Annotated in this window: 47 protein-coding genes, 2 rRNA genes and 1 riboswitch (2 of these 50 running past the window's edge); of the genes, 18 read left to right on the top strand and 31 right to left on the bottom strand. The window is 60.5% G+C overall.

What is annotated here, in order from left to right:
- A protein-coding gene (locus tag I6L40_RS03850) for a valine--tRNA ligase (protein WP_216995019.1) crosses the window boundary here: on the top strand, nt 1-2,356 show its 3' portion. It extends 497 nt beyond the left edge of the window; 2,356 of the gene's 2,853 nt are visible here — the last part of the coding sequence; its start codon lies off the left edge, out of view; its stop codon occupies nt 2,354-2,356.
- A gap of 67 nt (nt 2,357-2,423) precedes the next feature.
- Here the strand turns inward: I6L40_RS03850 and I6L40_RS03845 are convergent, their stop codons facing one another.
- The gene (locus I6L40_RS03845; RefSeq protein WP_071913267.1) at nt 2,424-3,410 is read right to left on the bottom strand and encodes a sodium:calcium antiporter; all 987 of its coding nucleotides are present in this window, start codon (nt 3,408-3,410) and stop codon (nt 2,424-2,426) included.
- 88 nt (nt 3,411-3,498) lie between these two features.
- A riboswitch (yybP-ykoY riboswitch) is annotated at nt 3,499-3,605 on the bottom strand.
- 172 nt (nt 3,606-3,777) lie between these two features.
- Between I6L40_RS03845 and I6L40_RS03840 the strand changes: the two genes are divergently transcribed.
- Nucleotides 3,778-4,365, top strand: coding sequence for a superinfection exclusion B family protein (locus I6L40_RS03840; protein ID WP_041210085.1), 588 nt, complete (start codon nt 3,778-3,780; stop codon nt 4,363-4,365).
- 74 nt (nt 4,366-4,439) lie between these two features.
- Here I6L40_RS03840 and I6L40_RS03835 read toward each other — a convergent pair whose 3' ends face one another.
- The 4 genes from I6L40_RS03835 to I6L40_RS03820 all read right to left on the bottom strand — a co-directional run bounded on the left by I6L40_RS03835 (nt 4,440) and on the right by I6L40_RS03820 (nt 7,044).
- Nucleotides 4,440-5,294 carry a GyrI-like domain-containing protein gene (locus I6L40_RS03835; RefSeq protein ID WP_071913265.1) on the bottom strand — a complete coding sequence of 285 codons (855 nt, stop codon included), beginning with the start codon at nt 5,292-5,294 and terminating at the stop codon, nt 4,440-4,442.
- A 4-nt stretch (nt 5,295-5,298) separates the two neighbouring features.
- The gene (locus tag I6L40_RS03830; protein ID WP_071913263.1) at nt 5,299-5,796 is read right to left on the bottom strand and encodes a GNAT family N-acetyltransferase; all 498 of its coding nucleotides are present in this window, start codon (nt 5,794-5,796) and stop codon (nt 5,299-5,301) included.
- Nucleotides 5,797-5,901: 105 nt separating this feature from the next.
- Entirely contained in the window at nt 5,902-6,417 is a 516-nt protein-coding gene (locus I6L40_RS03825) for a GrpB family protein (RefSeq protein ID WP_041210082.1), read from the bottom strand.
- Between the two features lie 309 nt (nt 6,418-6,726).
- On the bottom strand, nt 6,727-7,044 hold the full coding sequence (locus I6L40_RS03820) for a DUF1496 domain-containing protein (protein ID WP_071913261.1): 318 nt from the start codon (nt 7,042-7,044) through the stop codon (nt 6,727-6,729).
- A gap of 224 nt (nt 7,045-7,268) precedes the next feature.
- Between I6L40_RS03820 and I6L40_RS03815 the strand changes: the two genes are divergently transcribed.
- Both I6L40_RS03815 and I6L40_RS03810 read left to right on the top strand, forming a co-directional pair.
- A complete protein-coding gene (locus I6L40_RS03815; protein ID WP_071913259.1) occupies nt 7,269-8,456 on the top strand; it encodes a hypothetical protein in 1,188 nt (395 codons plus the stop codon).
- A gap of 138 nt (nt 8,457-8,594) precedes the next feature.
- On the top strand, nt 8,595-9,371 hold the full coding sequence (locus tag I6L40_RS03810; protein WP_041210079.1) for an ABC transporter substrate-binding protein: 777 nt from the start codon (nt 8,595-8,597) through the stop codon (nt 9,369-9,371).
- A gap of 38 nt (nt 9,372-9,409) precedes the next feature.
- Here the strand turns inward: I6L40_RS03810 and I6L40_RS03805 are convergent, their stop codons facing one another.
- Entirely contained in the window at nt 9,410-10,231 is an 822-nt protein-coding gene (locus I6L40_RS03805) for a helix-turn-helix transcriptional regulator (RefSeq protein WP_071913257.1), read from the bottom strand.
- A 179-nt stretch (nt 10,232-10,410) separates the two neighbouring features.
- Between I6L40_RS03805 and tyrS the strand changes: the two genes are divergently transcribed.
- The 3 genes from tyrS (at nt 10,411) to I6L40_RS03790 (ending at nt 13,519) form a co-directional block, all read left to right on the top strand.
- Nucleotides 10,411-11,676, top strand: coding sequence for a tyrosine--tRNA ligase (gene tyrS / locus I6L40_RS03800; protein ID WP_071913256.1), 1,266 nt, complete (start codon nt 10,411-10,413; stop codon nt 11,674-11,676).
- 197 nt (nt 11,677-11,873) lie between these two features.
- Complete coding sequence (locus tag I6L40_RS03795; RefSeq protein WP_071913254.1) at nt 11,874-12,785, top strand: triacylglycerol lipase; 912 nt, start codon at nt 11,874-11,876, stop codon at nt 12,783-12,785.
- Nucleotides 12,782-13,519, top strand: a complete 738-nt coding sequence (locus I6L40_RS03790) for a lipase secretion chaperone (RefSeq protein ID WP_216995018.1) — start codon at nt 12,782-12,784, stop codon at nt 13,517-13,519. Before I6L40_RS03795 ends, I6L40_RS03790 begins: the two co-directional genes overlap by 4 nt.
- Before the next feature lie 47 nt (nt 13,520-13,566).
- Here the strand turns inward: I6L40_RS03790 and I6L40_RS03785 are convergent, their stop codons facing one another.
- From I6L40_RS03785 to sgrR, 3 genes are read right to left on the bottom strand one after another with little or no spacing between them, the layout of a single operon-like run.
- Nucleotides 13,567-14,280 carry a hypothetical protein gene (locus I6L40_RS03785; protein ID WP_216995017.1) on the bottom strand — a complete coding sequence of 238 codons (714 nt, stop codon included), beginning with the start codon at nt 14,278-14,280 and terminating at the stop codon, nt 13,567-13,569.
- Nucleotides 14,281-14,312: 32 nt separating this feature from the next.
- The gene (locus I6L40_RS03780; protein ID WP_033115515.1) at nt 14,313-14,708 is read right to left on the bottom strand and encodes a thioesterase family protein; all 396 of its coding nucleotides are present in this window, start codon (nt 14,706-14,708) and stop codon (nt 14,313-14,315) included.
- A gap of 50 nt (nt 14,709-14,758) precedes the next feature.
- The gene (sgrR, locus tag I6L40_RS03775) at nt 14,759-16,477 is read right to left on the bottom strand and encodes an HTH-type transcriptional regulator SgrR (protein ID WP_216995016.1); all 1,719 of its coding nucleotides are present in this window, start codon (nt 16,475-16,477) and stop codon (nt 14,759-14,761) included.
- 99 nt (nt 16,478-16,576) lie between these two features.
- On the opposite strand from sgrR, the gene I6L40_RS03770 reads away from it, so the two are divergent.
- The 3 genes from I6L40_RS03770 to I6L40_RS03760 all read left to right on the top strand — a co-directional run bounded on the left by I6L40_RS03770 (nt 16,577) and on the right by I6L40_RS03760 (nt 18,907).
- On the top strand, nt 16,577-16,753 hold the full coding sequence (locus I6L40_RS03770; protein WP_143241790.1) for a hypothetical protein: 177 nt from the start codon (nt 16,577-16,579) through the stop codon (nt 16,751-16,753).
- A 150-nt stretch (nt 16,754-16,903) separates the two neighbouring features.
- Entirely contained in the window at nt 16,904-18,172 is a 1,269-nt protein-coding gene (locus tag I6L40_RS03765) for an O-acetylhomoserine aminocarboxypropyltransferase/cysteine synthase family protein (RefSeq protein WP_216995015.1), read from the top strand.
- A gap of 108 nt (nt 18,173-18,280) precedes the next feature.
- Nucleotides 18,281-18,907 (top strand): glutathione S-transferase family protein, encoded by a 627-nt coding sequence (locus I6L40_RS03760; protein WP_071913246.1) that lies wholly within the window; start codon nt 18,281-18,283, stop codon nt 18,905-18,907.
- A 66-nt stretch (nt 18,908-18,973) separates the two neighbouring features.
- Here the strand turns inward: I6L40_RS03760 and I6L40_RS03755 are convergent, their stop codons facing one another.
- Together I6L40_RS03755 and I6L40_RS03750 are read right to left on the bottom strand one after the other, a co-directional pair.
- A complete protein-coding gene (locus I6L40_RS03755; protein ID WP_071913244.1) occupies nt 18,974-19,873 on the bottom strand; it encodes a DMT family transporter in 900 nt (299 codons plus the stop codon).
- A 72-nt stretch (nt 19,874-19,945) separates the two neighbouring features.
- The gene (locus I6L40_RS03750; RefSeq protein WP_071913436.1) at nt 19,946-20,386 is read right to left on the bottom strand and encodes a DUF2214 family protein; all 441 of its coding nucleotides are present in this window, start codon (nt 20,384-20,386) and stop codon (nt 19,946-19,948) included.
- A 128-nt stretch (nt 20,387-20,514) separates the two neighbouring features.
- On the opposite strand from I6L40_RS03750, the gene I6L40_RS03745 reads away from it, so the two are divergent.
- Entirely contained in the window at nt 20,515-22,113 is a 1,599-nt protein-coding gene (locus I6L40_RS03745) for a diguanylate cyclase (RefSeq protein ID WP_239693830.1), read from the top strand.
- 90 nt (nt 22,114-22,203) lie between these two features.
- Here I6L40_RS03745 and I6L40_RS03740 read toward each other — a convergent pair whose 3' ends face one another.
- Genes I6L40_RS03740 through I6L40_RS03715 form a run of 6 tightly spaced genes read right to left on the bottom strand, consistent with a single transcriptional unit; the run spans nt 22,204 to nt 27,475 of the window.
- Nucleotides 22,204-22,863 (bottom strand): HAD family phosphatase, encoded by a 660-nt coding sequence (locus I6L40_RS03740; RefSeq protein WP_071913240.1) that lies wholly within the window; start codon nt 22,861-22,863, stop codon nt 22,204-22,206.
- A 39-nt stretch (nt 22,864-22,902) separates the two neighbouring features.
- Entirely contained in the window at nt 22,903-23,910 is a 1,008-nt protein-coding gene (locus tag I6L40_RS03735; RefSeq protein WP_041210065.1) for an ABC transporter ATP-binding protein, read from the bottom strand.
- Nucleotides 23,911-23,916: 6 nt separating this feature from the next.
- Nucleotides 23,917-24,693 carry an ABC transporter permease gene (locus I6L40_RS03730; RefSeq protein WP_071913238.1) on the bottom strand — a complete coding sequence of 259 codons (777 nt, stop codon included), beginning with the start codon at nt 24,691-24,693 and terminating at the stop codon, nt 23,917-23,919.
- On the bottom strand, nt 24,686-25,585 hold the full coding sequence (locus I6L40_RS03725) for an ABC transporter permease subunit (RefSeq protein ID WP_071913236.1): 900 nt from the start codon (nt 25,583-25,585) through the stop codon (nt 24,686-24,688). The genes I6L40_RS03730 and I6L40_RS03725 overlap by 8 nt, the downstream gene beginning before the upstream one ends.
- Nucleotides 25,585-26,418 (bottom strand): alkaline phosphatase family protein, encoded by an 834-nt coding sequence (locus I6L40_RS03720; protein ID WP_216995014.1) that lies wholly within the window; start codon nt 26,416-26,418, stop codon nt 25,585-25,587. Before I6L40_RS03720 ends, I6L40_RS03725 begins: the two co-directional genes overlap by 1 nt.
- 10 nt (nt 26,419-26,428) lie before the next feature.
- Complete coding sequence (locus I6L40_RS03715) at nt 26,429-27,475, bottom strand: ABC transporter substrate-binding protein (protein ID WP_033115526.1); 1,047 nt, start codon at nt 27,473-27,475, stop codon at nt 26,429-26,431.
- Between the two features lie 212 nt (nt 27,476-27,687).
- Between I6L40_RS03715 and I6L40_RS03710 the strand changes: the two genes are divergently transcribed.
- The gene (locus I6L40_RS03710; RefSeq protein WP_216995013.1) at nt 27,688-28,500 is read left to right on the top strand and encodes a UTRA domain-containing protein; all 813 of its coding nucleotides are present in this window, start codon (nt 27,688-27,690) and stop codon (nt 28,498-28,500) included.
- A 49-nt stretch (nt 28,501-28,549) separates the two neighbouring features.
- Here I6L40_RS03710 and I6L40_RS03705 read toward each other — a convergent pair whose 3' ends face one another.
- Together I6L40_RS03705 and dcuC are read right to left on the bottom strand one after the other, a co-directional pair.
- Nucleotides 28,550-29,314, bottom strand: a complete 765-nt coding sequence (locus I6L40_RS03705; protein WP_041210060.1) for a helix-turn-helix transcriptional regulator — start codon at nt 29,312-29,314, stop codon at nt 28,550-28,552.
- A gap of 430 nt (nt 29,315-29,744) precedes the next feature.
- Entirely contained in the window at nt 29,745-31,115 is a 1,371-nt protein-coding gene (gene dcuC / locus I6L40_RS03700; RefSeq protein WP_216995012.1) for a C4-dicarboxylate transporter DcuC, read from the bottom strand.
- Nucleotides 31,116-32,014: 899 nt separating this feature from the next.
- Between dcuC and I6L40_RS03695 the strand changes: the two genes are divergently transcribed.
- On the top strand, nt 32,015-32,641 hold the full coding sequence (locus tag I6L40_RS03695) for a porin family protein (protein ID WP_033115530.1): 627 nt from the start codon (nt 32,015-32,017) through the stop codon (nt 32,639-32,641).
- A gap of 71 nt (nt 32,642-32,712) precedes the next feature.
- Here the strand turns inward: I6L40_RS03695 and I6L40_RS03690 are convergent, their stop codons facing one another.
- Together I6L40_RS03690 and I6L40_RS03685 are read right to left on the bottom strand one after the other, a co-directional pair.
- On the bottom strand, nt 32,713-33,711 hold the full coding sequence (locus I6L40_RS03690; protein ID WP_216995011.1) for a diguanylate cyclase: 999 nt from the start codon (nt 33,709-33,711) through the stop codon (nt 32,713-32,715).
- A gap of 451 nt (nt 33,712-34,162) precedes the next feature.
- On the bottom strand, nt 34,163-34,813 hold the full coding sequence (locus tag I6L40_RS03685) for a hypothetical protein (RefSeq protein WP_216995010.1): 651 nt from the start codon (nt 34,811-34,813) through the stop codon (nt 34,163-34,165).
- Nucleotides 34,814-35,292: 479 nt separating this feature from the next.
- Here I6L40_RS03685 and I6L40_RS03680 point away from each other — a divergent pair, with 479 nt between their 5' ends.
- Nucleotides 35,293-36,462: a helix-turn-helix domain-containing protein gene (locus tag I6L40_RS03680; protein WP_216995009.1), complete on the top strand. Its 1,170-nt coding sequence runs from the start codon at nt 35,293-35,295 to the stop codon at nt 36,460-36,462.
- A gap of 41 nt (nt 36,463-36,503) precedes the next feature.
- On the opposite strand, the gene recD is transcribed toward I6L40_RS03680, so the two are convergent.
- The 6 genes from recD to I6L40_RS03650 all read right to left on the bottom strand — a co-directional run bounded on the left by recD (nt 36,504) and on the right by I6L40_RS03650 (nt 47,263).
- Nucleotides 36,504-38,567 carry an exodeoxyribonuclease V subunit alpha gene (recD, locus tag I6L40_RS03675; RefSeq protein WP_216995008.1) on the bottom strand — a complete coding sequence of 688 codons (2,064 nt, stop codon included), beginning with the start codon at nt 38,565-38,567 and terminating at the stop codon, nt 36,504-36,506.
- Nucleotides 38,564-42,172, bottom strand: a complete 3,609-nt coding sequence (gene recB, locus I6L40_RS03670) for an exodeoxyribonuclease V subunit beta (protein ID WP_216995007.1) — start codon at nt 42,170-42,172, stop codon at nt 38,564-38,566. Before recB ends, recD begins: the two co-directional genes overlap by 4 nt.
- Nucleotides 42,172-45,525: an exodeoxyribonuclease V subunit gamma gene (gene recC, locus I6L40_RS03665; protein WP_216995006.1), complete on the bottom strand. Its 3,354-nt coding sequence runs from the start codon at nt 45,523-45,525 to the stop codon at nt 42,172-42,174. Before recC ends, recB begins: the two co-directional genes overlap by 1 nt.
- A 257-nt stretch (nt 45,526-45,782) precedes the next feature.
- Nucleotides 45,783-46,175: a DoxX family protein gene (locus I6L40_RS03660; protein ID WP_216995005.1), complete on the bottom strand. Its 393-nt coding sequence runs from the start codon at nt 46,173-46,175 to the stop codon at nt 45,783-45,785.
- 38 nt (nt 46,176-46,213) lie between these two features.
- Nucleotides 46,214-46,900 carry a pirin family protein gene (locus I6L40_RS03655; protein ID WP_041210052.1) on the bottom strand — a complete coding sequence of 229 codons (687 nt, stop codon included), beginning with the start codon at nt 46,898-46,900 and terminating at the stop codon, nt 46,214-46,216.
- 30 nt (nt 46,901-46,930) lie between these two features.
- The gene (locus tag I6L40_RS03650) at nt 46,931-47,263 is read right to left on the bottom strand and encodes a hypothetical protein (RefSeq protein ID WP_041210051.1); all 333 of its coding nucleotides are present in this window, start codon (nt 47,261-47,263) and stop codon (nt 46,931-46,933) included.
- A 258-nt stretch (nt 47,264-47,521) separates the two neighbouring features.
- Here I6L40_RS03650 and I6L40_RS03645 point away from each other — a divergent pair, with 258 nt between their 5' ends.
- Nucleotides 47,522-48,439, top strand: a complete 918-nt coding sequence (locus tag I6L40_RS03645; protein WP_104015941.1) for a LysR family transcriptional regulator — start codon at nt 47,522-47,524, stop codon at nt 48,437-48,439.
- A 94-nt stretch (nt 48,440-48,533) separates the two neighbouring features.
- Here the strand turns inward: I6L40_RS03645 and I6L40_RS03640 are convergent, their stop codons facing one another.
- Nucleotides 48,534-48,881: a hypothetical protein gene (locus tag I6L40_RS03640; protein WP_216995004.1), complete on the bottom strand. Its 348-nt coding sequence runs from the start codon at nt 48,879-48,881 to the stop codon at nt 48,534-48,536.
- 198 nt (nt 48,882-49,079) lie between these two features.
- On the opposite strand from I6L40_RS03640, the gene I6L40_RS03635 reads away from it, so the two are divergent.
- From I6L40_RS03635 to I6L40_RS03625, 3 genes are all read left to right on the top strand, one after another.
- A complete protein-coding gene (locus tag I6L40_RS03635; RefSeq protein ID WP_041210048.1) occupies nt 49,080-49,802 on the top strand; it encodes a response regulator in 723 nt (240 codons plus the stop codon).
- A gap of 33 nt (nt 49,803-49,835) precedes the next feature.
- Complete coding sequence (locus I6L40_RS03630) at nt 49,836-51,197, top strand: ATP-binding protein (RefSeq protein ID WP_071913205.1); 1,362 nt, start codon at nt 49,836-49,838, stop codon at nt 51,195-51,197.
- Between the two features lie 139 nt (nt 51,198-51,336).
- Nucleotides 51,337-52,749, top strand: a complete 1,413-nt coding sequence (locus I6L40_RS03625; protein ID WP_071913203.1) for a transporter substrate-binding domain-containing protein — start codon at nt 51,337-51,339, stop codon at nt 52,747-52,749.
- 45 nt (nt 52,750-52,794) lie between these two features.
- Here the strand turns inward: I6L40_RS03625 and I6L40_RS03620 are convergent, their stop codons facing one another.
- From I6L40_RS03620 to I6L40_RS03610, 3 genes are all read right to left on the bottom strand, one after another.
- A complete protein-coding gene (locus I6L40_RS03620; RefSeq protein ID WP_071913201.1) occupies nt 52,795-54,747 on the bottom strand; it encodes a ligand-gated channel protein in 1,953 nt (650 codons plus the stop codon).
- 378 nt (nt 54,748-55,125) lie between these two features.
- Nucleotides 55,126-55,240, bottom strand: a 5S ribosomal RNA gene (gene rrf / locus I6L40_RS03615).
- Nucleotides 55,241-55,321: 81 nt separating this feature from the next.
- A 23S ribosomal RNA gene (locus I6L40_RS03610) occupies nt 55,322-57,671 on the bottom strand; it runs 540 nt beyond the window's last position.

The following is a 57,671-nucleotide window of genomic DNA, read 5'->3' as shown; positions in this document are numbered from 1 at the left end:
GTACCGCGGCAAGCGTCTGGTGAACTGGGATCCGAAACTCAACACCGCCATCTCCGATCTGGAAGTGGAAAACCGCGAGATCAAGGGCCACATGTGGCACCTTCGCTATCCGCTGGCCAACGGCGCCAAGACTGCCGAAGGCAAGGATTACCTGATCGTCGCCACCACCCGTCCGGAGACCATGCTGGGCGATACCGCCGTGGCCGTGAACCCGGGAGACCCGCGCTACAAGGCGCTGATCGGCCAGCACATCCTGCTGCCGTTGGTGAACCGTCTGATCCCCATCGTCGCCGACGAACACGCCGACATGGAGAAGGGCACCGGTTGCGTGAAGATCACCCCGGCCCACGACTTCAACGATAACGAAGTGGGCAAGCGCCACAGCCTGCCGATGATCAACATCTTCACCCTGGACGCCCACGTGCGTGCCGAGGCCGAAGTGGTCGATACCAACGGCAACCCGAGCACCGCCTACGATGCAGCTCTGCCGAGCGAATTCGCCGGTCTGGAGCGTTTCGCCGCCCGTAAAGCGATTCTGGCCAAGCTCGAAGAGCTGGGTCTGCTGGACGAGATCAAGGATCACATACTGCAACAGCCGTACGGCGATCGCGGTGGCGTGCCCATCGAGCCGATGCTGACCGACCAGTGGTACGTGCGCGTGGCACCGATGGCCAAGACTGCCATCGAAGCGGTGGAAGATGGCCGCATCCAGTTCGTGCCGAAACAGTACGAAAACATGTACTTCTCCTGGATGCGCGACATTCAGGACTGGTGCGTCTCCCGTCAGCTGTGGTGGGGTCACCGCATCCCGGCATGGTATGACGACGCCGGCAATGTCTACGTGGGCCGCAGCGAAGATGAAGTGCGTGCCAAGCACAGCATCCCGTCCGTGACCACCCTGCGTCAGGACGAAGACGTGCTCGACACCTGGTTCAGCTCCGCTCTGTGGACCTTCTCCACCCTGGGCTGGCCGAACAACACCGAGGCACTCAAGACCTTCCACCCGACCGACGTGCTGATGAGCGGCTTCGACATCATCTTCTTCTGGATTGCCCGGATGATCATGATGACCATGCACTTCATCAAGGACGAAAACGGCCAGCCGCAAGTCCCGTTCAAGACCGTCTACATCACTGGCCTTATCCGTGACGAAGAGGGCCAGAAGATGTCCAAGTCCAAGGGCAACGTGCTGGACCCGCTCGACATGATCGACGGCATCTCGCTGGAAGATCTGCTGGAGAAGCGCACCGGCAACATGATGCAGCCGCAGATGGCCGAGAAGATCGCCAAACGTACCGCCAAGCAGTTCCCGGAAGGGATCGATGCTCACGGTACCGACGCCCTGCGCTTCACGCTGGCAGCGCTGGCCTCTACCGGTCGTGACATCAACTGGGACATGAAGCGCCTGGACGGCTACAACAACTTCTGCAACAAGCTGTGGAACGCCTCCCGCTATGTGCTGATGAACACCGAAGATCAGGACTGCGGTTTTGCCGGTGGCGAAATGCAGTTCAGTCTGGCGGATCGCTGGATCCAGTCCCAGCTGCAAGTGGCCATCCGTGACTTCCGTACCGCCCTCGATACCTACCGCTTCGACATCGCGGCTGGCGTGCTGTACGAATTTATCTGGAACCAGTTCTGTGACTGGTATCTGGAGCTGACCAAGCCGGTGCTGACCAAGGGTTCCGAGGCCGAGCAGCGCGCTGCCCGCCATACCCTGGTGACCGTGCTGGAAACCCTGCTGCGTCTGGCGCACCCGATCATCCCGTTCATCACCGAGACCATCTGGAAATCGGTCGCCCCGCTGGCTGGCGTACACGCCGATACCATCATGATTCAGGCCTTCCCGGAGTTCGACGCCGCCAAGGTGGACGAAGCCGCGATGGCGGATCAGGAGTGGGTGAAGGAGTTCATCGTCAGCATCCGCAACATCCGCGCCGAGATGAACGTGGCGCCGAGCGTACCTCTCAACGTACTGCTCCAGTGCGATGCCAAGGATGCCCAGCGCGCCGCTGACAACGAGGCCTTCCTCAAGTCGCTGGCCCGTCTGGAGTCCATCCGCGTACTGGCGGACGGTGAAACCGCCCCGCTGTCAGTGAAGAAGCTGATCGGTGCGACCGAGCTGATGATCCCGATGGCCGGTCTCATCGACAAGGACGCCGAACTGGCCCGTCTGGCCAAAGAGGTTGCCCGTCTGGTGGGCGAGTGCGGCCGGATCGAAGGCAAGCTTGGCAACGAAGCCTTCGTCGCCAAGGCGCCGGAAGCGGTCATCGCCAAAGAGCGCGAGAAGCTGGAAGATTACCGTCTCCAGCTGACCAAGCTGGAAGCCCAGCAGGCCGAGATCGCCGCGCTGTAAGCACCGCCCCAACCGATACAACAAAGCCCCCTGCCAAGGGGGCTTTTTCATATCCGCGCTTCCCGCTTCAGCTCACCAGCAACCAGCCGAAAAAACCGAGATAGAGCAGACCGACCAGCCCCAGCCGCTCGGCGGTCATGGTTCCCTTTCTGAACCCCCACCAGAGCAACCCGACCGCCAACAGCGTCACCAGCGAGGAGGCCATCATTGCGCCATCCAGCAACCAGGGGGTAAAGAGCAAGCAGAACGCCTTGGGGATAGTGCCCTGGATCATCATGGCCCCGGAGATATTGGCCAGCGCCAACCGGTTCTTCCCCTGCCGCACCCAGATCAGCACGTTCATCAGCTCCGGCATCTCGGTCGCCCCCGGACTCAACAGCAGGGCAGCCAGCACCGGCGAGAGACCAAATAGCTCGCCCATGCTCTCCAGCTGATGGACAAACAGCTGGGCCGCCAGCGCTACCACCACCAACGCAGCCAGCGTCTGCAGCAACACCTTGCCAAGGGGCGGGATCCCGGCATCTGGGGCCAGCTTGAGGGGCTCCGGCAATTCGACTTCGTGGCTGTCAGCCTGTTTCAGCTCGCGCCTTACATAGACGAGGTAGACCAGCAGGAAGAGCGGGGCCAGCCAGCTCTTGCCGGTGAAAGCGACCAGCCCCAGCGCGGTTGCCACCAGAAAGATGCCGATAAACCAGCGCTGATCCCGGCCAATCTCGCGCTGCACCTCGCCATCGATGGCCCGTTCGGTACGCCCCATGCAAAGCAGCAGGGTGAGGCCGACTGCCGCATAGCCGATGGTCGCCAGCACCAGTGGCCCGCCGAGGGCGGCACCGATGCCGATCTCCTGCTGAGCGGTCGTGTTGCCCATCAGCAGAGCGGTCAGGGTGACGATACACTCGGGCAGCGCCGTACCCAGTGCCGCCAGCAGGGAGCCGGTGGCGCTTTGGGATAGTTTGAAGTGGTGGCCGGTCCACTCGATGCCGTTGACGAAGTATTCGCAGGCAAGGTAGATGGTGACCGCAGAGACGAGAAATAACAGCAGGGTAATCAACATAATAGATACCGCCAGGCGAGCAGAGTAACCAATGGACCCGACATGGCTCGCCCGGCTGGCGTGCATATCGAGGCCAAAGGTCTTGCAGAGCGATAGTGCCTATCGCCGCCCATGCCATGGATACGAGGATCCAAGAGTGTTGACATGGGCCCGGCCCGGAATGCGGGCGGGTTGCTACTCCCCAATGACTGAGGGGACGTTTTACCAACTCGACCGCCGCCCCACAAGGCAAATTAATGACAACTCATTCAATAAGTTGTAAGGGAATGTAACCTCGCCAGCCTCCCCTCCCCGCTGCCATTGCGCTGTTGGCACACCGATTGCTGTAGGTAGTTCACTATCCACAACAGTTTGGGAAGGATGAACAATGAAACGGTGGATCCAACATTTCTATCAACTGAACCGCCTCAACTGGATGATGGTCTGGTTGTTGCTCTGTTGCAGCATCATTTTGCTGTTTCCGGCCGGACTGATGAAGGGTGCCGTCAGCCAGTGGGCCACGACCCACGCGGCCTGGCTGGGTGTCGGCATGCTGATCGCCATCTCCTACTTCTGCAGTCAGGGCTTCCTGATCGCCTGGGAGTGGGCCTGTGACGAGTGGCAGGCACGCCGCCAGCAGGATCAGCTGGCCCAGATGATCAGCTTCCTCGATTTCAACGAGAAGGCGGTGCTGCGCGAGTTCGTACTACAGCGCAAAAGCGTCATAAACCTGCCGATCACCGAGCCTGCCGTCAAAAACCTGATGGATGCCGGCGTCCTCACCTACGCCTACGGCAAACCGACGCGCGAGAAAGAGGACGAGAACCAGATCCGCGCCCTGATGATCGCCCTGCCCGCCCGACCGCTGCTCACCTACAAGGTGCTGGGGCTGTCGCGTGGCAAGATGAGCGACGAGCAGGTGGAGCAGATCATGAATGCCCGCCCCAAGTTCGCCCAGAAGAGCCTGCAGCGCTAATCACGCCCACCGATATAAAAAGAGCCGGACACTGTCCGGCTCTCTCGTTTCTGCAGGATCCCGCTGGTTTTTGGCTAGCCCTTCAGGCTGGAGCAGAAGCTCACATCAGCCACCTTGGTCACCGGATCAAAGCTGTGATAGAGCTCGAAGCAGGGGCGATCGTCAAATTCCCAACCGGCCGCCACCACCTCGCCAATATGCTGCTGCCAGAGTGCGGGGTACTGGGCCGGATCGGTGACCGTCATGCGTGACAGGCCATAGCGGCCGCCCGCCAGCTGCTGGATCTCCACATTGCCACTTCCCCTGGTGCCCGCCGGCACGGTGACGCAGATATCGGTGCGACACTGCTGGGGAGCCGTCACTTCGGGGTTGTCGTGGTAGATGAAGATCCACTCTCCTTCGGCCAAGCCCAACCCGGCAACCCACTGATAGAGCTGGTCACACACCGGCTCATAGCCTGTGCCGTAAGGGCCGGTGACCCGGATATAGGCCAGGGTGCGCGCTGCCATCTGTTCGGTTTTCATCTGTAGCCTCCTTTCACTGGAACGGCCTTCAGCATAATCAGAGACCCGGGCAGCCGCGTGTCCATTCTTGCTCAGTTGCAAGAGTGACGGCTGGCGGCGCAACATCCCCGGCGCCATGGCAAACTGCTTGCGAAACGCCTTGGCAAAGGCCTGTGAGCTGGCAAAACCGGCCGAGAAGGCAATCTCGGTGATCGGGTCACGACTGTAGCAGAGAGAGCGAGCTGCCCGCGCCAACCGCAGGCGGCGCTGCATCTCGGCCGGGGTTTCACCGGTGACGGCGGTAAAGACCCGATGAAAGTGATAGCTGGAGAGTGAGGCGAGGCTAGCCGCCTCGCTGAGACAAAGCTCGGGATTCTGCTCCAGCGCCCGGATCACCGGGCGCAATCTGGCCTGATAATCGACCATATCGTTAGCGACTGGCGCCCCCCGCGACTCTGGCCATATAGAAGACATCCACATAGCGCCCCTGGCGGAAGGCATAGTCACGAGCCCGCCCCTCCTCCACAAAGCCAAACTTGCGATAGAGCGCCAGCGCCGCTTCGTTATCGACGAAAACCGTCAGCTCTATCCGGTGCAGGTTGAGCCAGTTATCGGCCAGATCCAGCGCCGCGGCCATCAGGGCAGAGCCAACCCCCTTGCCAGCCCAGTCATCCCGCACACCCATGCCAATCCCGGCCACATGCTTGCGTCTGGGATTGGGCTCCACATGCAATACTATCTGGCCAACCAGCAGCCCCTCTACCTCGGCAACAAGCGCTACCGCGCCACTCTGTTCCAGCCGCTGTTGCCAAACACTCAGCGCTGGATAGGGCAGTTGCAAGGTGCCCGCCTGAGCATTGGGCATGGCATGAAGATCCCGCAAGGCGGGGGCATCGGCGGGTTCGGCATGACGGATGGTAATCGGCATATGAGGCTCCTTCTCGAAACCCCCATCATGCAATATCCGGCTGATTTGCACATCCCCCCAGCCCACTTATTCGCCGGGCCGTGGCTGAGGTAGGGCACCGGGTTTCTATCGCCTGCTGGCCAGCCAGCTCAGCGCTCTCGCCTCGTGCTCTTTCACAAAGTCGTTCTTGCCCTCGCAATAGCGCTCGATCCGGTTCTCACACTGCGCTGCAACCGTCTCTTTCAGAGCGGCATACTCCCGGCAGATGGCAGGATGAGCCCTGAGATAATCACGAAAGGCCAGATGACGAACGACATGGGGATCCCCCTGCAAGAAGGCATGGATCTGATGCGTCCTCTCATCACCCCCTTTGCGAAAATAGCGACGCCGCGAGATGCCGCACTCTCCCATCGCTTCGTACCCCATTACTTCCAGCAGACCGTTTTGCTGGTCTAGCCGCTCAAGCGAGGAGACCTCCAGCAGGATATCTATGATGGGCTTGGCCGCCAGCCCGCTGACCGAGGTGCTGCCGATATGGTGCACTGCGAGCAGACACTCATCCAGCAGGCTGCGCAGTTGGTCTGCTTCTGCCTGGAAGAGGGCTGGCCATTGGGGACGGTAGGGAACAACTTCGACTTTCACGGCATCTGCTCCTTGGGGATACGTGGCATCAAGCCATTGGCAATGGGGAAAGCTGGCCGGATTTGACGGCAACACATAACAAAAACGGAGCCGAGGCTCCGTTTTCTCACTTCTGTATCAATCACGGACAGAACGCGCTTCGCGCTCTTGCCGCTCCCTTGCCAACAGGCGTTTGTACCACCAGCTACTGCGACGACGTTGTGCATTGGAAGAGCGACGAGCCATTTCTTAGGTTCCAGCCATGAGAAGAAGGAGCTGCATTATGCGACAGGGATCACGCCCTTGTCTTTAGCTGGATCAAGAAATGGGTCACTGGCCAACCGAAATCGTTTTTTGTTGTCGATCATCGCGGGTCGCCGGCAATACGGTCGCCGCCGAACGCCAGACCAGCGGGCCATTGCTCTCCAGATCGTTCTGCGGGCCACACTCCAGCCAGATATCCCCCTGCAGAATACGGGCGCCCTGCGAGTACTTCTGATCCTGAAACCAGCAGACCCGCTCCGGCAGAGAGCCGAGCGGCAATACCAGCTGGGTACTGCTAGCCTCGCCTGCCACCCTAGTATCGGTAGCTGCATGAACGGGCAACAGCCAGCAGGATGCCAGCAGCCAAAGAACTCGATTTTTCATGGACTCTTCCTTTACTTCGGTGAGCTCAGCCAATAGGGAGCGACCATACCGCGTGTTTACTTTACCGGCAAATGCAAGGCTGACTGGTATTCCGGAACCAATATGGTAGCCTGCCTGCGCCCGCTGACTATCTCTTGTCGTCAGCCGTCAAAATTCCGGTGAATTTGTCCGTTCAAGACAAAATATAACCTTATTTATCAAATCGTTATTTGGATATTATCCCAATGCGTATCATGCCGTTGCTCAAGGCGGCCTGCCTGAGCCTGATGTTGTCCGCCTGTGTTGCCCCTCTGCTGATGATGAGCCCCACCAGCCAGTTGATGTGGGCCCTGCTCAAGCCACTGGTCGGCTTCGATCCCAATGAGGCGAACCTGTTCGAACAGCCTCTCGTCAAGGATCGGATGACTGCCATCCTTGGCCCCAACTACGACACCACCATGCAGCTGCTCAAGACTGCCAACAAGCTGCAGCAGGAGGGGCCGCTCTTCTACGTGCTCTCCGAGTATGCCCCCGTACCCGACATCGCCAAACAGGCGGGTATGGTCTGGAACTCGCAGACCAACCAGATGTCCGTGCTGCTGCAAAAAGGGGATGGCACCACCCAGACCTTCGGCGAAAATCTGGCGGGTACCACTCCGGTCTGGCCAACCGCCATGCAGGGCTGGCAGGCAGCAGCTACCCCCCTTGCCACAACCAGTAACGCGCTGACGGGTAGCAGTGCCAGCTCGAAGGCCGCCGCCCCCTTCTCGCTGGGCAGTGCGATCGGCAACGCCACCCGCAGCGTCACCGGCTCCCTGACCAATAGCGCCACGCAAGCGCTCAGTGGCACCACCAGCAAGCTGACCGGACAAGCCACTCAGGCCGTAACCACTGGCGCCACCAGTGCAGCCAAGAGTGCCACGACCGCGGTCGCTCCGGCCAAACAGGCTGTCGCCAACACCACCGCGACCGTTCAGGAAACCAAAGCAGCGGTAGCCCAAACCAGTCAGGCTGCGAGCAGTGCTGCGGCTACCGTAGCTCCAGCAGCAACTAAGGCTGCCGTCGAACCCGCCAAACAGGCCGTCAGTAATGCCGTCGCGACCGCAGCACCGGCAGCAACCAAGGCCGTAGTGGAGCCCACCAAACAGGCGGTCAGCAGCGCAGCTGCTACCGCAGCACCAGCAGCGACCAAGGCCGCTGTCGAGCCCGCCAAACAGGCCGTCAGCAGTGCAGTGGCTACCGTAGCACCGGCAGCCACCAAGACCGCCGTCGAACCCGTCAAGCAAGCGGTCAGCAACGCTGCTGCTACCGCCACACAGCAGGTGAGTGCCGCCAGCCATACGGCGGGTGAGAGCGTAGCCGATGCCGCCAAAGAGGCAGAGGCCAAAGCCCGCGCCAAGGCAGAAGCCGAAATGGAAGCTCTGCTCAAGTAATGCCACAGGCCACCGCAAGGTGGCCTGTTACTTTCTGCCATACCGGGTGGCAATATCGTGCAATCTGATCATGAAGTTGTGGCAAAGGCCACATAGACTGTTAGTTAATCACGGTCTTATCCGCACAAGGAGTGTGTCATGCGTCTTCTGCTCTCTGCTCTGCTCGGTTTTGCCCTGCTTGTCGCGCTCCCTGCCCATGCCTTTATCTACTACTCGGAGCAGAACATGCCCCTCAACGGGCAGGATAAAAATGGCCAACCGGTGGGGATGGCTGTCGAACTGCTTCGTCTCATCTGGCGCGAGCTGGGCGAACCTGTTCAGCCAATCCATTTTATGCCCTGGGCACGGGGCTGGTATCTGCTGACCCAGCAGCCGGAGGCGGTTCTTTTCACCACGGCTCACACCAAAGAGCGGGATCCCCACTTCCTCTGGGTCTGCCCCATCAGCTACTCCCGGGTAGCGCTGCTCGGCCGCAAGAAAGATGCCCCCAAAGTGACCGGCAAGGCGGATCTTGCCAAGCTGCAGATTGGGGTGATGCAGGCGGATGTAGGTGAACAGCTGCTGCTCAACCGGGGAGTCAGCCCGCTCAATCTGATGTCGGTAGAACGGATGGATCAGGTGGTACGCCAGCTCATCATGGCCCGTACCGATCTGGTAGCCGGCAACGAGGTGATGCTGTTTCACCAGCTGAAAGAGCTGGGCTTCAAACCCGATGATTTTGTCACCGTAGCGGTACTGGAAGAGCAGGACAACTGCTTTGCCTTCAACCCGCAAGCCGACAAAAACGAGGTTGCCAGAATCCAGCAGGCGCTCGACAAGGTCAGACAGGGGGATGAGTTCAAGCGGCTGATTGCCCGCTATGAGCACCTTAACCCCCCGCACAGCGCCGACAGCCAGCCTACCCACATCGAATAGCCCCGCTGCCCGCCACCTGGCGGGCTCTTTATTTCCCGTTACCCCTCTTCGCTGACAGCCGCAGGCGCCGTAATGAGGTGATTGAGGAAGAAGCGGAACAACTCGGCCCGCGAGCGCAGATGCAGCTTGGCGTAGAGGTGCTTGCGGTGATTCTTCACCGTGCCGCTGCCGATGCCGAGCGCACCGGCAATGGCCTCGGTATCCAACCCCTGCAACAGCAATCCCGCCACCTGGCGTTCACGGCGGGTGAGGCTCGCGCCCCCCACGCTGGCGATGGCCTGCTCCACCGTCGCCTTGAGATCGGTGCCACCCGGCAGTACCGGACTCTGTGCCAGCAACGCGGCTCCCTCCCGCCAGTGCTGGCGGCACAGCGAATGTACCAGCGGAAACAGCGCCTCCAGCCTGGCCAACTCGTCACGGCTGAGGGGGCTGCGCTTGTCGAGTCGCCCCAGAAACAGCATCAGGGTGAACCCGTCCCGCACCGGCAGGATCAGCCCCACCTCCTCCTGCCAGCCGGTGGCCTGATAGAAGTGGTGGCGATACTCGGGGTCGAGCCGCCCCTGCGATAACTGCGACAGCGTCCAGACCCCGGCCTCCAGACCCAGTTCCAGCGCCTGCATAAAGGGATCCTGGCTAAAGTGGCGGGTGAGGTAGCGATCGAACAGCAACGCCCGCTGGTGGTGCAGGTTGTCGTAGAGGTAAACGGGGCGCTGCCCCACCCCGAGCAGCAGGGCACAGTCGAACGCCACCTGCTGCTGGATAAGGCGCACCAGCGCCGCCGGAAAGGCGCTGCCGTGCAGGGTATCGACCACCTCGGTCATGCTGCGGGTCAGGGCATCTGTGGCAAGAGTCTGGTTCATGGATGCTGGCTCATGGCGATGGCTTCCGGGTGGCGGGCAGGCTTCCCGCTATGGTTGTGCGATGGTCACACGATGGCCGGATGCTAGCACGAGAGTGGCAAAACTGTCCCCTGAGGGACATATTCGGCGCGAGCCAGAGCGGCGAGGATGTAGGTTTTCCCCCTGCTGTTGGAGAACCCATGCTCAACCCCCACCTGCTCGATGAGCTGACCCGACGTGGCCTGGTGGCCCAGAACTCCGACCCGGCGGCTCTCGCCTCTCACCTCGCCACCCCGCGCACCGTCTACTGCGGGTTCGATCCCACTGCCGGCAGCCTGCATATCGGCCATCTGGTACCACTGCTGATGCTGCGCCGCTTTCAACTGGCGGGCCATACCCCGGTGGCACTGGTGGGCGGTGCCACCGGCCTTATCGGCGATCCCAGCTTCAAGGCGACCGAGCGCAACCTCAACAGCGCCGAGACGGTGCAGGGCTGGGTAGCCAGTCTGTCGGCCCAGATAAAAGCGCTGCTGCCAGCCAGCGAAGGGCTGGCGGCGCCGCTTCTGGTCAACAACGCCGACTGGATGGGGCAGATGTCCGCCCTCGATTTTCTGCGGGATATCGGCAAGCACTTCTCGGTCAATGCCATGCTGGCCCGCGAATCGGTGCGCCAGCGGCTGGCCCGTCCGGATCAGGGTATCTCGTTCACCGAGTTCTCCTACGCCCTGCTGCAATCCCAGGACTTCGCGGTGCTCAACCAGCACCTCGGCTGCACCCTGCAGATCGGTGGAAACGACCAGTGGGGCAACATCACCAGCGGCATGGATCTCACCCGCCGCCTCAATCAGGCCCAGGTCTATGGCATGACGCTGCCGCTCATCACCAAGGCTGACGGCACCAAGTTTGGCAAGACCGAAGGCGGCGCTATCTGGCTCGACCCGGCCCTCAGCTCCCCCTACGCCTTCTACCAGTTCTGGCTCGGCACGGCGGACGAGGATGTCTACCGCTTCCTGCGCTACTACAGCTTTATGCCGCTGACCGAGATTGAGGCGCTGGAGGCGGAGGATGCGAAGCGGCAGGGGCGCAAACTGGCCCAGCAGGTGCTGGCCGACGAGCTGACCGAACTGGTGCACGGCAAGGGAGCGCTGGCAGCGGCGCAGCGCATCAGCGAATTGCTGTTCAGTGGCGAGGTGGCGCGCCTTGGCGAGAGCGATCTGGCCCAGCTGGCGCAGGATGGCATGCCGAACTGCCGTATCGAGGGAGAAACCGATCTGGTGACCCTGCTGGTAGAGAGCGGTCTGGCCAACTCGAAGCGGATCGCCCGCGAGCTGCTGGCGGCAGGGGCCATCAGCCTCAATGGCGAGATCCGCCGGGATGAGCCGCTGACGACGGCTGATCGGCTGTTCGGTCGCTACCTGCTGTTGCGCCGGGGCAAGAAGCAGTACCGGCTGGTGATGTGGCACTGATTCCCGTTTGGTTGGGGAGGCATCACAAGGTCGCCTCCCCGCCTCAACCGCTGGCCAGGGATGGCCACAATCTCTTTTGAATCCCAACTTGCGATCCCCCTCACAGCCCGTTTCTCAAGCAGCCACCATACTGGCACCGGCGAACATGGAGTCCGCCCCACCTCACAACCCCTTACCAATCGACAAGGATGCTGATGATGAAGAGATGGCTTCTGGTGCTGCTCTGCACCCTGCCCATGCTGGCGCACGCCAGCGGATATACCCAGACCCGCTACCCCATAGTGCTGGTGCACGGCCTGTTCGGCTTCGACAAGCTGCTCGGGGTCGACTACTTCTACGGCATTCCGCAGGCCCTGAGCCGCGATGGCGCCAAGGTCTACGTGGCTCAGGTATCGGCTACCGCCAGCTCCGAGCAGCGGGGGGAGCAGCTGCTCGCCCAGATTGAACTGCTGCTGGCCGCCACCGGCGCCGAGAAGGTCAACCTGATCGGCCACTCCCACGGCGGCCCCACCATTCGTTATGTCGCCTCGGTCGCCCCCGAGCTGGTCGCCTCCGCCACCAGCGTGGGCGGGGTGAACTACGGCTCTGACATCGCCGATCTGGTGCGCACCAATGCGGCGCCCGGCTCGGCCGCCGAGAAGCTGGCCGCCGCCGCTGCCCACGCGCTCTCCGGCGTCATATCTCTCCTCTCGGGGGGAAGTCAGCTGCCGCAGGATCCGGTCGCCGCGCTCGATGCCCTCACCAGCAAGGGAGCCAACCAGTTCAACCTGCGTTATCCGGAAGGGCTGCCCAGCCAGTATTGCGGCGAGGGGCCGATGCGGGCGACCAACGGCGTCTACTACTTCTCCTGGAGCGGGCGCGGCAACATGACCAATATTCTGGATCCGGTGGATCCGGCGCTGGCGCTGACCGGTACCTTCTTCAAGGAGCCCAATGACGGGCTGGTCGGCGTCTGCAGCAGCCACCTCGGCAAGGTGATCGGCACCGACTACCGGATGAACCATCTGGATGAGGTGAACCAGTCCTTCGGCATCCACCACCTGTTTGAAACCGACCCGGTCACCCTCTATCGCGACCATGCCCACCGCCTCAAGGAGCTGGGACTATGAGGATCGTCACCCTGCTCGCCGTCCCCTGCGCCATCGCCCTGCTGATCGGCGGCGTGCTGCTCTGGCCGGCAGCACCGACTGCGCAGGTGGCGCGTCAGCAAGGCGTACCTGCCGCCAGCAACCATCACCACGATCCCGAGCAAGAGGCCGCCGACGAGCTGCAGGAGCGTTATCGCACCTTTATCTCGGCCCAGAGCAGTCTGACCGTGCCCACCGATATCACCCTCGCCAGCCTGCAAATCCTCTTCGACGAGCGGGAGCAACTGCGCCAGCAGAGCTTCACCCCGACCGAGCAGGAGCAGCTGTTTGCCGAAGATCGCCTGATGGAGCAGTGGACCCTGCGCCGCAAGGCGCTGGCCGAGGCAAGCGATGCCGACAAGCAGGAGTTGGCCAGCGAGCTGGAGCTCTGGCTGGCGGCGCAGCCCCGGTGGTTTCAGGAGGCCGAAGCCAACGGCCGTCTGCTGGGCGAGCTGCAGGCACTGGAGCAGATGGAGCCAGCCAGAAGGGATGCCCTGTTGCTTGAGAAGGCGGGGCCGGAAGCTGTGGATAGGATGCATCAGCTCGAACAGGATCGGCAGGGATTCAAGGAGCAGCTCAATGGCTATCTGGCCGAGCTGGGGCAGTTACCCGCCAGCGCCAGAACCGAACAGCAGCAGGAGCTGCTGGCCCGCTGGTTCGAGCCACAGCAGTGGCGACGGGTCGAAGCGCTCACCCGGATAAAGCTGGGGGAGTAGTAAGCCAATGACAAGGGGCCCGAGATGGGCCCCTTGTTGTGGTGCGCTTATTGCGGCTTGTTGGTCGCCGGTAGCGGCTGCCAGGTGAGGCGAGTCACCTGATTGCCCTGCACCTCGCACTTGAGACTCAGCTCCTGCCAACCCTTCTCCTGACGCAAGGAGACATCGCCCACGATCCCCTGCTCGCCAATCTTCAGCTTCTCCTGCTCGAAGATCACCTTGTCGCCACCAGCCAGCTCCATCAGCTTGCCGTTGCAGAGCCAGTGGGCGAGCTCAGCCCCCTTGAGCTTGACGCTGCCCTTGGCCGCCTTCTGTTCGGCAGCGCCGGGAGCAAAGAGCTTGCTCAGCTCGGCGGCCCGTTTGGTGAGCCACTCCTGACGCTGCTGCATGCTCATCTTGCTGACGAACTCGGCTGGCTGACCTTTTTCGTCCAGCCATTGGGTCAGCTTGCCGCTGTCGTCAAAGGCGAACTGGGCGGCGGGCTCTTTGACCCCGAACAGCTTGCCCCCCTTGAAGTAGTAGCGGCTCTCCCCCTCCAGCTTGCCCAACTCGTTCATGATGGGCACGGCGATGATGACGGGGGCGCCATCGACCCAGGCCTTGATGTCGACGCCATCGTGGCTGAAGAGACGGGTATCGAGGGCACTGGCGGCCCCCTTTTCCATCAGGGAGAACTGTTCGGCAAGAGTTGCCGCCAGAGACGGCAGGGAGCAGAGCCCCAGCCCAAAGCCGAGGCTCAGAGCGATCACGGTATTGCGCATATGTGTCCTGTGTGTTGGCCGAAAGGCCCGGGTTAACTCTCTATCAACCAGGCCCGCAGCCCCTCCCGGTGAGTCTCGCTCAGAGGGATGGATTGCCGTGCCCGATAGTCAAAATGGATCAGGGTCGTCTCGCCAGTGACGGCCAGCTCCCCCTGCTGCCAGGCTTCCTGCCAGATGGTGAAGGAGCTGCTGCCAATGCGGCGCACACCGGTCTTGATGGTGACCGGCTGGCCGTAGAACAGCTCCCGTTTGAACTGCACCGTGTAGCCCGCGATGATCAGGTGCCAGTCATGCACATCCAGCTCGGGCGAAAAGATCCTGAACAGGGGATCCCGCGCCGACTCAAACCAGACCGCCGGCACCGTATTGTTGATATGGCCGAGGGCATCTGTCTCCTGAAAGCGGGGTTGGATCTGCATTTCCAGCATGGCTGGTGACTCCTTGTCGTTGAACCGCGCTCAGGCTAACGCGCCCCGCATCAGGACTCAAGCTCCCCACCATCGCCCTGTGCCTGACCAACCAGCTCGGGTCGCAGCCAGGCGCTGCGAAAATCGAACCAGCCGAGCGCCGTCATCCGCACCCCGTGCACGCCGGTACGGCTCTCCAGCTCAAGCCAGTGGTGAAACAACGGCACAAACCAGCCCTGCTGCTGCACCCGGGCCATCAGGGCGCGCGGGCCGGGTTCGGCACCGCTGGCGCGCCACTGCGTCAACCCCTGCCACAACGGCAGCTGGCTGGCCCACACCCGGCGCAGCAGCGGAGTGCCCTGCAACCAGCCGTAGGGGGCAAAAGGCCCCTCATGTTCAAGGTTGAGGGTACCAAGCCAGAGATCCACATCCTCATCCTCGCCACTCACCCAGCGACCGTAGTCGAGGGTGCGCACTTCCAGCTCAATTCCCTGCGACCCGAGCAGATCGGCCATGGCACCGGCACACTCGTTGAACTCGATATGCTGGTTGAAGCAGGCGAGCACCAGTCGCTGTGGCAGGCTCTGTGGCCGGGGCTGCGGCGGTGGCAGCGTCTCGCGCCAGTGGGGCAGCATGCCGAGGGCGCTGGTCCAGCCCCGTTGCAGCTCGGGGGCAACCCGTGCCATCAGGGCCACCGGACTGAGCAGCTGAATGATCCAGTAGCGCAGGGCAGGATCCTGCAAGGCACGGGAGCGCTCATCCTGCAGCAGGAAGTAGCAGCCCGATTCGAGCTCCGACTCGCCGCGCATGGTGCCAAGCTCGGGGCTGTCACGCCCCAGCTGCAGGTGGCTCTCCAGCCGCTCCGCCAGCTCCGGCAGCATCCAGATGTCGATCTCGTCGAGCAGGGCGCGCAGACCGAAGTAGTCGTCAAAGGCGGCGAGGCGCAGCTGCAGCGGGTCGTTGGCGATCACCCGATAGGGGCCGGTGCCCACCGGTTGCAAGGCAAAGCCCGCCTCCCCCTTGAGCTCGCGCGGCAAAATGGCCGCCACCGGCTCGGCCAGCAGGTCAGGCAGCAGAGGATCCGGGCTGTCGAGATAGAGATCCAGAGTTCGCGGCCAGGGGCTCTCCAGCCGCGCCAGATGGGCGAACAGCGGGCGATCCCGCAGGGCCAGCAGACTCTCCATCACATCCTCCACCACCAGCTCACGCCCGTGGTGAAAGCGCACCGCCGGGCGCAGGTAGAAACGCCAGTGGCAGGGGCCAACCTGTTCCCAGTGGTGAGCCAGATCGCCCTCGATTTCCCCATTTTCCTCATTTCGCCGGCTGAGGCCGTTGAAGATCTGGCGGCTGAGATGCACCTCCGAGCGGCGCATCGGGCCGGTAGGCAGCAGCTGCGGCAGCGGCCGGTAGTAGGGCACCCGCAGGATCTGGCGCCCCTCGCGGGTGGCCTGACCGAGCTGTTCGAGCAGCAGCGGGGTGAGCAGATCGAGGCGATCCTCCGCCAGCCGCACCGCCTGCGCCAGCTGGCCCTCACTGAGCAGATCCCGCAAGCGGCGCCGGGTCAGGCTCTCCTGACTGTCGAGCAGGGTGAGCCGGGAGCGCCGCCCTCGCCCCGCTTCCGCCGTCCAGTTGAGCCAGCCCTGATCCTGCATCCGTCGCAGCAGCAGACGAGCGTTGCGCGGGGTGCAGCAGAGCAGCTCCGCCACCTCGGCGAGACTGATCTCCCGCTCATCGCAGCCAAGCTGCTGGGCGAGCCGTTGAAATTGCTGGTAGAGGCGACCGGTCGGCATAAAAGAGGAAATCCTTCATTCAAAAGCCATCAGTTTTTACTTCCTCATTTTAACTCAATACTGACGATGACGCTGAGCAACAACATAAGGAGCCTCACCATGAACCATCACATCGAACCCAAACCGAACCGGATCCAGCAGGTCCTGCGCCGTTACTTCAAGCGGATCCTGCCGCGCCCGCTGCCACTTATCGAAGATCCCATGCAGCAGCTCAACCGCCTGATGCAGTGGGATATGAACCAGATCGACGACAAGGAGTATCGCCGCCGTCTCTGAGTGCGAGCCGTGCCAGCCACGCGGGATGCGCATCCCCTGCGGGAGCAATTGCTTTGCCGGATCTTGCTGTTTACATCGGCCACGGGCCTGATAGATTGGACGTCTATCCATCTATAACTGCCATAAGCAACATCCAACAAGGAGTGTGTGATGAAAGATGCGACCCTGGCCCTGCACCACGGCTTTACCAACGACCCCACCACCAAAGCGGTTGCCGTCCCCATCTACCAGACGGTGGCCTATGAGTTCGAGAGCGCCCAGCACGGGGCGGATCTGTTCAATCTGGCGGTGCCGGGCAATATCTACACCCGCATCATGAACCCCACTAATGATGTGCTGGAGCAGCGGATGGCCGCGCTGGAAGGGGGGATCGCCGCACTGGTAGTCTCGGCAGGTTCTGCCGCCATCACCTATGCCATTCAGGCGCTGACCGCAGCCGGTGACAACATCGTCTCCACTCCCCAGCTCTATGGCGGCACCTACACCTTGTTCGCCCACATGCTGCCGAGTTTCGGGGTCGAGGTGCGCTTCGCCAGGGATGACAGCGCCGAAGCCATCGCCGCCCTCATCGACGACAAGACCAAGGCGGTCTACTGCGAGAGCATCGGCAACCCGGCGGGCAACATCGTCGATCTGGCCGCGCTGGCCAAGGCAGCCCATGCCCGCGGCGTGCCGCTTATCGTCGACAACACGGTCGCCACCCCGGTGCTCTGCAAGCCCATCGAACATGGCGCTGACATCGTCGTCCACAGCCTGACCAAATATGTCGGCGGCCACGGCAACTCGCTGGGTGGCGTCATCGTCGACTCGGGCAAGTTCCCCTGGGCGGATCACGCCGAGCGCTTCCCCCAGCTGACCAAACCCGAACCCTCCTACCACGGGGTGGTCTATACCGAGGCCTTTGGCCCGGCCGCCTTTATCGGACGGGTACGCACCGTGCCGCTGCGCAATACCGGCGCAGCACTGGCGCCGATGAACGCCTTCCTGCTGCTGCAGGGGTTGGAGACCCTGAGCCTGCGTATGGAGCGCCACGTCGACAACGCCCTGCGGGTCGCCAACCACCTCAAGCATCATCCCAAGGTGGCATGGGTCAGCTACGCCGGTCTGCCGGATCACCCCCACTATCTGCTGGCAGAGAAGTACATGGCCGGTCGCCCCTCGGCGATTCTCTCGTTCGGCCTGAAGGAGGGTTATGAAGCAGGCGTGCGTTTCTACGATGCGCTCAAGATCTTCAAACGGCTGGTCAACATCGGCGATGCCAAGTCGCTGGCCTGCCACCCCGCCTCCACCACCCATCGCCAGCTGAGCGAGGAGGAGCAGGCCAAGGCAGGAGTCAAACCCGAGATGATCCGGCTGTCGGTCGGGATTGAGGCGATCGAGGACATACTGGCGGATCTGGATCAGGCGCTGGAGGCATAAGTCAGTCAACGAGAGAGAGCGGGCATCAGCCCGCTCTTTTTTTACTGCCGGTGAACCGCCCCCCTCGCCCGCTCGTATACCCCACCCTGCCACCGAATCGAGGTCGTTATGATAGTCCTGCACCACCTGAACAAATCCCGCTCCCAACGCATCATCTGGCTGCTCGAAGAGCTGGGCCAGCCCTATGAGATCAAGGCGTATCAGCGCGATGCCACCACCTTTCTGGCGCCGCCCGAGCTCAAGGCCATCCACCCTCTCGGCAAGTCGCCGGTCATCGAGTTCAATGGTCGGGTACTGGCAGAATCGGGCGCTATCACCGAGTACCTGATCGCCCGCCATGCCTCGGAACGGCTGGCACCGGCTCAAGATAGCCCGGAGTATCCCGAATACTTGCAGTGGATCCACTTCGCCGAAAGCTCGGGCATATTGCCGCTGCTGCTGGATATGTTTGTGCGAAAAGATGGCAGCCCGATGCGCTTCCTGCCGGACTATGCCAAGGCGGAGTGTGCCAAGGTGCTGGGCTACCTCAACGATGTGATGGCGAATCGCCACTATCTGGTGGGGGATCGCCTCTCCGGCGCCGACATCATGAACTCCTTCCTGGTGGATCTGCTGGCGCAAAGCGGCCAGCTGGCCCAGTTCCCGCATCTGCAGGCCTACTGGCAGCGCCTCAATACTCACCCGGCCCGCCAGAAGGCAGTAGAGCTGGAACGCGAGCTGGATCTGCGTCCCTGAACGAGCAACTACCATGCAAAACGCCCCGACAGTCGGGGCGTTTTTGTTATGCAGGCAGAGCGCGGCTTACTTGGCCAGCGGCACCTTGTCGCGGCGCGACTTCCACCACCAGCGCAACCGGATCTGGGAGATCAGCATCCCCGCCAGCATCAACGAACAGCCCGCCACCGTCTGCTCATCCAGCGTTTCGCCCAGCAGCAACACGCCCCCCACGGCGGCGAAGACGGTCTCCAGACTGAGAATGATGGCGGCATGGGCCGGATGGGCACCGCGCTGCCCCAGCACCTGCAGGGTATAGCCAACCCCCACCGAGACCAGACCGGCGTAGAGCAGCGCCTGCCAACCGGCAACCGCCCCGGCCACCGTCGGCGTCTCGATGATGAAGGCGGTCACGAGACTGAGCAGACCGCACACCACAAACTGCACGCAAGCCAGCTTGATGGGGGCTACCCGGTTGGAGTAGTGATCCAGCAGCAGCAGATGGATCGCCCAGAACAGGGCGCCGATCACCTGCAACAGATCGCCAAAGCCGATGGAGAAGTCATCGGTCACGCTCAGTACATAAAGACCGGCCAGCGCAATAAGCGCGCCAATCCAGGTGTTGGTGCCGGTCTTGTGGTGCAGCAGCAGTCCCAGCACGGGCACCAGTATGATGTAGAGCCCGGTGATAAAACCGGCCTTGGCGGCTGTGGTGTAGAGCAGCCCAACCTGTTGCAGGGAGGCGGCACAGAACAGCACCAGTCCGGCCAGCACACCACCGGTCAGCAGCTGGCGATGATCGCCCGTGACGGCAACAGGTTGTCGGGGTTTGAGCCACCAGAGCAGCGGCAGCAGAGAGAAGGCGCCGAGCAGAAAGCGCAGGCCATTGAAGGTGTATGGCCCCATATGATCCATCCCGAGACGCTGGGCGACAAAGCCCATGCCCCAGATGGTGGCAGCCATCAGCAACATCAGATTGGAACGCATGATGATTCATCCTTAAATCAGCGTTTTGCAGGTTATCTGATCCAAGATACCCGTCTCCCCACCCTCTTGTCTTTATGGCAGTGGATGTTTTACCAGCAGGGCGAAGATCAGCACCAGCAACATGTTGCCACGCAGGATCCAGATCACCCGGAATTGCTGCTGGATGGAGATCATTGGCGCGCGCCCCAACCGCAGGGAGCGGCGCCAGCGGTAGAAGAGGCGGCTGGGGTAATCGAGCGATCCCACGATCACCAGAAAGAGCAGGGTCTGCATGCCGTGAGCCGGGTGGGCAAAGAGAGCCGCCAGCGAGCCGGCATGTTCGAGCGCCAGCAGACAACCAGTGGCAAAGATGCCGAACAGGGCCAGTGCCGAGACCCCGTCCACCACCAGCAGACGGCGCACCCGCACCATGTTGAGCCCGCGGCGAAAAATGAGGTATTCGATGCACAGGGCGAGCAGCAGCAGAATAATACTGCCGTTATGGAGATGGCAGAGCAGAGAATGATTGAGCATCAGCAAATTCTCACTTTCTGCCTTTAGACGAGCAGAGCGGCATCATATATGCTGGTCTCACACGAGTTAAAAAGGACTTTTTCATGCCCCGCGGTACGTCCAGGAATACGTGGTCATTAATCTCCCGCATGCGGTTGGGCCTCCTCCTGCTCTTTATCCCTGTTTTGCTGCTGGGCAGCATCTACTACCTGCATATGGAGCGCACCCTGCGCAACGAGCAGGAACAAAACCTGGTAGCCCGCAATACCCAATATCTGCACACCCTGCTAGAACCCTATCTGGAGACGCTCAAACGCCAGTTTACGCTGATTTACCAGCAGGTAAATTATCAGGACTTCATTGAGCCGACCATTCGCAACGGCGAGCACTATCTGCAGTCGTGGCGGGCCTATCACAAGGTGATGGAGCTCGACTATGTCTATGTCGGCACCGAACATCGCAAGATGCTGATCCATCCGGCATGGCAGGCTGACGAAAGGTTCGATCCCCGGGTTCGCCCCTGGTACAAGCTGGCGGCCAGCCACCCCGGCCAGATTGTCTTTACCGACCCCTACTACGACTACACCCTCGGCACCCTCACCATGGCGCTGGCACGGGTCATCCTGACCCCGGACGGCAAACGGGTCGGTGTGCTCTCCCTCGATACCCAGCTCACTCCGCTCGCCAGCTGGCTCAACAACAAACGCGGTGTGGATTATCACGACGGGCGGGGTTATCAGATGCTGATCAACCACGAGGGGCTGGTACTGGCGCACCCGGATCGAGCCCGCGTCTTCAAGCCGCTGGCCGACCCCACATGGCTGACACGGATGAAGGGCGATCAGGGCTTCTTCCTCGATGAGGCGAGCGGCCAGATGGTCGCCTACAACCGCATTCCCGAGCAGCGCTGGGTCCTGCTCAGCGTCGAGCCTACCGCCAGCATGGAACGGGTGATCGACAGCGTCTCCGTCAACGTGCAGCTGATGATCGGCGTTGCCTGCGTACTCTATCTGCTGCTCGCCATGCTCTGGTCACGCTACTTCCGCCGCATGCTGGGCGAGATCACCCTGCTGATCCGGGCCAGCCGCTCCGGCGGTATCGCCTACAACGGCCGCCGCATGCTGGAGCTGGCCAAGGTCTACGAAGAGATGGATGCCGCCAGCCAGGACTTCGCCCAGATCCGGCTGCAAGCCAATCAGGACAAGCTCACCGGCCTCTACAACCGCCGCTTCTTCGACGAATGTCTGCAACAGCAGATCAAGCAGGGCCACCCCTTCGGGCTGGTGATGTTCGATCTCGACAACTTCAAACGGGTCAACGACACCTTCGGCCACCAGACCGGTGACGTGGTGCTCAAGCGGGTGGGCAAACTCGGCATGCGGCTGTTCCACGACTGGGGCTGGTTCTGCCGCTATGGTGGCGAGGAGCTGGTGCTCATCTTCCGCTACGGCGAGGATCAACCCATGCTCCCCTCCCTGCTGGAGACCTTCCGGATCGGGGTGGAGCAGCTGGAGTGGCGCGAGGTGGATCTCACCATCACCATCAGCGGCGGCGTCGCCTTCAGCAAACCCGGTATGTCTGGCAAAGATCTGATTGAGCTCGCAGACAACGCCGTTTATCGCGCCAAGCGGGAGGGGAAAAACCGCATCTGCTTCCCGCAAAACGGCGAACAGACAGCACTGCCGGATGAACCGCGTCCCGCGGACAAAGCGTCTGATGAGGAGCCGCTACGCGCCAACGAGGCATGACAGCCAACAGCTGCGCTCAGATAACAAGAGAGAGGCCTTCCGGCCTCTCTCTTTTTTCATCACCACTTTTTCATCCCCACCAACCGGTACTCAAAGCTGGCGCTGCCACTCCAGCACGGGCCAGCCCAGCTCCTCGGCCTGCTGGCGCAGTGCGGGGGCCGGATTGACCGCATGGGGATGGCTCACCGCCCGCAGCATGGGCAGATCGTTATGGGAGTCGCTGTAACCAAAGCTCCCCTGCCAGAGCTGTTCTCGCCCGGCAAAGAGCTGGTTGATGCGGGCCACCTTGCCGTCGCGAAAACTGAGGGTGCCGCGGGTCTGGCCGGTCAGCATGCCGGACTCTTCATCGAGCAGGATGGCCACACAGTGATCCATCCCCAGCATCCGCGCCATGGGGGCCACCAGATGTTCGCCGGAGGCGGAGATGAGCACCAGCTCGTCGCCACGCTGGCGGTGCCACTCGATACGTGCCAGCCCCTCGGGGTAGATGCGCTCGCGCAGCACCTGCTCGGCAAAGCGGCTACAGAGCGAGTCGAGCCACTGGCGCGTCTTGCCCGCCAGCGGTTGCAGGGTGAAGGCCATGTACTGGTGCATGTCCATCTTGCCCTGATGGTAGAGGGACATCATGGCCTGCTCTTCCGCGATCATGCTGGCGGGCGCCAGCTCCTCGGCCACCATGTACTCCAGCCAGAGGCTGGCGGAATCCCCGGCAATCAGGGTCTCGTCCAGATCAAACAGTGCCAGTGCCATGGGCGCTCCTCGCAGTAAAAATGGAAATGAAATGCAGCCTCATGCTACCTCACAGAGTTGATCCCGGGCCACTACCAGGGTCACGGCGCGCCCCACCGGCAGCAGCTCGCGGGCCGATCGGTTGAGGCAATCTACCGTCAGCACGCCTGCCTCGCAGGTCACCTGATAGCGGATGACGTTGCCGAGCAGTTGCTGCCCGCTGATCACCCCCGGCAGGTTCGGTTCGTCGCTGTGAGCGCCAGCCGGCAGCAGGGAGAGGGACTCGGGTCGCAGCGCCAGCTTGCCCTGAAAACGGGGGCCAAACAGCGACTTGCCCTGCTCGGCGCCAAGCAGGTTGTAGTTGCCGATAAAGCTCGCTACAAACTCGCTGGCGGGACGGGTATAGATCTCCTCCGGCGTACCGCTCTGGACGATGGATCCCTTGTTCATCAGGAAGATCCTGTCCGACATGGTCAACGCCTCCTCCTGATCGTGGGTCACGAAGATGGTAGTGAGCTCGAGGCGCTGCTGGATCTCGCGGATCTGCTGGCGCAGGCTGCGGCGGATGCGGGCATCCAGCGCCGAGAGCGGCTCATCCAGCAGCAGGATCCGCGGCTGCACCACCAACGCCCGGGCCAGTGCCACCCGCTGGCGCTGGCCGCCGGAGAGTTCGGCCGGATAGCGGCGCTCGAAGCCGGTCAGCTCCACCAGCTCAAGCGCCTCCTGCACGCTGGCGGCGAGATCCCGTCCCGGCTGGGGCTTCATCTTGAGGCCGAAGGCAACGTTGTCCCACACCGTCATGTTGGGGAAGAGCGCATAGCTCTGGAACACCATGCCGATGCCGCGCTTCTGGGGTTCCTGCCAGGTGATATCTTCACCGGCCACCCGCACCTGACCGCCATCCACCGGGGTGAGCCCGGCCAGCGCCCGCAGCAGGGTCGATTTGCCGCAGCCGGAGGGGCCGAGCAGGGTCACCAGCTCCCCCTTGCGGATGCCGAATTCAATCCCCTCGAACACCTTGGTGTCGCCATAGGATTTGTGCAGTTGATTCACTTCTAGATGGAACATGTTGATTCACCGATGAAATCTGTTGGCCGCCCAGGTGAGCAGCAGGGTCAGCAGGAAGTAGCTCATCACCAGCGCACTGGTGAAGTGGCCCGAGGTGGCGCGCATGTTGTAGAGGTAGACCTGCAGGGTCTCGTAACGGGTGCCTACCAGCATGTTGGCGAACACGAACTCGCCGAGCAGGAAGGAGAGCGAGAGAAACAGCGCCGCCAGCAATCCCTTGCGCAGGCAGGGGATCACCACCAGCAGGAAGGCGTGCCGACTGCTTGCCCCCAGCAGGTGGGCGGCATCCATCAAATCTTTCAGCGGCACTCCTTGCAGGCTGTTGGCCAGCGCCCGGTACATGAAGGGGAGCACCACGGTGAACCAGGTGCCGATCAGGATCCACGGCGTGCCGATAATGGGCAGAACGCCGTCAGCGTAGATCTGCAGCAGCCCGACTGAGGAGACCACCGGCGGCACCGCAAAGGGGAGCAAGATCAACAGGTTCATCCAGGGATCCAGCTTGGGGAAGTAGTAGGCCACCACCAGCACGGTGGGTATCAACACCAGGGTGCCCAGCAGCAGGGTGGCGAAGCAGACCAGGAGGCTGCGGCCAAACGCCGCCAGAAAGCGCGGGTCGCCCCACAGCTTGAGATACCAGTCGAGGGTGAAGCCGTCCGGCAGCAGGGTCGCCCCCCAGCGGGTGGAGATGGAGTAGAGAAACGTAGCCAGCAGCGGCAGCAGCAGGGTGGCGACCAGCCCACCCAGCACCCACTTTGGCCAGCGCGGCGTCAAATCATGCATGGGATTGCCCCTTGTTCACATAGCTCTTTTTCAGCAGCCACTGGTTGGCGGCCGTCACTACCCCCAGCAGCACCATCAGGATCACCGCCAGCGCAGCCGCCATATTGGGCTCGAGGAAGATATCGCCGGAGACCAGACTGGCCACCCGGATGGTCACCAGATTGAAGTTACCGGTGGTGAGGGCGTAGGCGGAGGCATAGGCCCCCACCGCGTTGGCAAACAGGATGATCAGGGTGCCAAGTAGCGCAGGCGTCAGCACCGGCAGCGCCACGTGCCACACATACTGCCCCTTGCTCGCGCCGAGCAGCGCGGCCGCTTGCGGCCACTCATCCTGCAGCGCATCGAAGGCCGGATAGAGCAGCAGCAGGGCCAGCGGGATCTGGAAGTAGGTGTAGATGAGGATAAGGCCGCTGCCCGAGTAGAGGTTGAAGCCGTCTATCAATCCCCATGATTTCAGCAGTAGGGTCACTGCACCATTGATGCCGAGAATGATGATAAAGGCGAATGCCAGCGGCACCCCGCTGAAGTTGCCGGTCATGGTGATAAAGGCCAGCAGCACCCGCTTGACCCGCTCACCGCTGTGACGCAGCGCTGCCGCCCCGAGGGTGCCGATGGCAAGCCCCGCCAGACTGGCGATACCGGCGATGCGCAGCGAGTTGCCGAACGATTGCAGGTAGAAGGGGGAGCTCAAAATCTCCCGATAGTAGTCGAGGCCCCAGCCATCGGGGGTCTGGAAACTGCCCACCAACACCCACACCATGGGGGCGAGCTGGAACAGGATCATCAAGAGGACAAAGGGCAGCAGCACCAGCGCGGGCAGCCAGTGGCGGCGCACCTTCTGCTTGGTTGCCACGGGTTGATCCACGAGGATCTCGGTGGTTGCAGGCATCATCAGTGCACCTCACGCATAAAGGCGGCCTTGAGCAGCGGTGGCGCTGCCGGCTTGTCGTGGGAAATGCCCAGCAGATCGGCCATCAGGGCGCAGAGCTGGGTCTGGGCGATCACCACCCCATCCGGCCAGCGTTCGACGAAGGCATCGCCAAACAGCCAGAGCGGCACGGTGCGCTCTTCAGGCAGGGTGCCGCCGTGGCTCAGGTCGTTGTTCATGCCGTGATCCGAGGTGACCACCACCTGATACCCCTCCGCCAGCCACTGGGGCAGCAAATCGGCCAGCAGGCTGTCCATGCGGCGCGCCTGATTGCGGTACTGGCGGGAGTCGAAGCCAAACTTGTGGCCCGCATCGTCCACTCCCATCGGGTGGATCAGCAGAAAATCGGGATCGTACTGGCTGCGCAGCCACTCGCCATCCATCAGCAGATGGCTGTCGGGGTAGTTGTCATCCCAGTAGAAGCAGCCGTGCTGGATCGGCAGCTGCTCATCGTGGGTAAAGCGATCGCGGGCCGCCAGCCAGGGGCTCTTGTTGTAAAGCTCGCTCACCCAATGGTAGGCCGCCGCTGCGGTGCGTTTACCCGCGGCGCGGGCCAGATGGAAGATGGAGTCATGCAGACTGAGACGACTCACCCCGTTGTGGGTGATACCGCTCGCCACCGGCGGTAGGCCGGTCAGGATGCACTCGTAGAGAGGCCGGGAGAGGGATGGCAGGGCGCAGCTGAAGGTCGTATAGAGGCCGCGCTCCGCCTCCACCATGCCTGCGAGGTAGCCCATCCCATGGGCTACCCCGGCAGAGAGGCCATCCACAAGTACCACTATCACCTTGTGTTGCACTGGCCGCTCCTTACTGCATGTAGATCATGACGTTCTCTTGCCACTGACGCGGCAGGGCCTTGGAGCTCTGCTCCCAGGCGGCGTGATCCTGCACCGGCTTGGCCTTGGCATACTGCTCGGCCGGCAACAGCTTGGCCTTCACGTCATCCGGCAGCGCAACGTTGCTGCGGATCGGGCGGGCATAGCCGCGGGCCAGGTTGATCTGACCGGCATCGGAGAGGATGTATTCCCGCGCCAGCTTGGCAGCGTTGGGGTTCTTGGCCCACTTGTTGATGATGGTGGTGTAACCGGCGATGACGGAACCGTCGCTCGGGATCACCACTTCAAACTTCTTGGGGTCGATCTGGTCGCGGTAGTTGAGGGCGTTGAAGTCCCACAGCACACCCACTTCCACCTCGCCCTTCTCGATGTTGGCGATGGTCGGGTCGTTCAGCGACAGGCGACCCTGCTGGGCCAGCTTGCCGAACAACTCCAGGGCGGGCTTGAGATTCTTCTCGCTGCCACCGGTGGCATAGGCCGCCGCCAGCACGCCGTTGTTGGCTTGCGAGGCAACACCCACATCACCCAGCGTCACCTTGTAGTTGCCGCCCAGCAGGGATTGCCAGCTGGTGGGGGCAGCCTTGACCAGATCCTTGTTGATCAGGAAGGCGATGGTGCCGGTATAGGCCAGCATCCAGTGACCGTCCGCATCCTTGGCCCAGTTGGGAATGTCAGCCCAGGTGGAGGGCTTGTAGGGTTGGGTGACCCCCTGCTTGACCGCAACCGGGCCGAAGGCACCGCCCACGTCGCCGATGTCGGCGGTGGCGTTGGCCTTCTCGGCGGCGAACTTGGCGATCTCCTGCGCCGAGCTCATGTCGGTATCCTGATGCTTGATGCCGTAGATGTTGCCCAGCTGCTGCCAGGTATCCTTCCAGTTGGCCCAGCTGTCGGGCATGCCGATACTGCTGAGCTGCCCTTCGCCGCGAGCGGCCTTCTCGAGATCCGCGATATTTTCGGCGGCAAACAGTGGCTGACTGATGGCCACCAGAGCCAGTGCACTTGCGATCACGCTTTTCATCATCCCATCCCTCTGGACTAGGTCAGTTAAGGTTCGAGAGGGATGCTAGAGGGGAAATATGACGGTCGCGGGGCGCTTTGATGGCAGTTTGATGACAATTTCCCTGTCATGTCGCTGTCATCCACAGCGGTTACAACTCTGAACCCAAGTGAAGCTGGACTACTCCAGCAAGGGCTGAACCAACAAGGGCCAGGCCAGCCCGTACAGCCAGAATGAGCGACAGGGACATGAGCGTGATTGAACCGAGATTGAGCGAACGGGTCGTGGCTGAGGGCCGCGCCTCCAAGTGTGAACAGATTTGCCAAACCCTGCGCCGCTATATCGGCAGCGGTCAGCTGGCGGCGGGGCAGCAGTTGCCGGCCGAGCGGGCCCTGAGCGAGCGTTTCTCTACCACCCGCATCACCATCAAGGAGGCGCTCTCCAGCCTCGAGGCGGATGGCCTTATCTACCGGGCCGAGCGGCGTGGCTGGTTCGTGGCGCCGCCTCGTCTCACCTACGATCCCGCCATCCACACCCACTTTCACCAGTGGATCGGCGAGCAGCAGCGTACCGCCGAAACCCGGGTGCTGGCCCACGGTAGCGAGCTCGCCAGCAGTGAGCTCTGCCGCTGGATGGGACTGGATCCCTTCACACCGCTCTACGAGATCCGCCGCCTGCGCCTGATCGACGGCCGCCCGGTGCTCCACGTCAGCCACCATCTGCTGGCCAGCCGCTTTCCCGATATCGCCAGCGCGCCGCTGGCCAGCTCCCTCACCGAGCTCTATCAGCAGCGCTATGGCATAGGCCAGGGCGGGGCGAGTCTCGAGATCACCCCCTCGGCGGCGCGCGGTGTCATCGCCCGCGCCCTCAATCTGGCGGAGGGGAGCGCGGTGCTGCGGCTGGTGCGGGTCAACTACGACGAGCGGGGGGCCCTGGTGGATTGCGATATCGAACACTGGCGGCCGGATGCAATCCGCATCTGCCTAGATACGCGGGCGTTGCAACCCATCATCGCCAAAACGCAGCCCGCGCAACTGGCAGAGTAGCCTCGTTCAGGCTCACGAGCAGATGCGGATCCCGCAGGATCCGCCGGGATCAGTTGTCGATATTGGGGATCATGTCGTCAAAGCTCTGATAGCCGCAGTCGGCCAGTTGCAGCGACATGGTGTAGGTCTTGCGGTGCTCCTGCTGGCCGATGGCGGGGCGGTTGAGCTTGAGCTCCTGATGCCAGTACTCCTTCATCCGCTCGATCAGCCCCATCGCCTCGCTCTCGTTGAGATGGAGCTGGCAGAGCGCCAGATAGTTGTTCGACTTGTGCATGTTCTCCACCAGATACTCCCCCAGCATCGACATCGCTTGCCGCGCCTGCTGGCGGGCGAAGCGGCTGTGCTGCTCGAAGCTGATCCGCTCGCTGATGAGGAAGTGGTAGCTGTTGTCGATGCCAAGCTGCAGGATGCCGAGCTTCTCCAGCTTGCGCAGATAGAGGTAGCAGGAGGCATCGGTCAGGCCGTACTCCCGCTTGAGATCGATTAACGTCTTGTCGCGCCAGAAGATGTTGGCCAGAAAGGCGTAGAGGCCCGGCTCGTTGTGAAACGCCTCGTCCTGCTCCTGAGTGAAAACGGCGCGCCGGCTCTGGGCATCCTGAGTGCGCTCCAGCAGCTCCTCGAACGAGAGCCCCACCAGATGGCAGATCTCCAGCAGGGTATCGAACGGCAGGGAGGGCTTGTTCATCATCCGTTTGATGGTGGCAATAGAGACCCCCATCGCCTCCGCCAGCGTCTGATAGCGGATCCCCTTGTCGGTCAGGGTCTTCTTCAGGGTATCGAGGATCTGGGTGGCCAGGGTCTGGCTGTAGCTCACGGGACTCATCCTTGTAGTTGCATCGTGACTGCATGGTTATGCCGCAGCGGGGTCGCCTCTATTTTTACCGCCAAGGCTCAGATATTGACACCAAAAAGATGGTGGTCGCTCGTAAACGGCTGAAATGGCGCCGAGGCCTGACCAGTTCCGGCCAGCGGTCGCAAAATCTGATACTCGCCAGCGCATATCCTTGAACCGGAAAACATTTTGCTAGTGCTGCATAGCTCATCACGCATACTTTTGTCGTATCGAATTCAAGACCCTTCCTGGTTTAGAAATCGATTGTTTGCTTCCAAATTTGTATTTTTTAAACCGCAAGGTTTTTCCTTTTTCCTGATCTTGAGCGGCGCTTGCAAAAGCACCGCTCTACTCTTTTTTGCGCCATGAAAAACGCCTGCCACAGGGCAGGCGTCAGCAGATGGCAATCCAATCAGATATAGCGGATGGCCGTCAGTGCCATCACCACCGCCATGCTCGCCATCATGGGCACGAAGGTGCGCTTCACCACATCCACCGGACTCAGGTTGGCGATGCCGGAGACCGTGATGATCACCCCCGCCACCGGCGAGATGGTGCGGCCAATGCCGGCCGCGAACAGGATCGGCACCAGCAGCAACAGCGGGTTGATGTCGAACTGGCTGGAGACCAGCGGCACGATGGGAATAAACGCCATCACAGGGGCGTTGCCCGAGCCGGTGATAAAGGCGGTCAGCAGGATAAAGAGCGAGAAGACCAGCGACAGCCCGAGCGGGTTGAGCTCGAACGACTTGGCCAGATCGATCAGCTGGGTGATGGCGCCGATATTGGTGAGACCGGCGGAGAAGAACTCGGCCGCCAGCATCAGGGTCAGCACGCTGCCGAAGATCATCCCGGTGCCGGTCAGCCAGGCCTCGAAGTTGGCGAACGCCTTGTTGAGGGAGCGGTAGCGCAGCGCCTCGATGATGATGCAGAGGGTCATGGTCGACATCATGGCCACCGGAATGGTCATCTTGATGGCGCTGACAAACAGCTCGGAGAAGCCGAACAGAAAGACGAACGGGATCACTGGCAGCAGGGCGTAGTAGCCCGGGGTGTTCTCATGTTTTGCCTCCAGCTCGTGCAGATACTTGCCCCGCTCGGCGGCGGTATCATGGCCATCCTTGCTGTCGCAGTAACGCTGCCACGCGATATTGACGAAGGGGATGATCACCAGCAGCGCGATCTGGAACAGCAGCTGATGGTTCACCACGAACGGCATCACCTCGATATTGATCGCCTTGGCACCGATCACCGCATTGATCTGGCCGGGGCCAAACTCCCACGCGGTGGGGATGACGATGGTCGCCACCGCCGTCTTGGCGCTGATCCCGGCGTTGCGCAGCAGCGGATAGAGGGTGCCCATCAGCAGCAGGGAGAGCGAGGTTGCCCCGGTGATAAAGACGTAAAGGATGGAGACCAGCAGCAGGATGATCGCCAGCAATACATAGGGGTTCTTCAGCGCCATGATGGGGCGGGAAGTGGCCTTCACCAGCGCCGCCGAGGCGCCGATCTGGTTGAGGTAGGTGGCCACCCCGGCAATCGCCACCAGGGTCAGACCGGTGGAGGCGAGGCGGGAGTTGGTCACCATGGCGAACTTCTCCCACAGATCGAAGAACCAGAAGCCCTGACTGTTCTCGGCGGGCAGGATCGGGTTGATCCCCGCCCACTGGGCATACGCCAGCAGCACCAGACCCGCGGTCAGCAAGGTCGCCTGCGGATTGAACCGCTTGAGCATGGCGTAGGCGACCAGCCCCACCACCACCAGAATCAATATTGTCGACATATTTATTATCCTTGTTGCAGCACCCGTGACGACCCGATTACATCTGATTGTTATTTCTCATAATCGGGATTCGGCAGCGTATCAGTCGCCCCCGGCAAATTGAATTGGTCGGTGTGACCAGCACCGCAATAATAAAGATTTAATCAATAGCGAGTCGCTCGGCAAAATATTGCCCTAACACACTCCGGATAATCAGAATGTGGAGCCCTTCAAAGTTGTCGTCAGGCCGCTGTGCGCCCCCTCATAAAATAGCGACTCACCCTGCCCGCCCCCTTTTTGATCTCACCCATCGGCAAACGGCGCCGTGGCCAACCGGCCGGTCGGGTTCGGCCAAGTCAGCCCTTGTTCCTCTTGGGACAGCCAGAGCGCAGATGAACGGCCTGCAGCAAAAGCGACCATAATCGAGCAAAAAGACAGCAACAAAGAGAGTCAAACATCGCCTTTTGCAGATAAAAAATGCAGCCAGCCAAAAAATTTTGGCCACCGGCGACGAGATCCGACCGGTCAAAATAACAACAAAAAGTTGGCAATCGACCTCATTTACAACTGATTAATCATCATTCAGTTTGCAATCAGATGCCCCTTGCGGAGCGAAAAAGAAACCCAAGGGATATCAACCCCCTCCGGCCGATCGGCCAGCAAATAGCCCGGTTACGGTTATTTCTTTTATTTTGGTAATTTATAAATAAAGTGATAACTCTAAATTAATCATTAATTACCCAGTTATTGTTTGTGCCGATTTTTATTTGCAGCAAATCACAGCCGGCACACGGGTTGTTATTGAAAAACGAGCTGACTATACTGCGCCGCCTCGAATACAGGAGTGCAGGAAATATTAATAACTTTCATGGATGAAAGAGTTCAATCACACGCAGTTCACACATCAGGACAGATAATCCATGAACAAGTTTAACAGTGCAGTTGCCCTCTCCCTGCTCGGTCTCACCCTCAGCGGCGCCGCGTGTGCCGAGGGCTGGTATCTCGGTCTGGATCTCACCACCTCCAAAATGGATCTGGATGGCGTGGCCCAGCGAGCGCACGACGCCAACATCATCGACGACCAGCTCGACGGTGGCAGCCTGATCGTCGGCTACCACCTCAACGACTGGCTGGCTATCGAAAGCGGTCTGCATGCCCAGCGCATGAGCCAGCTGATGTGGGTCACCAGCCCGGGCCTGACCGGTTTCACCGACACCACCATCGACACCCGCAGCATCAGCCTGGCCGCCAAGCTGAGCCAGCCGCTGGCTTGGGGCTTCAGCGCCTATGCCAAACCGGGCGTGGCTTACACCAGCACCGAAGTCGAGATGATCGGCAACGCCACCATCCTCGGCATGAGTGGCCAGATGCGCCGCAGCGAGACCAAGGGCACCGTTCACCCCAATCTGGAAGTGGGCATCGACTACGCCTTCAACGACCATATCTCCGCCGGGATTGGTTACGAGCGCCAGTTCAACGCCATGACCCTGGGTGACGATCACTACTCCCTCGACACCCTCAAGCTGGGCATTCGCTACCACTTCTAAGGCGGCCGCGATCCCATGCAAAAGGGCCGCAGGTTTCACGCCTGCGGCCCTTTCCATTTGCCGTCCCGCCCTCAGCAGATCCGGTTCTTGCCCTGCAGCTTGGCCTGATAGAGCGCCCGATCGGCACGCACCATCAGGCTCTCCTTCTGCTCATCCTGCTCATACTCCGCCAGCCCGAAACTCAGGGTCGCCGGGCCGTGAGGGCAGATCGTCTCGCGCTGCAACAGCAGCTGGAACTTGCTCGCCACCAGTTGTGCCTCGGCATGACGGGTATTGGGCAGCACCACCATAAACTCATCGCCGCCCCAGCGGGCCAGCAGATCGATCTCGCGAATATGGCGGCGGATCAGCGCCACTATGTTGATCAGGGTCTGATCCCCGGTGTGGTGGCCATAGCTGTCGTTGATCTGCTTGAAGTTGTCCACATCCATGGCGATCACCGTGAAGGGCTGATGGAAGCGCCGTGCCCGCTCGCACTCCAGCTGCAACGCCCGCTCCAGCCGATAACGGCTGGCGGCACCGGTCAGCGCATCGGTCTCTGCCAGCAGGCGATTCTCGTCCACTTTGCGTTGCAACTCCTCGTTGAGCCGCGCCAGCTCGGCGGTGCGCTCGGCGATCAACTGCTCCAGCGAGTGGTTGCGCCGCTCCAGCTGCTCTTGCAGCAGCTTGCTGGCGTGGATATTGCGATGGGCGCCGATCATCCGCGCCACCGAGCCATCGGGATTGCGGGCAATAATGTGGCCGCAATCCTCAATCCAGAGGTAGTCGCCATCGCGGGTGCGGCAACGATACTCGGCGCGATACTCATGGGCGCTGCCATTGAGACAGAGATCGAACTTCGCCATCACCGCCGCAATGTCATCGGGATGGATCACGCTCTCCCAGGTGAAGACGGTATTGCCGAGGGAGTGCGGTTCATAGCCCAGCATCTGATACCAGCCGGGATTGCGATAGACAAAGCCGGTATTGGCATTCCAATCCCAGATGCCGTCGCTGATCACCTCCAGAATCCCGTGTACCACAGACTCGCTGAGGTCGGAGATCCTGACCGGATCACTCTCTTTGCGCATATGAGGTCATCCTCTCTTCTTGCCTGCGTCACTCTTGCTTGCCCACCAAACGGCGTTGTCGAGTCGGCGTGAAGCGCTACCTTGGCACACGGCGAAAATCCTGTCAGCCAGAATGCCACTCTCCCCCTGCTATCCGGTTATCGGCTGCTCGCACTGCATGATAAATGGGCCGTTCAGGGCGTCAGCAAGTGTGGCTCAAGTGCAACCCATTTGCTGACCAATACCCAGAGGCCGCCGTGATGGGGAACAGACAAAAGGCAAACAGGCAGAGCGTCTGCGCAGGGTGTAATAAGCGAAGCGCATGACACCTTTTGCCAGCTCAATATCAGCGGTGCAATTCACTTCGTTCTTTGCATCCTACCCGCCCTCACCCAGCCCTCTCCCACAGGGAGAGGGGATCATGAAGCATCGGAAATATGCTCGCCAGCCACACAGGTTCGATTAGAGAAACTTAATCTGGGCGCGGGAACGAGATTACCCTCTTATTTAGTTGCTGGAGAGCGGTTGGCGGTGAGGGGATAGAAAAATAAGATTTTTCTGGATATACCTTGTAGCTCTCCAGGTATGACCCAGCCTCATTAACCCGAGTTTTCACCCATACCTCACCATAATCCCGAATACGTTCCTTTCCAAGCTTATTATTACTGTAACAAATATTGAACCAATTCCCAGTATGCTTATCTTTTATCTTTAAGCCTGCCTCACAATTCCCGCTTTTACCTTTAGATGGTCCGGGGTGAACCACTTTATATTCCGTGTCATAACTAATTATTTTATCTGGATAAAAATAGACGTACATATCATAGCCATACCATGACGTTATAAGCATCATAAAAAAGCAATTACCAAACGCTTTTGCAATATATTTTAAGGCATGACATCTGGGACATCGAAAAGCAGTTACTATTGTACCCACTAATCCAAATAACGCACTGATAGTAATGTAGGTGAGCGACTCAGGAACCAACTCAGCAATAAGTGTTTTATCTGATAATTTTGTCTTGAATAAGATACTTGCCAACCATAGAACAACCATAAATATAAAGCCCACCCCAAGCAGCATGTTTTTTTGCCGTTCGCTTTTAAAACTATGAATTGTCATTTTACTGCCTGATTTATTATTAATAACGAAAAGTATCCCACCATTTTGCAAGATAAATATGGGCGGTGCAATTCACTTCGTTCATTGCACCCTACCCGATTTTACGAAATGGGCATTGTGTAAACCGGCTCCCCTCACCCTAGCCCTCTCCCAGAGGGAGAGGGGATAAAGCAGCATCGGGGATATGGTGTTCGCAATCGCGTGTAAATTCGAGATATAGCCACGGGGCCAAACCTCCCTTCTCCCCTTGCGGGAGAAGGGTCGGGGATGAGGGGAAGGAAAAAGAGATTACGCGGTAAACGTTGGGCTTCGCTACGCTCAGCCACAACCTACACAATCGGTAGGTTGGTGCTGAGCCTGCGAAGCCCAACATGCGAGTTCAGCTTATAAGCATGTAAATAGTTCCATTGCGGTCATATTTGAAGGTAAACTGACGACAATTGCAAAATACAATTTACATTACTTCATGGTTTTATTAAATGAACAGCATTATTAATGACTTACTCTCAAAAGGTAAAGAAGGTCTCTGGTGGGACTTCAAACAAAAATTCCACAACAATATGGCTGCAATGGTCCATGATATTCTATGTATGGCTAATGTAATTCACAATGGGAATAGATACATAGCTTTCGGAATATCTGATTCATTAGAAGTAGTTGGATTAAATGACAGTGATAAAAAATATACTCAAGCAGATATTATCACTGCGCTTAGAAGACTAAGTTTTAGTGAAGATAACATCCCAAACATTCAGCTTGAATTTTTACAATTTAATGAAGCCAAGTTAGCAATCCTAACAATATTTAATGAGCCTTTAAAACCATATTACCTGACAAAAGAATACAGTTATCAAGGTAAATCCATACGAGCTGGTGTTGTTTATTCACGGACAAATGATGCTAATACACCATTAGATTCATGTGCCAATCCAATTGATGTCAGAACGATGTGGCGTGAAAGATTCGGCCTCAACCTAAAAGCCCCTGATAGATTCTCCATTCTTTTAGAAGATGCCAAATGTTGGGACTATGACGGTATTAGTCAAGCCTTCTATTCTAATGATCCTGATTTCACTATTGAGATTGGAAATGTAGAACATGAGGGGGGTAATTACTGGTGGCAAAACTTATATTTTGAGAATACAAGACAGTTTGACTACCACTTAAAATATAAGAACAGAATTATTAAGACCTTGCCTGTTGTTAATTACTACAACGAGGGTTTGACTATACCATTCCCAAACATTGAGTTTATTACCTATCCAGAAGCTCAAGATGGGTTAAATGCCGAATTTTACTGTGAGATTTACTATTATAAAAAAGGAACTATTGAATATAGTTTATTTCAACACATAAGAAAAAGTGAAGTGCATTGTGATACATATCAAACACTGTCTACACCAATCACAACCCAACTGAAACCACCCATAATAAAATTGCCATTTTTTATAATTAACAGTGACAGTGAACTAAATGAACTGTCCAAGAAATTCATGGAAAAATATCATGAGTTTAATTCCTGTAAGTCAGATTTAATGAGAAAGCGTTACCCTGACGAAAATTATAATAGATGGGATGTTGAAAAAGTTTTTTCGGAGTGGGTTTTTGAGAAAATAAATCCTCCCTCTGAATTTTCAATTAGTGAATGACATTAAAACGGCGGCAACTCCCTTTACCGCCGTCCAATCGCTTACCCCCCCAACCTCTCCGCCAATCCGGAATAACGCTCGGTCTTTTTCCGCACAGCTTGTGCCAGCAGGGCGCGATCGCCATAGAGATCGAGGCGGGCCTTGGCGCGGGTGATGCCGGTATAGACCAGCTCGCGGGTCAGCAGCGGGCTGGGGCTGTCGGGCAACACCAGCACGGTATGGGCAAACTCCGATCCCTGGGATTTGTGGATAGTCATGGCGTAGACCGTCTCGTGGGGCGGCAGCCGGCTGGGCAAAAGCGCCCGCAGGGTGCCATCCGGCTGCTCAAACCAGACCTTGAGCCGGCCGGTTTCATCGGGCAGGCAGAGCCCCATATCACCGTTGTAGAGGCCGACCCCGTGGTCGTTGCGCACCACCATCACCGGGCGACCGGCATACCAGTCGCCATCGCGGGCAATCAGGCCAGCCCGTGACAGGGCCAGTTCGAGCCGCTCGTTAAGTCCCAGTACCCCGAACGGGCCATCGCGCAGGGCGCAGAGGATCTGGAAGCTGTTGAATGCCTTGAACACGGCGGCGGGCGATTCCCCCGCGCGGGCCGCCTTCAGATAGCTGCCGTAACCGGCTACCCCCTGGGCAATCAGGGCATCGTAGGCCTCCCCGGCCCAGGGGTGCAGGCTGATATCGGCAAAGCCCATGCCCCAGACCGATTCCACCGCAGTGGCATCGCCGCTGTTGCAGGCGCGCGCCAGCTGACCGATGCCGGAGTGCTGATCAAAGCGCCAGCTCTTGGCCAGCAAACAGAGGCTGTCGCGCACCGGCGCTCCCGCGGGCGTGCCTTGCAAGCGGTAGCCGGTCTGACGGGAGAGCCAATCCGCCTGCGCCGGGCTGATGCCCTGTTCGATAAAGCTGCAGATATCGCCGAGCACGGCCCCCGCCTCCACCGAGGCGAGCTGATCCTTGTCGCCAAGCAGGATCAGGCGGGCGTGGCTCGGCAACGCATCGAGCAGCCGTGCCATCATCGGCAAATCGACCATGGAGGCCTCATCCACCACCAGCAGGTCGAGGTGCAGCGGGTTGCCCGCGTGGTGGCGGAACTGGCTGCGCCCCGGAATGACCCCGAGCAGCCGGTGCAATGTGCCCGCTTCGGTGGGGATCGCCTCCACCCACTCGGGGGGCAGATCGAGGGCCTGCAGGGCAGAGCCGATACTCTCGGTCAGGCGCGCCGCCGCCTTGCCGGTGGGGGCCACCAGCCGGATCGCCGGCGCCTTGCCTGCTTGCAGGCCGGTCTCCACCAGAATGGCGAGCAGTTTGGCGACCGTGGTGGTCTTGCCGGTGCCGGGGCCGCCGGAGATCACCGCAAAGGGGCGCGCCGCCGCGGTGGCCGCCGCCAGCTTCTGGCCGTTGCAGCAGAGCGCCTCGGGCACCAGCGTATCCAGCTTGCTCAAGTCGCTCGCCGCCTGGGCGCTGGCGAGCAGCGCCTCGATGGCGGGCCAATCCACTTCATTGGGGAACACCAGATCCAGATACTTTTCGATAAAGTGGCTGGCCGAGAAGTCGGGGGCGAGGCGGGCTTTGAGCAGCGCCGCGAACACCAGCCCGTAGTCGCGGGCAAACAGCCGCGACAGGGCCGGTGCAATCTCCGGCCATTCGGCTCGTTCACTCAAAGCGCGCAGATGGCGGGCTACACCCTGCTCGTGATCGTGGTAGCGGGTGAGGTAGAGCCGCCCGTGCCACAGCCGCAGCGGCCAGCGCGGGGTTAGCCCCTCATCCTGTTCCGTACCCACGAGCGGGCTTGCCGCAAACAGGGCGGGCCAGCGGGCAGGATCCGCCAGATCCACCAGCAGATCCCGGCTCTGCTGGGGATCCAGCCCGAACGGCCGCAGTGATCCGGCAGCGAGCATCTCCAGCGGCAGACAGACATGGCCACGCCCCAGTTCGAAGCAGGTGAGCGCCGCCCCCAGCACCAGCTCGGGGCTGCCGCCAAGGTCGGCCACCAGCCGGGCAAATTGCAGATCCAGCTGGCGGATGCGGCCAGCCAGCGCCAGTGTTTTGAGCCGTTCAACCATCATTGCGCTGGCTGCGGTGCTGATCATGGTGCCGCTCATGCCTCTACCTCGTTTAATTCTGCTGATGAAACACCGCCAGAGCGATCACCATTTCTAAACAACTCATCCAGCCCCAGCACCAGTTCACGGCTCGGGCGGGTATGGAAAATGCCCCCCTGCGGCATGCCGCGCAGGAACAGATAGAAAACGCCGCCAAAATGCTGCTCGAAGTCGTAGCCCGGCAGGCGCAGGGTGAGCAGCCGGTGCAGCGCCAGCGAGTAGAGCTGGTATTGCAGGTCGTAGCGGTGCTCGGCCATCGCCCGCTCCAGCGCCGGACGGCTGTAATCGGCGGGGCTCATGCCGAGGTGGTTCGATTTGTAGTCGAGCAGATACCAGCGCCCCTGCCACTCGAACACCAGATCGATAAAGCCCTTGAGCATCCCCTGCACGGTGGCAAAGCTGAGCGGCTTGTTGCCCCGCGACAGCGGGTCGTGCTGCTGGCAGAGGGCGGTCAGCGCCGGTGCCGTCACACGCCCCATGGGCAGGAAGAACTCCAGCTCCACCTGTTTGCGCTCGGGGGCCAGCTCCCGCAGCCGCACCGGCTCGCCAAAGCCAGTCTCCAGCGGGGTATCGAGCACCGCCTCCACCTGCTGTTGCAGCACCGGAGCCCAGCTCTCGTCGAAACCATCCTGCGCCAGCAGGGTAGCGATATGCTCTGCCAGCGGCTCGCCCGCGGCGCTTTGAAAGTCGATGGTCTCGAACAGGCTGTGCAGCAAGGTGCCGGGGCGCGCCCCTTTCGGGAAGGTGAAGATGGAGGGCTGGGGCGCCTCCTCCGGTTGTTCTGCCGCCAGCGCGGCAGCTTCGGTGACGACCTCATCATCGAAACCGGGATTGGCCAAGACCCCCTTGCTGTGACCGTGACCCTGCGCAGCCAGCCCGGAGTAGGAGCTGATCCACCAGTCCCGCTCAAGGGTGCCGCTAAAGTGGCGCACCTGCGGCTCGCCCAGCTGCTCCTCCTCTGGCGGCAGCGGGGCCGGACGGGTGAGCGAGGGCTCACCGACGGCCACCCCGGGCAGCGCCTGTGCCAGCTCGGTCAGAGCGGTCGCCAGCGTCTGCGCATCCCCCTCTTCGCCCTTTTGCAGCAGGTAACCGATGGCGGTGTGGTGCAGATCGGTCTTCTCCGACTTGCCCGCCCCCGCCCGCACCGGTGCCAGCCCCAGCCAGGTGGCGTAGACGCCCCGGGTCAGCGCCACATAGAGCAGCCGCAAATCTTCGGCAAGGCGCTCCCTGTCCGCTTCGGCGAGCGACGAGTCGGCGCCGGTCAGATCGAGAATGGTGCGATTGCCCGCCTCGTCCGCCTCGTGATAGAGCGGGGTCTCGGCGGTTCTGTGGCTGCAGATAAAGGGCAGGAACACCAGCGGGTACTCCAGCCCCTTGGATTTGTGGATGGTGACGATCTGCACCAGCTTGCGCTCGGATTCGAGCCGCAGTACCTGCTCCGCATCCTGCCCGTTGGGACGGCTCACCGCCTCCCCCAACCAGCGCAGCAGGGCGTACTCCCCGTCCAGCTCGCTGCTCACCTGTTGCAGCAGCTCGCCAAGATGGAGGAAGTTGGTCAGCCGCCGCTCGCCATAGGGACTCGCCAAAAGCGAAGAGGCGAGATTGCGCCGGTGCAGCAGGGCCCGCAGCATCGCCAGCACGCCACGGCGGTGCCAGATCTTGCGGTACTCCATAAACTCCTGCACCGCGCTCTCCCACGCCCGCTCGTCGCTGGCCAATCCATCGAGCGCCTTGGCGTCGAGATCAAACAGGCCGGTCGCCAGCGCCGCCCGCAGGCTGCGCTCTTCGCTCGGGTTCTGGCAGGCGTGCAAAATCAGCAAAATCTCCCGCGCCTCCGTCTGCTCCAGCACGCTCTCGCGGTTCGACAGATAGACGGAGGCGATGGCGAGCCGCGCCAGCTCCTGCTGCACCAGCTTGCCCTCGGCGCCGGTGCGCACCAGCACGGCGATATCCCCGGCCTTCACCGCCTTGTCACCGATCAATGCCTTGCCCTCGCGAGCCAGCGTCAGCAGACGATGGATCTCGGCGGCGGTGGCGCGCGCCATCTTGCTCTGGTAATCCCCCCGATTGAAGGTGGGTTGGCCGGTCAGCTGCCAGCAGTGGAGCACGGGTGCAGTGGCGCCATCGAGCAGCAGAGCCTTGCTCTTGCCCTGCGCCTCCACCGGCAGAAAGGGGATATCCGCCTCGTAGATAAAGGGATCCTTGGCTCGCTCGAACAGGCCGTTGACCGCCCCCACCAGCGCACTGCTGGAGCGCCAGTTGCGCCCGAGGGTGTAGTGGGCGCTCACATTTCGCCGCGCCTGAATGTAGGTAAAGATGTCGGCGCCGCGAAAGCCGTAGATGGCCTGCTTGGGGTCACCGATCATCAACAGCGCCGTGTCTGTGTGGCCGCCGTAGAGGCGGTGGAAGATGCGGTACTGCTGGGGGTCGGTATCCTGAAATTCGTCGATCATCGCCACCCGGTAGGTGGCGCGAATGCGCTCGCAGAGCCGCTCGCCAAGGCTGGAGCCGAGCGCCCCGTCGAGATCCTTGAGCAGGTCATCGAACGAGAGCTGATGGGCTTGCCGCTTGCTGGCCTGCATCCGGCTGCGTACCACTTTGGCCGCACGTTGCAGGATAAGGTCGCGAATACCGGGACGGCTCGCCAGCAGTTCATCGATTTGGCTGAACAGCGGCAGGGTCGGCACAGCGCCCCCCTTCTTGAGGTTCTCCTCCAGCACTGTCTGGCCGAAGCGCTCCAGCTCCTTGGGAATGGCGTAGCCACTGCTCTCGTCCTGTGCCCAGTCGGCTATCTTGGCAAGCCACCCTTCGTAGTTCTTGCCGGTGTAGCGGCTGATCTGGCCGTCGGTCTGGCGGCGGATCTCGTCCGTCTGCGCCAGCCATTCGCTCTTCACCGCCGCGATGCGACTCATGGCCGCCTGATGGCGGGCGGCGAGGGTCTCGTCCCCCAGCGCGGGGTGGATCTCCAGCTCGCTGTTGTCGAGCCAGCTGCCCATCTCCCGCAGCAGGGCGGCGGGGCTCGGCCAGAGCGCGCGCACGGCGCTGGCGAGGGCTTTATCCACCGGATAGAACTCGGCACGCCAGTAGTCGCTCACCGCCTGCAACCTGAGCTGGCTGTCGTCGGTGAGAAATTCGGTCTCAAAGAGGGCGCCGGACTCGAAGGCGTTCTGTTTCAGCATCCGCTGGCAGAAGCCGTGGATGGTAAAGACCGCCGCCTCATCCATCTGCCGCTCGGCAGCCAGCAGGCGACGGGCCGCCAGTTCGTGATCCGCCACCTCTGCCAGCAATTGGGCCAGCAGGGCATCATTGCTATGGCCGCGCATAAAGGCGAGCCGCGCCTCGTGGATGCGACCGCGGATCCGCCCGCGCAGCTCGGCGGTGGCCGCTTCGGTAAAGGTCACCACCAGAATTTCGGTCACCGAGAGCGGCCGTTCATGGGCGCTCGGCTGACCCACATCGGCCCCCTCTTCGACGAGCGGGCCATGGCCCAGCAGCAGGCGCAGGTAGAGACCGGCGATGGTGTAGGTCTTGCCGGTACCGGCGGAGGCTTCGATCAGTCGTTCACCATGGAGGGGAAAACGCAGGGTATTGAGCGGGTTAGCCATTATTTCAGCTCCTCCAGGGTCTTGAGCAGCGGGGTCAGGTGTTCGCGAGCCAGCGCCTGCAACTGCCCCAGCACCTCGTCATCGAGTTCGGGGAAGCAGCGGGCGACGTAAACGTCTTGCCCCTCCCCATTGATCATCCAGCCGCCGTTGAAACGGGTGAGGGCCGCCTTGTCGGCCGCCTCCGGCTTGTCGGGATCCTTCTCGATCGCCTTGAGCCAATCCCAGGCGGTGTTGGGGAAGAAGGGCAGCGGCCGCTTCATCCCCTGCGCCCAGCACGCCACCAGCGCCGCCAGCTTGGGCCGCGCCTCGTCGGCAGCGAGCTTGGCTAACCGCAGACTCTGTTTGGCATCGAACAGCAGGGTGTCGCCGGGGGCGCCGCTCAATGAGAGGCAGAGGTGCTGGATCCAGCCCAGCAGCAGATCCTTGCCGTTGAAGCTGCCGGGTTTGACCACCAGCAAGCGCCCCTTCTGGGTGTCGATCCACCCCTGCAGCTGGCCCTGAGTGAGGGAGATATCGATCTCCACCGCCTGCTTTTCTGACTCATTGGCCGCAACCCATGGCCGCAGCCGATCCGCCAGCTTGCCCATCTCGGCATCCAGATCGTCCAGCAGCAGGCTGCCGAACCACCCTTGCGGCAGCAGGCCGGTGAGCTGCAACCGCTCGCGACGCTCGGTACTTTCACCTTCCGCCAGATGGGCATCGAGCAGCAGATCTTTCAGCTGATAATGTTGCAGGCCATCCAGCTCGAACGGCTCGCTGTCCTCGATGTTGGCTTCGTTCAGCTCAAACCACACCTTGAGGCGACGGTTGAGGAAATATTTGGTGGGCTGGCGATAGAAGCGCAGCAGCTCCGCCAGCTCCAGCCCCTGCTCCTTGCCCCATTCGGGGGGGAGAGGCAGCTCGCCGCTCTGGAAGTTGGCCGCGCCGCGCACCGGATTGAGAGCGGGCAGCCAGTCGGCGGCATAGGTAAAGAGGCGCGAACCCGACTCCGGGTAAAAGTAGTTGCGGCTGTAGGGGGTGAGCGGATGCGCCACCATCAGGTGGTTGAGCAACCGCTTGCCGGAAGTTTCGTCGTCCAGATCCTCATCCCCCGCCAGCACAAAGCCCTGCCGCACATAGTCGATCAGCTCCGCCAGCAGGACCGACGGCACCTTGTCGCTGTTGTCCTGCGCGCTGAAGCCCTGATAGCTGATGTAGAGCCCCTGCTGGGCGCTGAGCAGCGCCTCAAGGAAGAGGTAGCGGTCATCATCGCGACGGGAGCGATCCCCGCGCCGCGACGCCACCGCCATCAGATCGAACCCCATGGGAGCCAGGGTGCGCGGGTAGACGCCGTCGTTCATGCCGAGCAGGCAGACCTGCTTGAAGGGGATGGAGCGCATCGGCATCAGGGTGCAGAAGTTGACCTGACCGGCGAGGAAGCGCTGGCTGGAGCGGGACTCCCCCAGCACGCTGCCGAGGTAATCCTGCAACAGGTCGGCGGTGATGGGCTGCTCGAAGCGAGCCTCGCCAAGCCGGGTCTGCCACTCGGCCAGCTGGCTGCGAATGAGCTGGAGCTGACGCTCTTCATCCTCGTCGGCGAGATAGAAGCGCTCCAGCAGCGCCAGCAGGCAGGCGTTCCACTCGGCCAGCGGCTGCGCCTGTTGCAGGCGGGGCAGGAATTCTGCCAGCGAATCGACAAACCAGGCGAGCTTGCCGAGTGCCAGCCCCTGCTGACCCTCGATATCGGCGTAGGGCAAGATGCCCGCTACCGGCTCACCGTCACCCATGGCAAAGCCGAGCAGCATGCGGCGCAGGCCGAACAGCCAGCTGTTGCCGGACATGGGCGGCAGATCGAAGCGGACGGGATAGCCGTCGTTCAGCCCCCAGCGGATGCCGGTCTCCTGCACCCAGACCCGCAGCTGGTTGAACTCGTCGTCATCCAGCTCGAAACGGCGCAGCACGGCGGGCACTTCGAGAATGGCGAGCAGCTCCCCTGCCCCGAAACGGGCGTTGGGCAGCCTGAGCAGGGCGAGGAAGCTCTGCAGCAGCGGGCTCTCCTGACTCGCCGCCCGATCCGAGACCGCAAACGGGATCTGACCGCGCGCGCCAAACACCGCCTGAATGTAGGGGCCGTAGCTGTTCACATCCGGCATCATTACCACCACGTCTTTCGGGGTGAGGGACGGATCCTGCTCGAACAGCGCCAGCAGCCGGTCGTGCAGCACCTCGAGTTCGCGCATCGGGCCGTGGCAGGCGTGGATCTGCAAGGATCCATCCGCCGGATCGATCGGGCTTTTGTGATGGCTGCTGTCGAGATCGAACTGACCGGCGCCTCGCTCGGCCAGCTCCAGCACATCCTTCTGGATGGCATGCAGCAGCTTGATATTGCCCTTGCCATCCAGCTCGTCGATATCGACGAAGGCCTCGATTTGCGGCACCTCCAGCTCCATCAGCTGATGCAGGTAGTCGCGCCCCAGCTTGCCCATGGAGGCGAGCAGCGGGTTGGCGGGGCCCTGCAATGTCTCGATATCGGTACCGGGTTTGAGCTTGTTCTCGAGGCGCGCCAGCGTCTTGCGATCCAGCAGATCTCCCCAGTAGTAGCGGCAGGGGTTGGTGACGAACAGATGCACCTCCACCTCCGGCCGACTGCCGAGGGCCAGCAGCGCCTCCACATAGCGCGGCGGCAGCGCCGAGATGCCGAACACGAAGACCCGCTGCGGCAGCTTGCCCGGCAGATCGGCGGTACGCTCCAGCTCGTGGATAAACTCCTCGTAGAGGTTGGCGCGGTGGTAGCCGCTCGGAGAGAGCGCCAGGGTGCGGGCCACCAGCTCGCGCCACAGCTCGGGCTGCCAATCCTGACCGCTCACCCCGGCCAGCTCCTGACTCAATCCTTCCCCCTCTTCCCAACGGGCGATCCAGTCCGGCCGGTAGACCAGATACTGGTCAAAGAGATCCGCCACCTTCTGGCAGAGCTGCCACAGCCGCACCTGCTCGGGATCCCTGGCGGGATCCTCCTCATCCCCACCGCCCAGATAGGCGGCGAGCGGGGCAAAGGCGGGGCGATCCAGCAAGGCAGGCAGAATGGTCATCAGCTGCCAGCTCATGGAGCCCTTGTTGTAGGGGCTCTGGCGCGGTACATCTGCCAGCACCCGGGTGAACATCTCCCAGATAAAGCTGGCGGGCAGCGGAAAGTCGATATTGGCGGCGATGCCGAAGGCCTTGGCCAGCTCCAGCTTGAGCCACTGGGCCATGCCCGGACTCTGCACCAGGATCTGCTCCCGATCGAAGGGGTGAGAGAGAGGGGCCTGCCGGATGCGGCTCACCAGCAGCTCTTTGAGCAGATCCAGCTGATTGGAGTGGTAGAGGGTAAACATGAGCAATTCCCGCCTGTGGATGAGAGGGGGCGAGGGAAAAGGCGAGCCATTTCCGTCACTTCACAAGAGAGGGAATTGTCGGGGATCGGGGGATAAGATGCAAAAGGCACTTGTGGCCAGCTGGTGGGCAAACCGCCGAACCATGAGGGGGGCCGCAGATTTGTGCCGCTGCCTCACCGCCCCGGAAAACGCAGACAGAAAAAAGCCGGTGCAGGACACCGGCCAAAAGGCATTGGAAAACTCAAACTGACTGGCTGTTACCAGTTTTTGCCGAGACGGGCATCCACACTGAAAGCCCCAGCTCCGACCGCCGCCAGCGCCAGGAAACCACCGGCGACGGAGACGTTCTTCATAAACATCAGCATCTGCATCTGTTCGGCAGGCTGGTAGTGGAAAATAAAGGCGGCCATCAGGGTGAAACCGGCCATCAGCACCGACAGGCTGCGGGTAAAGAGACCCAGCATGATGGCGAGGCCACCACCCAGCTCAAGCAGGATCACCAGCGGCAGGATAAAACCCGGCACCCCCATCGCTTCCATATAGCCCTGGGTGCCGGCGTAGCCACCGATCTTGCCCCAGCCAGCTATCACGAACATCAGTGCCAGCAGTACACGACCCGCCAGCAGCGCTACATCTTTCATCTTGTCCATTTCACTTTCCTCGTCTATCTCGTATCGCCACTGACCAATCAGGGCAGGTCAAATAACAGGGCCTGAGTGGCACTTGTCGCAACCAACTCCCACCGGTATTCATCACGACTGAGTACCCCGTCGCCAGGTCGGGCAGCCAGACCATTGGCGGTCAGCTCCCCTGAAATCATCTGCAGGTAGCCATGTCGGCCAGCCAGTGCCCAGTCGAGCGTTTCGCCCGGGGCCAGTTCCAGCCGCCATACGCGGGCCTGCTGGCGGATCACGAAGGATCCCGCCTCGCCATCCGGTGACGCCACCAGCGTCATACCCGGTCTGGACTCGATCTTCTTCTGCTGATATCCGGGTGGCGTGCCGACTTCATTCGGCTCGATCCAGATCTGCAACAGGGAGAGGGGTTCCGTCTGCGAGGGGTTGTACTCGCTGTGACGGATCCCGCTGCCTGCGCTCATCAGCTGGAAATCCCCTGCCGGGATCTGCTCGACATGGCCGAGGCTGTCCTTGTGCTCTATGGTGCCTTGCAGCACGCAAGTGAGGATCTCCATATTGGCGTGAGGATGGGTGGCGAATCCGCCACCCGGCGCAACCAGATCCTGATTGATCACCCGCAGCACCGAGTGTCCCATCCACTCCGGGTCATAGTAGTGACCGAAGGAGAAACTGTGGCGTGCGTCCAGCCAGCCGAAGTTGGCCTTGCCTCGCGCCTCTGCGGCTCTCAATTTCATCATGGTGTGCTCCTCATCTATCCGGGGTTCGGTTTAGCGATCTTTGCCACCGCCGAGACCGAACGGAATGCGATACTCGCTGCTCTCGCCAGCCAGGCTGACAGTCAGGTTGCCCTGGGTACGACCCGGGATCTTCACCTGCTGGGTACCCATCAGGTTGGCGTGGACCGATGCCAGCAGATCGCCAGACTCGTCGCGCACTTCCAGCATCGGGTTGGCTTTGCCATCCAGCGCTGCGGTGGAGTGCCACTTCACAAACAGCACACCCGGGGTGGCGTTGAAGTCAGCCGGTACGGCGGCGTGGGCGAAACCTGTGGTCATCAGGCCTGCAACGGCCAGCATCTTGATTACGTTTTTCATGTTCATTCACTCTCTTGTTTTATATGTCATTGCCAAGGCCAGCTCGGCCAGAATCAATGCATCCATGCAAGAGGTCATTCAAATAGTGTGTTGTTCTTTCACCGACATCAGACATGCCAATTTGGCCTGTCACAGTGCGGAACTTCCCGCATATTTGGCCGCCAGACGTTCCTGCCTAAGCGATGATTGAATATTAAAGGTGCTTGGCTTAACTTGTTAGCGAGATAATCTGGCGAACATATTCAAAAAAATTGAAGGTGAAAAATGGCCAAGGAGTCGAACAAGGAACGCGCACTCACCCTGGAGGCAATCCGGGTGCTGGATGCCATCGACCGCCGTGGCAGCTTCGCGGCGGCGGCCGACGAGCTGGGCAAGGTACCCTCGGCATTGAGCTACACGGTGCAAAAGCTGGAAGATGAACTGGATGCCATGCTGTTCGACCGTAGCGGCCACCGCACCAAGTTCACCCCGGCGGGGCGCATGCTGCTGGAGCGCGGGCGGGTGCTGCTGGAGGCAGCCGAGCATCTGGTGGGCGAAACCCGGGCGCTGGCCCGCGGCTGGGAAACCGACATCACCATCGCCGTCGATGCGCTGGTGCCCTTGCAGGCGCTCTACCCGCTGGTAGATCGGCTGGCCGAGCAGACCGATACCCGGCTCAGACTGCGCGCCGAAGTGCTGGCAGGCAGCTGGGAGTGTCTGGAAGATGGCCGCGCTGACCTGCTTATCTCCTCCCTCAACCCGGATATCGTGATGACCGGCATCAAGCATCAGGTGCTGAAAGAGGAGGTGATGCTCTATGTCGCCCACCCCGACCACCCTCTCCATCAGGAGCCGGAGCCCCTCGCCGACGAGACCCTGCGCCGCTATCGCGCCATCGCCGTCGCCGATACCGCCCTGCGCAAGCCGGTGCTCACCTACCGCCTGCTCGACAAACAGCCGCGCCTCACCGTCAGCACCATGGCGGAGAAGCGCGACGCCCTGCTGGCCGGGCTAGGCATCGGCACCATGCCGCAGAGCTGGATTGAGGAGGACATCAAGGCCGGTCGGCTCAAGGTGATCAGCCCCGAGTACCGCCATCAGCTGCAGGTGGTGCTGGCCTGGCGCCGCGATACCATGGGCAAGGCCAAGAGCTGGCTGGTGCGGGAAATCCCAAAGCTGTTTCAAAACAGCGGCAGTGAATAAGCGTCGTTTTGCCAGCGCCATTCGCCATGACAAAAAAGAGGGGGAGCAACATGCTCCCCCTCTCTCATCTTCGGCACACCTTGTCAGGTATGGCTTACTGGTTCGCTTCGGCAAACTTCTTCATCGCCTCTGCGTGTTTGGTCATGCCGTCGGCACGCTCGTTGAGGCTCTTGATGAACTCTGCTTTTTTGGCCGGATCCTGAATGCGATCATAGCGTTGCTTCAGGTTGGCTTCGATCTGTTCCGGCGTCATATCCTTCATGCGCGCCATCTTGTCGTGACGGCCACCGTGGTGTTTGCCGCCCATCATGCCGCCATCCATCGGGCAATCCACCATGGCACCGGGCTCGGGAGCCGGGGCAGTTTGCGTGGCTGCATAGGCACCGATCGGCAGGCCAAGGATCAGGGTGGCGGTCATCAGAGTTTTGGTCAGCTTTTTCATGGTCTATCTCCTGTCGGATGATTCGGGTTCGGCTCTCTCGCCTTGCCCTCAAGTAAACACCCGACCGGTGTCTGAACTTTGCCAGCATCGCCCTTTTTTGTAGCAGAGTGTGGCATCAGGCGGATCTGGCACACTTTGACACAAACCGCGCAGCGTATTTTCGTATACTCGTGCCAACGCCAAGCAGGGGAGGTATTCATGAATCAGGGCAGCACCCACATTCTGGTGGTCGACGACCACAGCGAGATCCGCGATCTCTTGAAGCGCTTTCTGGAACAGCACGGCCTGCGGGTCAGCTGCGCCCGGGATGGCAAGGAGATGAAACGGCTGCTGGAGGAGCGGGAGTTCGATCTGCTGGTACTGGATCTGATGATGCCGGGCGAGGATGGTCTGACCCTCTGCCGCGAACTGCGCGCCAAATCGAGCCTGCCCATCATCATGCTCACCGCCATGGGGGAAGAGACCGACCGCATCATAGGGCTGGAGATGGGAGCCGATGACTATCTGGCCAAACCCTTCAACCCGCGCGAGTTGCTGGCCCGCATCAAGGCGGTGATGCGCCGCACCCAGGCGGATAACCAACCCGCCGCCGAGACCCTGACCCGGGATCTGCGCTTCGATCGCTGGCTGCTCGATATCAATCGCCGTGAGCTGGTCGATGAGGATGGGGTGGGCCTGAGCCTCTCCACCGCCGAATTCGATCTGCTCAAGGTGTTTCTGGAACGCCCGCAGCGGGTGCTGAGCCGGGATCAACTGCTGGATCTGGCCCGCGGCCGCGAGGCGGTGGCCTTCGATCGCGCCATCGACACCCTGGTGAGCCGGCTGCGCCGCAAGCTGGAGCGGGATCCCAAGAATCCGGAGCTGATCAAGACCATCTGGGGTGGCGGTTATATGTTCTCGGCCGATGTGACACAGGTATAAGCGGTGAATGCATTGAAACGGCTATGGGCACGGATGTGGCCCAAGGGGCTGACCGGCCAGATCATTCTGGTGGCGCTGGCGGGCTTGATCCTGATCCAGCTGCTCAGCATCCAGATCTACCGCTCGGATCGGGAGGAGGCACTCGGCTTCGTCAATAGCCGCAACGCCATGCAGCGGATCATCTCGGTGGTGCGGCTGCTCTCCCTCTCTCCCCCCTCGCTCTACGACGAGATCCTCAAGGCGAGCCGCAGCGAAACCCTGCTGCTGCGAATTGAAGGGGAGCCGATGCAGCCCGACAACCGCAGCCCCCGCTTCGAGCAGCTGGTACGCTCGCGCCTTGGCTATCCCCCCGCACTCACTATCGAGATCAGCGCCGAGCTGAAAGAGGATGCCCAGCGCAGCAAGGCCTGGGAGCACCACGCCCGCATGATGCGGGATCGCAAAGGACCACCGCCACCGCGGGACATGCGGCTCTACGGATCCATCGAACTGCCACAGGGTGGCTGGCTGCAGTTCAGCTCGCTGGTCGACAAGGAGGCCGGCAGCTGGTCATGGCAAACCACCTTCAACCTGATGCTGGTCGCCAGTCTGGTGATCGGGCTGATGGTGCTGCTGTTTCGTCGCGCTACCCGCCCCCTCAAGCAACTGGCAGGCAACGCCGAGCGACTGGGGCGCGGGGAGGATATCGAGCCCCTGAAAGAGGAGGGGCCGACCGAGATCCGCGAATCGATTCAGGCCTTCAACCGGATGCACACCCGGCTCGACCGCTTCGTGCAGGACCGAACCCGGATGTTGGCCGCCATCTCCCACGATCTGCGCACCCCCATCACCAGCCTGCGCCTGCGCAGCGAGTTTCTGGCAGATGGCGAGGACAAGGATCGCATCCAGCAGACCCTGCAACAGATGGAGCAGATGCTGGCCGCCACCCTCAGCTTTGCCCGCGAGGAGGGACAGCAGGAGGCTACGCGGGAACTGGATCTGGTCAGCCTGCTGGTCAGCCTGTGCGATGACTATGCCGATACCGGCCAGCCGGTTACCTGCCTGGCGGAAGGGAAAGAGGTCTACGCCTGCCGCGCCAACACCCTGCGCCGGGTACTGCAGAACCTCATCGGCAACGCCATCAAATACGCCGGCAGCGCCGAGGTCTCGCTGGAACGCACCCGTAGCGAGCTGTTGATCCGGGTCTGCGACCGCGGCCCGGGGATAGATCCGGCTCGACTGGAGGATGTCTTCAAGCCGTTCGTGCGGCTCGACGAGGCGCGCAATACCGAGTCCGGCAGCGTGGGGCTGGGCCTCTCCATCGCCCGCACTCTGGTACATCAACACGGCGGTGAGCTCACCCTGCTCAACCGGCCAGAGGGCGGACTGGAGGCAAGAATCAGCCTGCCGCTGTGAGCCGTCACGGTATGAGTCCTGCTCGTTACGGCAATGCAGCCATCATGTAAACTTCATCGCCAGATCCCTTGTTCTTCCTCGTTGGAGGCAGTAATAATCGGCGTCTACAGACAGTGGCTGGCAATGGATTGGAGCAGGGATGGCTTCTTCTCGGATTGGACAAGCGTTCAGGGCAGGGTGTGGTTTTCTGCTGCTCATTATTGCCCTGCACGCCTCGGGAAAAGAGCCTGAAAAGCCCCTCGTCATCACCAACTCCAAGGCGTGGCAGCCCTTCTCCTATATCAATGAGTCGGGCCAGCCAGATGGCTTGCTGATCGACCTCTGGCGCGAATATGCTCGCGTCACCGGCCAGAAGATCGAGTTCCGGCTGGTCGACTGGCAACACTCCCTCGATCTGCTGCACGAAGGGAAGGCCGATGTGCATGCCGGTCTGCTCTGGTCACCGGAGCGCGACAAGCTGTTCGACTATGGCCTCCCCCTCGCCCAGCTCGACTCCCAGCTCTTCTTCTCCAACGAGCTGCGTGGCACCGATGTCCACTACTACCTGCTCCATGAGACCGTCGGCGTCGTCGCTGGCGGTTATGAAGAGTACTACGCCAAGCGCTACTTCCCGGGCACCAAACTGCAGACCTTCGATGACAACGACACCCTGTTGGCTGCTGCCTTTCGGGGCGATATAAAGGCCTTTATCGCCGATCTGCAGGTCGCCAACTTCTACATCTATACCTCGGCAGATCCGACGCGCTTCATTCCGGTGCGCCACCTCTATACCGACCAGATCCGCTTTGCCGTCAAGAAAGGGGACCTCGCCCTGCTGGCCAAGCTCGAAGAGGGATTCGCCAGGATAAAGGAGAGTGACAGGGAGCGGATCATCCGCAAATGGATGCATGTCGAGACCGTCTACCCCATCCATCTCGGCCCCTGGCTACTGCTGGCCGCGGGCCTCATCATGGTGGCCTATATCGTGCAGCTGCGCCGGGCCGTCGCCAATCGCACGGCAGAGCTGAGCCGCGCCAATGCCCGGCTCGAAAAGCTGGCCAGCACTGATCCGCTGACGGGCCTCCTCAACCGGCGCGCCTTTATCCCGTCACTGGAGCAGCAACTGACCAGCGGCCCCCCCTGCGCTCTGCTGCTGTTCGACGTGGATCATTTCAAGGAGACCAACGATAAATTCGGCCACAACGTGGGCGACAAACTGCTGGAAAAACTGGCCGAAAGCATAGCCATCATCTTGCCGGAGCAGAGTCTGTTTGCACGCATTGGCGGTGAGGAGTTTTGCGTCCTGCTGCCGAGCGATAACCTGCAGGCGACCGGGTTGTGGGCGGCGTGCCTCTGTCAGGAAGCCAATAAAGAGCGGCTGGAGACCACACTTGGTGAAGTCACCCTTTCCATCAGCACAGGAGCAGTCTGGATTTCAGCCGGGGAGAGTATCGACACCGATCAGCTGCTGCGACAGGCAGACCAGCTGATGTATCAAGCCAAAGCCAATGGCCGCAACACCTGGCAAGCGGCGCCATATCAGGCGACCGCCTACCCGATCAATGCCCAATAAAAACGGCCGCCATCGGATGATGGCGGCCGTGAGGCATTATGTCTGTCAGAAGTTGTAGGTGACACCCAGATTGTAGCGGCGACCATCCAGCACTGTGCCATAGCTGCTGTAATCCACCGTCTTGTCGAACAGGTTGTAGACCCCGGCGGTCAGATCGAGATGCTTGTTGGCCTTGTAGACCAGCCCCATGTCAAAGAAGGTATAGGAGGGCGTACCCTCCGCCATCTTGACCCGGCTCAGGTACTCGGAAGTCTCGCCACGGAAGTTGACCCGCGACCAGAGGTTGAGATCCTCGGTGGTCTGCCAGTCTACGCTGCCGTTGACCATGTGGCGTGGCATCTGGTTGAGGGCATTACCCGCCAGCGGGCCACTCTTCTGCTCGGACTGGGTAAAGGTATAGCTGCCACTGACCGACCACTTGTCGTTGATCGCCCAATCCATCATGCTCTCGACGCCACGCATGTTCGCCTTGTCGACGTTGACCCGATCGCTGATGAAGTCATAGCTGTGACCATTGAGAGTACAGGCCGGATCGCTCTTGCTGGTGCAGCGACGAACTTCGGAGATCTTGTTCTTGAAGTCGGTGTTGAATAGGGTCACCCCTGCATTGAAGCCCTGATGGCCATTCCAGAGCAGGCCAATCTCTTCACTCACGCTGGTCTCGGGTTTGAGCTCCGGGTTGCCGACCAGCATCCCATCCAGACTGCCACCGCCGGTGACCTGACCCCAGTTGGCCGCAGACATCCGCAAGTCTGGGGAGCGGTAACCGGTTGATACGCCTCCTTTCAGGGTCCAGCTCTCATTCAGATGCCAGACACCGTAGAGGCGCGGACTCCAGTGAGAGCCGTAATTCTGATCCCGATCCATGCGGGCGCCCCCTGTCAGAGCAAAGCTGTCAGTGAGTGACCACTCATCCTCGACAAACATCGCCCAGCTCCAGCGGGTCAATTGTGTGGCCGGATTGGCCACTTTCAGGTTATTACCCTGATCATGCAGATCCTCATAGCGATACTGACCACCAACGCTCAGGTAGTGATTCCCCAGAATGAACTGGGTGTGGGTATCGGCGATGGTATTGGTGAGCTCCATCTTGCGGCCGGGGTTGGTGTTGGTCTCCTGCTGCAGATAGCTGCTGGAAGAGCCGAAATCATACTGACCATCATGAGTCAGCGCATAGTTGGTGCGCTCATAACGGTTAAGGCTATCCTTCGCCTTGGCATCCAGCGAGTTGCCTGCCGTGCGATCCCTATCCTGCAAGCTGCGGCTGGCCTCCAGATCGAAGCGGTTGTGCTCGTCGGGCTTGAAGCTGAGCACGGCCGTGCCACTGCGGGTCTCCTGCTCGGCAAAGCCTTGGGTAAACTTATCCTCGCCACGATGGGCCAGCTGACCATTGAAGCGCAGCCCCAACACACCATCGATCAATGAACCTGCGGTATAGGCATCGGTCTGGAAGCTGTTGCCGGCATCTTTGTTCTCCTGGAAGGTCGAATCAGCATGAACCGAGCCCTGCCAAGCCAGACCTGTGGTCTTGCGGGTTATCACGTTAATCACGCCGCCCATGGCATCGGAGCCATAACGGGATGACATGGGGCCACGCACGACCTCAATCCGCTCGATTGCCTGCAGCGGCGGTAACCAGCCCTGTTCGATGCCGGGTCCATCGCTATTGGGGCGGGTACCACGGCTATCCACCTTTTTGCCATCAACCAGCATCAGAGTGTATTTCGAACCCATACCGCGAATGCTGATATCACTGCTGCTGCCACCACCGGTCACCACCACACCGGGAACATCCTTCAGGGCGTCAGTCACATCGCGATAGGCGCGCTTCTCCAGCTGTTCGCGAGTAATGACGGAGATAGAGGCTGCGGAATCCTCGATTTTTTGCTGAAAACCCGAGGCGGTGACAACCATCACTTCCTGTTCGGAAGCTAGGGCGTGAATAGAGAGAAGAGAACCGATCAGCAAGGCAAGCTTGCTTGGTTGTATTGTTGTCATGATTTGGCCTGAACGTTTCAAGTAGGAAAGTGGCGTATTCCCTTACTTCACTCGTTACAAGACCCGGCCTCCTGCCGGGGACGGTGATTAATAAATGCTTATTTGAAACGCAACTTATTAATCGGTCTGGATTGTAACGACCAGGACAAGATCAATCAAACAATAATCATTATCATTTGCGTAATTACAGTTAAACCTGCTCAGATGCGAAGCATCAGGCAAGATGGTTTATAACATCATGATTTATAATGATAAGTTTACTTATAGGAGAGATTGGCAGGAGCAGGTTGCAAACCTGTGCTGATAACAACAGACCAGATACCTGGATTTCAGGCAATAAAAAACCCCGCTCGATGAGCGGGGTTTCTTGTATTGGGCGCCTGGCAGTGTCCTACTCTCGCATGGCGAATGCCACACTACCATCGGCGCTACCGCGTTTCACTTCTGAGTTCGGCATGGGATCAGGTGGTTCCACGGCGCTATTGCCGCCAGGCAAAATCTTCAATCTGAGAAAGCTGACGTAAGTAATTCGTTCGTATTTGCTACAAGCCTTAGAACACTTCTTGGGTGTTGTATGGTTAAGCCTCACGGGTAATTAGTATGGGTTAGCTCAACACGTCGCCGCGCTTACACACCCCACCTATCAACGTTGTGGTCTCCAACGGCCCTTTAGGACCCTCAAGGGGTCAGGGATGACTCATCTCAGGGCTCGCTTCCCGCTTAGATGCTTTCAGCGGTTATCGATTCCGAACTTAGCTACCGGGCAGTGCCACTGGCGTGACAACCCGAACACCAGAGGTTCGTTCACTCCGGTCCTCTCGTACTAGGAGCAACTCCCTTCAATCATCCAACGCCCACGGCAGATAGGGACCGAACTGTCTCACGACGTTCTGAACCCAGCTCGCGTACCACTTTAAATGGCGAACAGCCATACCCTTGGGACCGACTTCAGCCCCAGGATGTGATGAGCCGACATCGAGGTGCCAAACACCGCCGTCGATATGAACTCTTGGGCGGTATCAGCCTGTTATCCCCGGAGTACCTTTTATCCGTTGAGCGATGGCCCTTCCATTCAGAACCACCGGATCACTATGACCTACTTTCGTACCTGCTCGACCTGTCCGTCTCGCAGTTAAGCTGGCTTATGCCATTGCACTAACCTCCTGATGTCCGACCAGGATTAGCCAACCTTCGTGCTCCTCCGTTACTCTTTGGGAGGAGACCGCCCCAGTCAAACTACCCACCAGGCACTGTCCGCGGCCCAGATTCATGGGCCTGCGTTAGAACATCAAACATACAAGGGTGGTATTTCAAGGACGGCTCCAGCGCAACTGGCGTCACGCCTTCAAAGCCTCCCACCTATCCTACACATGTAGGTTCAATGTTCAGTGCCAAGCTGTAGTAAAGGTTCACGGGGTCTTTCCGTCTAGCCGCGGGTACACCGCATCTTCACGGCGAATTCGATTTCACTGAGTCTCGGGTGGAGACAGCATGGCCATGGTTACACCATTCGTGCAGGTCGGAACTTACCCGACAAGGAATTTCGCTACCTTAGGACCGTTATAGTTACGGCCGCCGTTTACCGGGGCTTCGATCAAGAGCTTCGCTTGCGCTAACCCCATCAATTAACCTTCCGGCACCGGGCAGGTGTCACACCCTATACGTCCACTTTCGTGTTTGCAGAGTGCTGTGTTTTTGATAAACAGTCCCAGCCATCTGGTCACTGCGACTCCCGCCAGCTCCATCCGCAAGGGACTTCACCAACAAGAGCGTACCTTCTCCCGAAGTTACGGTACTATTTTGCCTAGTTCCTTCACCCGAGTTCTCTCAAGCGCCTTGGTATTCTCTACCCGACCACCTGTGTCGGTTTGGGGTACGATGACTTGTAATCTGAAGCTTAGAGGCTTTTCCTGGAAGCAGGGCATCAATGGCTTCCGCACCGTAGTGCGTTCGTCTCGTGTCTCAGCGTTGCACCTCCGGATTTACCTAAAGGTACCGCCTACGCACTTTCACCAGGACAACCGTCGCCTGGCCCACCTAGCCTTCTCCGTCCCCCCATCGCAATTACAAGTCGTGCAGGAATATTAACCTGCTTCCCATCGACTACGCCTTTCGGCCTCGCCTTAGGGGTCGACTCACCCTGCCCCGATTAACGTTGGACAGGAACCCTTGGTCTTCCGGCGAGGAGGCTTTTCACCCCCTTTATCGTTACTTACGTCAGCATTCGCACTTCTGATATCTCCAGCATACCTCTCGATACACCTTCGCAGACTTACAGAACGCTCCCCTACCACTCACACATAAGTGTGAATCCGCGGCTTCGGTGCCTGGTTTGAGCCCCGTTACATCTTCCGCGCAGGCCGACTCGACTAGTGAGCTATTACGCTTTCTTTAAATGATGGCTGCTTCTAAGCCAACATCCTAGCTGTCTGAGCCTTCCCACATCGTTTCCCACTTAACCAGAACTTTGGGACCTTAGCCGGCGGTCTGGGTTGTTTCCCTCTTCACGACGGACGTTAGCACCCGCCGTGTGTCTCCCGGATAGTACTTACTGGTATTCGGAGTTTGCATGGGGTTGGTAAGTCGGGATGACCCCCTAGCCCAAACAGTGCTCTACCCCCAGTAGTATTCGTCCGAGGCGCTACCTAAATAGCTTTCGGGGAGAACCAGCTATCTCCGAGTTTGATTGGCCTTTCACCCCCAGCCACAGGTCATCCCCTAACTTTGCAACGTTAGTGGGTTCGGTCCTCCAGTTGATGTTACTCAACCTTCAACCTGCCCATGGCTAGATCACCCGGTTTCGGGTCTACACCTTGCAACTAGACGCCCAGTTAAGACTCGGTTTCCCTACGGCTCCCCTATACGGTTAACCTCGCTACAAAATGTAAGTCGCTGACCCATTATACAAAAGGTACGCAGTCACC

The sequence above is a fragment of the Aeromonas sp. FDAARGOS 1410 genome (assembly GCF_019048745.1).
Taxonomy (GTDB): domain Bacteria; phylum Pseudomonadota; class Gammaproteobacteria; order Enterobacterales; family Aeromonadaceae; genus Aeromonas; species Aeromonas jandaei.
Note: the sequence above shows the minus strand (reverse complement) of the source record. Positions and strands in the feature narration are given on the sequence as shown.

Coding starts and splice junctions, on each gene's coding strand:
- I6L40_RS03845 (WP_071913267.1), bottom strand. CDS start 3,410: ATGTTGATTACCCTGCTGTTATTTCTCGTCTCTGCGGTCACCATCTAC.
- I6L40_RS03840 (WP_041210085.1), top strand. CDS start 3,778: ATGAAACGGTGGATCCAACATTTCTATCAACTGAACCGCCTCAACTGG.
- I6L40_RS03835 (WP_071913265.1), bottom strand. CDS start 5,294: ATGGTCGATTATCAGGCCAGATTGCGCCCGGTGATCCGGGCGCTGGAG.
- I6L40_RS03830 (WP_071913263.1), bottom strand. CDS start 5,796: ATGCCGATTACCATCCGTCATGCCGAACCCGCCGATGCCCCCGCCTTG.
- I6L40_RS03820 (WP_071913261.1), bottom strand. CDS start 7,044: ATGAAAAATCGAGTTCTTTGGCTGCTGGCATCCTGCTGGCTGTTGCCC.
- I6L40_RS03815 (WP_071913259.1), top strand. CDS start 7,269: ATGCGTATCATGCCGTTGCTCAAGGCGGCCTGCCTGAGCCTGATGTTG.
- I6L40_RS03810 (WP_041210079.1), top strand. CDS start 8,595: ATGCGTCTTCTGCTCTCTGCTCTGCTCGGTTTTGCCCTGCTTGTCGCG.
- I6L40_RS03805 (WP_071913257.1), bottom strand. CDS start 10,231: ATGAACCAGACTCTTGCCACAGATGCCCTGACCCGCAGCATGACCGAG.
- tyrS (WP_071913256.1), top strand. CDS start 10,411: ATGCTCAACCCCCACCTGCTCGATGAGCTGACCCGACGTGGCCTGGTG.
- I6L40_RS03795 (WP_071913254.1), top strand. CDS start 11,874: ATGAAGAGATGGCTTCTGGTGCTGCTCTGCACCCTGCCCATGCTGGCG.
- I6L40_RS03790 (WP_216995018.1), top strand. CDS start 12,782: ATGAGGATCGTCACCCTGCTCGCCGTCCCCTGCGCCATCGCCCTGCTG.
- I6L40_RS03785 (WP_216995017.1), bottom strand. CDS start 14,280: ATGCGCAATACCGTGATCGCTCTGAGCCTCGGCTTTGGGCTGGGGCTC.
- I6L40_RS03780 (WP_033115515.1), bottom strand. CDS start 14,708: ATGCTGGAAATGCAGATCCAACCCCGCTTTCAGGAGACAGATGCCCTC.
- sgrR (WP_216995016.1), bottom strand. CDS start 16,477: ATGCCGACCGGTCGCCTCTACCAGCAATTTCAACGGCTCGCCCAGCAG.
- I6L40_RS03770 (WP_143241790.1), top strand. CDS start 16,577: ATGAACCATCACATCGAACCCAAACCGAACCGGATCCAGCAGGTCCTG.
- I6L40_RS03765 (WP_216995015.1), top strand. CDS start 16,904: ATGAAAGATGCGACCCTGGCCCTGCACCACGGCTTTACCAACGACCCC.
- I6L40_RS03760 (WP_071913246.1), top strand. CDS start 18,281: ATGATAGTCCTGCACCACCTGAACAAATCCCGCTCCCAACGCATCATC.
- I6L40_RS03755 (WP_071913244.1), bottom strand. CDS start 19,873: ATGCGTTCCAATCTGATGTTGCTGATGGCTGCCACCATCTGGGGCATG.
- I6L40_RS03750 (WP_071913436.1), bottom strand. CDS start 20,386: ATGCTCAATCATTCTCTGCTCTGCCATCTCCATAACGGCAGTATTATT.
- I6L40_RS03745 (WP_239693830.1), top strand. CDS start 20,515: ATGCGGTTGGGCCTCCTCCTGCTCTTTATCCCTGTTTTGCTGCTGGGC.
- I6L40_RS03740 (WP_071913240.1), bottom strand. CDS start 22,863: ATGGCACTGGCACTGTTTGATCTGGACGAGACCCTGATTGCCGGGGAT.
- I6L40_RS03735 (WP_041210065.1), bottom strand. CDS start 23,910: ATGTTCCATCTAGAAGTGAATCAACTGCACAAATCCTATGGCGACACC.
- I6L40_RS03730 (WP_071913238.1), bottom strand. CDS start 24,693: ATGCATGATTTGACGCCGCGCTGGCCAAAGTGGGTGCTGGGTGGGCTG.
- I6L40_RS03725 (WP_071913236.1), bottom strand. CDS start 25,585: ATGATGCCTGCAACCACCGAGATCCTCGTGGATCAACCCGTGGCAACC.
- I6L40_RS03715 (WP_033115526.1), bottom strand. CDS start 27,475: ATGAAAAGCGTGATCGCAAGTGCACTGGCTCTGGTGGCCATCAGTCAG.
- I6L40_RS03710 (WP_216995013.1), top strand. CDS start 27,688: ATGAGCGACAGGGACATGAGCGTGATTGAACCGAGATTGAGCGAACGG.
- dcuC (WP_216995012.1), bottom strand. CDS start 31,115: ATGTCGACAATATTGATTCTGGTGGTGGTGGGGCTGGTCGCCTACGCC.
- I6L40_RS03695 (WP_033115530.1), top strand. CDS start 32,015: ATGAACAAGTTTAACAGTGCAGTTGCCCTCTCCCTGCTCGGTCTCACC.
- I6L40_RS03690 (WP_216995011.1), bottom strand. CDS start 33,711: ATGCGCAAAGAGAGTGATCCGGTCAGGATCTCCGACCTCAGCGAGTCT.
- I6L40_RS03685 (WP_216995010.1), bottom strand. CDS start 34,813: ATGACAATTCATAGTTTTAAAAGCGAACGGCAAAAAAACATGCTGCTT.
- I6L40_RS03680 (WP_216995009.1), top strand. CDS start 35,293: ATGAACAGCATTATTAATGACTTACTCTCAAAAGGTAAAGAAGGTCTC.
- recD (WP_216995008.1), bottom strand. CDS start 38,567: ATGAGCGGCACCATGATCAGCACCGCAGCCAGCGCAATGATGGTTGAA.
- recB (WP_216995007.1), bottom strand. CDS start 42,172: ATGGCTAACCCGCTCAATACCCTGCGTTTTCCCCTCCATGGTGAACGA.
- recC (WP_216995006.1), bottom strand. CDS start 45,525: ATGTTTACCCTCTACCACTCCAATCAGCTGGATCTGCTCAAAGAGCTG.
- I6L40_RS03660 (WP_216995005.1), bottom strand. CDS start 46,175: ATGGACAAGATGAAAGATGTAGCGCTGCTGGCGGGTCGTGTACTGCTG.
- I6L40_RS03655 (WP_041210052.1), bottom strand. CDS start 46,900: ATGATGAAATTGAGAGCCGCAGAGGCGCGAGGCAAGGCCAACTTCGGC.
- I6L40_RS03650 (WP_041210051.1), bottom strand. CDS start 47,263: ATGAACATGAAAAACGTAATCAAGATGCTGGCCGTTGCAGGCCTGATG.
- I6L40_RS03645 (WP_104015941.1), top strand. CDS start 47,522: ATGGCCAAGGAGTCGAACAAGGAACGCGCACTCACCCTGGAGGCAATC.
- I6L40_RS03640 (WP_216995004.1), bottom strand. CDS start 48,881: ATGAAAAAGCTGACCAAAACTCTGATGACCGCCACCCTGATCCTTGGC.
- I6L40_RS03635 (WP_041210048.1), top strand. CDS start 49,080: ATGAATCAGGGCAGCACCCACATTCTGGTGGTCGACGACCACAGCGAG.
- I6L40_RS03630 (WP_071913205.1), top strand. CDS start 49,836: ATGTGGCCCAAGGGGCTGACCGGCCAGATCATTCTGGTGGCGCTGGCG.
- I6L40_RS03625 (WP_071913203.1), top strand. CDS start 51,337: ATGGCTTCTTCTCGGATTGGACAAGCGTTCAGGGCAGGGTGTGGTTTT.
- I6L40_RS03620 (WP_071913201.1), bottom strand. CDS start 54,747: ATGACAACAATACAACCAAGCAAGCTTGCCTTGCTGATCGGTTCTCTT.